Genomic DNA, 57,671 nt, shown 5'->3' with positions numbered 1-57,671 from the left:
TCAATTCAATTTAAAGAGTTAGAAAAAATGATTGAACTTTCAGGTTTGGCTAGTTCAATTGTTTATGATTTTTATATAAAAGTGCTAGGAAAATCTAATATGTATAGCGATACTTTAGGAAATATGCCCTTAGGTATGGAGTATCCTATTTACAAGAAAATAGCACTCAGAACCTTAAGATTAAATTGTTTAAATATTGACTATTCAATATTATGGTCAAATTGTTATTTAGATGAGTTTTCAATGGACCAATGGTCTATAAAGGATGATTTAAAATTGAAAAAATTATCAGTAAATAGTGAATCTTGGAGCTCAGATATACCTTTAAGAAATTCGTTTGAACGCAGACAAGCCTTAATAGAGATAGATGTGTTGAGTGCAATAGGTCTAGGCTTATCACTAACAGATTTAATATCAATTTACAATATTCAATTTCCCGTGGTTCAGAAAGCTGAAGACGATACTTGGTATGATAAGCTTGGAAACATAGTATTTACATCAAGTAATAGTTTAGTGGGTGTCGGTTTAGACAGAGGAGATTGGAATTCTATTGCCGCAATGAAAGCAGGCGAAACCTATGAACATACCATTGAAAAAAGCGAATTGTATCAAGGAAAAAAGGTAACCTACTATGCACCATTTGCTAAATGCGACCGCGTAGAAGATTATAAAACGGCTTGGACTCATTTTGAAAAAGTATTTAACGATAAAAAAGAACAGGAAGTCTAACGATGTTGACCAAAGAACAGACCATATTTGCTGAAGATGTACTCAAATTAATTGAGGAAAATCGTGATACCTATAAACAAGTAAAACGAATTACCGCAGATTATAGATTAGAGAAAGGAACAACAGAATCTTACAATGGTAGGCAGATATTAGAGCTGTTACAAAATGCAGATGATGCAAAGACAGACACTGTATTTATTGAACTAAATAGGGAGAATCACACTTTATCTATCTCAAACAACGGAGATCCGTTTTCTGCCGAAGAAGGAATTGCTTCTTTAATGATTGCAAATACTTCTAGTAAAAAGAGAGAGTTTATTGGTAATAAAGGTTTGGGGTTCCGTTCTATTCTTAATTGGGTTACCGAAGTAAAAATTAAAACTAAAACTGATATTGTTGTTTTCTCTAAAGAGATTGCTAAAAAAGAATTTAATGCGCTTCCAGAAGAGGCTCAAAGTAAATTAATTGCAGACAATGAGGATCATTTAAGCGAAGGAGAAGTGCCTTTCGCTATTCTAGCAATTCCAAGACTAATTGAAAACAAAGAACCTTCGGCTTACCAAACTACCATTGAATTAAAATACATTACTGGTAACGAAGAAGTAATAGATGGAATTGAGAGTCAATTAAGTTTATTAGCACCTGAGATATTACTTTTTTTAAATCATATAAAAACCATTGTGGTAAAAGATAGCAAGGGTGTTTTAGATAAAAGTCTTTCCAAAGTCATAAACGAATCTGAAGCCAAAGTATCCATTAACGATGCTACTTGGAACATTATGGATTCTGGAGATGTTTTGTACAATACAGAAAAAGGAAAAGAACAATACTACAGATATAAAATAGCTTGGAAAGATGATTTAAGTGATGTAAACTCAAAATTTTTCACCTATTTCCCAACCCAAGAACGTACACATTTACCGTTTTTAATACACGGAACATTTAATCTTGACCCTACTCGAAATCATTTAAACGATAAAAAAGATAATATCCATTTACTATCAGAAATTGCTAAAAGTATAGGTGATATTGCAGAGAACCACATTAGAAAAGAAACTAGTGATTGGTCTTCCTATAAATTTCTATCTGTAGAAAGAGAAAATGAAAATGAAATACTTACCGATTTTTATAAAATTATAGCAGGTTTTAAGAACACCTTAGAGATATTTCCTTGTGTTGATGGCAGTTATTGCACTTACGAAGACGCAGTGTTTTACGGTGATGAGTTTTCTGATTGGGTACTACGTAACAAAGTAGAATCGTTATTTACCGACCTCATTATTCCGGAGGACATAGAGGCAGATTTAAAGTATGGTTCTGAATATTCTGAAGAAGGATGGCAGGATATTTTAGCTTCAGTTACTGAACATATAATTAGTATACCAGAGCGCGCACAACTCATAAAGCTCTTGACAAGTTGGGCATTTGGAAAAATTCATTCGTCAAAAAACAAAACACCATTACTTATTGATAATGCTGGTGACCCTATTTCTGAGCATAATCAGGCATTTATGATGAACAGAAAGGATATTGAAAAATATTTTATTCCTAAAGCTGTTGAGATTTCATTTATGTCAGACGGCTTATATACTGAATTGATTAAAGTCTTTGAAGAAGAAATTAAGGAAAAACGGATTGAGAATGAACACCGTTCCCGACCTCTTAAAAGGTTGGTTTCAGATATCGTTAATATCGGTTCTAACGATATAACTGATGTTATTAGGCATATTGTTAGTACTTCAGAAAATAAAATAAAAGCTACCGAAGATAATGATGATGACAAATTAAAGATAGTTACAGAAATGGTAAAGTCTTTATTTTCAATTTATCAAGTAAATCCAGATAGGAGAAACAGTATTAACCTTGATGTGCCTTTATTAAATAAAAACTTGGAAGTAAGTTACGGCAAAGACCTCTTTTTGGGTGAAGGATATGATACTGGTAAAACAACAGCCATCATTTTTAAAGACATTTTTGATGATGCCAACTATGTTTTGGACAATGATTATTGGGAGTTAGAAGATAATGGTGTAAGCTACTTAGACAATTTCTTTTTATGGCTAGGTGTAAATAGAATTACAAAAACCAAACAGATAACAGAACAGCTGCATAGAGATAATGAAAACTCATTTACAAAATTTGTTTTTAATCAAACGGGTTGGCCAGAAAACAACTCTCATAAAGAGTATAAGGTAACAGAGATTACAAACTTTGAATCGATAGTTAATCACCCTAACTTTTCAATAGAAATTTTAGTTGCTTGGATAATTTCAGACGGTTATATATCAAGACAATTAAGTTTTGACAATGAAGATACCTTTAGTTACTCTTTTCATAATAAGGTGACACCAGTAAATGACAATCCCTCTTATATTTATTATCAAATAGCAGAAAAGTACTTAAATGGTTTAAATACCAAATTTATTGCAGACCTAGATTTTGCTAAAGAACTAGGCTATAATTCCATAAACTTTGAACATCAGGTTTTCAAAGCGTTAAGTATTAATGAAAATAAAATAATAGATGTATTGCATCAGCTTAAAGTGAGTCGTTTATTTAACGATTTAGAGGTTGACGAAGTGTATAGCATATTACAAGAATTATCAGAGATAGAGCCCGAAGAAAAGTATGCTCGTAAAATTTACAATCTTGCGTTCAGCTTTTTTAAACTTAAAAAGGATTTTGACTATGCCAACAAGGTTAAAGATTATAAACTATTAGCAAAGAAGAGTAATAAGAAAGAGTACATATCTGTTGACAAAGTATACTACAGTGATAATTCAACTTTGCCTTCAAAAATAGCTGAAGATTTTTGGGTTTTCGATTTTCCGAAAAGGTCTGGAGAAAGTCAAATCTCGAAATATTTTGGGGTAAAAACATTCAAAGATGTTGATTTACAGATTTACCAAGACTCTGTACGTGAAAGTGTTGCCGATGTAGAGTTTCAAAAGTGGTTCGAAAAAATTAAGCCATATATCCTAACATACAGGTTAAGTTCAATTAAGGACTCTATTCAAAAAAATGAAGCAGATGAGTTGAAGAAAGTTGATATAAAACTCGTTTCTTCATTAAGGTATGCTATTGAAAATGGGGAATCTAAGAGCCTTCTTTCAGGTGAATTCTTACCCAACCCAACAAGCCAAGGCTTTTATTTATGTGTAGAACAAAACACCACTTTAGAAATTGTAAAAGACACACCAAAAGTATGTGAAGCTTTTGCTGAAATTTTATGTGTGTTGTTTAAAGTGAATGAGCACAAAGACAATTACAGAACAATCTTTAAAGATAAAAACAGTCTCAAAGACACCATTTTTACTATTGAGGTAAATTCTTTAACTGAGCATTATAATCAGGCTTTAGAATTGTTGGGGATTTCAAGAGATGAAAGTCGTTTTTGGTCTAAAGTTTACGAGCTTGGAAATAAGGATTTCCCTATTACAGTAAAGGATTCAGATGAGTTAGCAGAATTGGTGCTCAACGATTTTGGTTTTAAAATCTCGAAGCAATTTAAGAATATTAATTATGCTGATTTTAATGACCAACAATCAATAGAATTTTTGAAAGCAGTAACGAGTGAATTAGAAATTCCAATTTCTCACTTGTTTGATAAGGATTTTAATGGGATTATAAGTTATCATAAAGCGCAGTTTGAAACTACAATTTTTGATCTTAAGGAGGATTTTAATACGTCTTTATGGAAACACTTAAATCAATATAGAGAACTGCACAAACAACTAATTACGTTCCAAGAAGCGTATGAAAACCTTATTCATACTAAAATGATTGAAAACGTTCTGTTAGATAACAGATTTGAATTAGAGCTAAACTATTTAGATGTGCTAAAAGAGGCAGTAAATAAAGAGTTTGGAATTGAAATAGACAAAGATGTAGAAGTATATACAATCAAGATTCTACCTGAATATAAAGTGCTGCTTAAAGAAAATAAGATAAACGAAGTAGATATTGAAGAAGCAGAAATTAGAAGCTTATTGTATTTTAAAGGGAATGATAATGAAATCCTTGGTTATCTAGCAAATATTAAAGATATCAATGATAATGAAGACGATTTTGAACCCGAAGAAGAAGAGACAGGAGAGATTATATTTAGTTCCTCAATGAAAATAAATCCTACTATTTCCAATGGTAAAAACCGTAAGAAAGGTAGTTGGAATCACAGCGATAAAGATGTGAAACGAAACAAGATATCTGGAAAGAAAGCGGAGCAAATAGTATTTAATTCATTAAAGAAAAGTGAGGAAATAGAAAAGGTAGAATGGGTTTCTAGTTTTTCTAATACATCAGATAAATCAGATAACAAACACTATGATATTCGGTATAAATCAATTGATAATCCAAACTGGAAATATTTAGAAGTTAAGTCATTTAATGGTTCTTATTTTCATTTAAGTAGGGCGGAAAAAAACGAAGCGATCAAGAGAAATAATGATTATGAAATTGCTCTAGTAATTGATGGACAAGTACATATTTTAAAAGATTATTTTAATGAAGATGTTGATTTTGATAACAATGATTTGTTTTTTGCATCGCCATCAGATTATATAATTTCATTACAACTAAAAAAAGAACAGTAAAAGACTATGCTACCATTACTACAAGCAAATGAAATAAAACGTGCGGTAGTAGATTACTTAAGATCTACTTTCAATTTTGAAGATGCAGCATTAGACCAGTCTTTTGAGGCCTTTCTTTTGAATGAAAGGAGAGGTATGTTTAAAGGGCCCTATATGCAACTTAGACTACCGTTTGATAAAATCACATCCGATAGTGATAAAGAAATTTTTGAAAAATCCTTATTTGTAAAACCACCCTTTGACCCCTACCACCACCAATTCGCTTCATTTGCTAAATTGTCTACCAGAAATGGGCATAATCCTGAACCTGTAATTCTAACAACCGGAACAGGGTCTGGTAAAACAGAAAGTTTCTTATTCCCTTTATTGGATTATTGCTATCAGCATAGAGATACGCCAGGGATAAAAGCAATAATTCTATATCCAATGAATGCATTGGCTACGGATCAAGCGAGAAGAATTGCAGAAGAAATCAACAATTTTGAAGATGCCGATGGTAAACACGTTTTACAAGGAAAAATTCGTGCAGGCTTATTTATTGGTGAAGGAAAAGATAAAAATGGTGTGCGTAACACAAGAATGGGTGAAGATCATATCATAGAAGATAGAGATACCCTTGTAAAATCACCACCAGATATTCTATTGACAAACTTTAAGATGCTTGATTTTGCTTTATTGCAATCAAGATTTCACAATTTATGGCATCATAATTTAAAGAATACAAGCTTGCTAAAATTCATAGTTTTAGACGAGCTTCACACTTATGATGGTGCAAAAGGTTCGGATGTAGCAAACTTAATACGTCGCTTAAAACTAAAACTTAAACTTCCAAAAGATCAAATTATCCCTGTTGGAACTTCTGCAACATTAGCAGGAGGAGATGAAGGGAAACAAGAATTAGTTGAGTTCTTTTCTAAAGTTTTTGGTGTTAAAGTAACCATAGACTCAGTAATAGAAGAACAAAGGCAAGAGCCTGATGAGTTTTTTGCAGATACTCTTGAAGTCCCTAATGTAAATCTTAAAAATATAGCACAATGTGCATTTTTAGAGAACGATACTTATGAAACCTATTTAGCTCGACAACTACAATTTTGGAATTACGAGGATTTAAACCCGAGTGAGTTAGGAATAGCTTTAAAGAAAAACGAATGGTTTTTTGAGTTACTTAAAATTTCAAAATCTAAAGTGGTTGAAATTAAACCACTACTAATAAGATGGAAGGACAAAATTGATGTAGACTTAGAACCAGATAATGTAAGATTATTATTTGGCTCGTTATTGTCGCTGATTACCTATGCTAAGGAACAGTCGGGTAAAAAGCAATTTCCGTTTCTTTATTTACAAATAACCTATTGGTTACGCAGTCTTTCCAAAATCGTTCGCAAGCTTCAACCTAGTCCTGTTTTTGAATGGGAAAGTGACAGTAATCCAAATGACAAGGCAAAATCATTGCCACCATACTTTTGTCGTGAATGTGGCGGTAGTGGTTGGATAGGAATTAAAAAAGAACAAAATGTTCATTTTGAAGAAGACTTAAAAAGAACTCGTCAACATTTAATAGCAAATAATCAAAACAAGAACCTTTATTTTATTAGTAGCCTACAAGATAAAGGGTATACAGAAACCTATGCGTCAGATTACAGTCATTCAGGCGATGAAATTGATGGATATTTACATCCGCATTCTCTAAGTATTTACGATAATTATGAAAGTCCGGAGTATTTTAAAATTTTAGGTACTCGCATTGTTGACGGTAATAGAGTAGATAAGATTTGTCCGCATTGTAATTCAAGAAATACCTTAGCTTTAATTGGTACAGGAGTGCCAACATTAGAATCTATTGCTACAGCTCAAGTTTTGGCAACTGCTACAGACCCAACCAACGACCGTCAAAGAAAACTGTTGGCGTTTACTAATGGAGTCCAAGATGCAGCCCATCAAGCGGGATTCATTGAAAATCGAAATTTTCGTTTTGGAATGAGGCACGCCATCCAAACCATACTGAAAGGTTCAAAAGAACCAGTAAAATTATCTGAAGTGTATGAGCGCTTTATTGCGTATTGGAGAACAAACTCAGATGATGAAGGCAAAGGAAATCTTGAAGCGTATTATTACAAATTCTTTCCACCAGATTGCGAAGCAAGATTAGAAATAACAGATTATCAAAATAAAAGCGGAAAATTTAGTGCAGTTTTTGACCAAGAATTCTCGAATAGAATGTCTTGGGAAATATGGGCTGAGTTTTCTTATCGAGCAATCATTGGTCGTACCCTCGAAAAAACAGGAGCTTCAGCGACTCACTTTGATAGTGGATTGATGGGAGAAGTCTATGACCAGATGAAGTATTGGCTAGATGAAAATGAATTAGGTAGTGCTATTGATAAAGAGCCTTTCCTTAAGTTTTTAAATGGCTTTTTACACAGGTTGAGAACAAAAGGAGGTGTAGATCACCGCTACTTGAAAAAGTACAGGACAGAACGTACAAACTCTTATTTAATAGGGCATAGAGGAAATGTAAATCAACAATTCTTTTTAATGAAAAATTTTGGACCTTCATCTAGATTGCCAAAGTTTTTAGCACTCACAAGTGGACCAAATACAAGAGCTTTTGATGTGGTACAAGCAGCATCGAAGGACAATTGGTTTAGTGCCTATTTTAAAAAGTGCTTTCAAACGATTGTATCTGAAGAAAAAGAACTAATTAATGATTTCTATGCACAACTTTTAGCCTATTTAGATTCAAACAGAATCTTAGATACACGAGTGGCAGCTGGTGTTACTAATTATGGTTTAGCAGAAGATAGCATTTATGTAAGTTCTGATGTAACCTTTTTTGGCTGTGTAAAATGTGGTCATAAAGTAAATACGGGTTCTAATGGAGCAGATTTAGTTAACGATATGAAATGCCTTCAATATAGGTGTAATGGCCATTATGAAGTTATTGAAAAATCTCAGCTAGATTACTATAGAATGGTCTATAACAGAGGGCGCTCATTAAGAATTTTTGCAAAAGACCATACAGGGCTTATAGATAGAAACGAAAGAGAAAAATTAGAGTACGATTTTAAAAAACAACCTAAGCAAAATAGCACCAATGTATTAGTGGCAACGTCAACGCTAGAAATGGGTATTGACATTGGAGACTTAAATGTGACATTTAATTCATCACTTCCACCAGAAACTGCAAACTATTTACAGCGTATTGGACGTGCAGGTAGATCTAGTGGAACATCTATGATCTTAAATCTAGCTGGAAGGGATGAACACGATCTCTATTATTTTCAAGACCCTCAAGATATGATGAGTGGTGAAATTAAAACACCAGCTTGCTATTTAGAGGCGAAAGATATTCTGAAAAGACATTTTATGGCCTTTTGCTTTGATAATTGGGCAACCTTAGACCCTGAAGAAAATAAAATCCCACCCTTGGTTAGAATGCTAAGTGTTAAATCACTTAGGCCTGGTGACCCTAATTTTCTATTTCAAAAAATAGCAGCTTATATAGAATCAAATAAAACGGAGTTATATGAAGCATTTGTTGACCAATATAAAGACCAATTAGGAGAAAATTCTAATAGTTTGTCATCAATATTCGAGGACTTAAGTTCAGGGAGATTAGTAAATCGTCTAACTGTAATTCATAAAGATTTACTTGCAGAGCTAGAGTATTACGCAAAGAAAGTGAAGGATGTAAATAAAAGATTGAGAAGCTTGCCTGAAACTGGTAATGAAACTATTATTTTAAAGAATGAAAAGCGAGCTTTATCAAGCGCTATTTATAATATTCATAGGCGAAATGTCATAGAATATCTAACAAATATAGGCTTACTTCCAAATTATGCTTTTCCAGAGACAGGTGTAACCCTCAATGCTCAAATAAAAAGGAAAAAGCAAGTTGATGGTAAGACAGAATATAAATACGAAGATTTTAGTGAGATAGTAAGACCTAGCTCTTCCGCGCTAACCGAGCTTGCACCTGCAAATACTTTTTACTCACAAGGCTATAAATTAAAGTCGGAAGGCTTAGAAATAAAATCTCAAGAAGATTATGAAGAACACCGTTTTTGTAGTAATTGCGACCACGTAAAGAAAGAGATTGATGTTGAAGAAGAACATCAAACTCAATGTCCTGTTTGTGGTCACGGCTCTTGGTCTAGTTTGAATAATCGTAAAGTACTAGTTAAACTTCAAGGGGTTTTGTCTGTTAATGACAAGGAGGATTCTAAAATAACAGATTCTTCAGATGACAGAGAACGAAAATTTTATCAAAAATCAGTTCATATAAAAATTAACCAATCTTCTTCTCAGGGAGCTCACGTACTAAAGAGAGTTCCTTTTGGAATAGAATTTTTTCAAGATGTTGAGTATTTAGAAATTAATACAGGAATTAGAGAAGAAGGTTTCTTTGGCACAAGAGAAATTGAAATAAACGGTGAAAAACACCCTCAAGTAGGTTTTGTGGTTTGTAAAACCTGCGGCAAGTCGACGGAAAGACCTTTATCAGCTAGGGAGTTAAGCGATAGGCGAAGAGCATATCACTTTCCATATTGTTCGAATAGAGAAGCTATTTATGACGATACCATCGATGACGTATTTAATGAAATCTATTTGTATAGAAAGTTTAATACAGAAGCATTATCTATTTTGTTGCCTATTCAAGAATTTAGGTCTGAGGAAAGAATCGCTTTATTTAAAGCGGGTTTACAACTAGGGCTTAAAGAATATTTTAAAGGCAGACCAGACCATATTTTGATTAGAGAAAATGAGATCTTTAACAAAGCTTCAAATAGAAAAGACAAGTATTTGGTTTTCTATGAAACAATACCAGGAGGTACAGGTTATTTATCCAAGTTATTTGATACCGAGGTGTTTACAGAAATTCTTAAAAAAGCATATGAAAGAATTGCTTTTTGTCCTTGTAAACAAGAGGGTAAAGATGGTTGCTATAGGTGTATTTATACTTATGGAAACCAATATGAAAGAACAATTTTAAGTAGGTCTGAAGCTCAAGAATTATTTTCAGATATTATTGAAAAAGCAGACGAATGGAATAGCATTGAGAGCCTACAAAACGTAAGCACATTTGCTAACAACGAAGAATCTGATTTAGAACTGAAGTTCGTAACATTATTAGAAACATTATCAGACCGATACAAAGGATCTTCCTTTAAGCCAGATAATGAAAAAGGGCTTAAGATTTATAGACTGAAACTGGTCTATGGAAATAACGAAATTGTTTACAAAATATATCCTCAAAATTTAGGAAGAGTCCTTCAAGGGGTAACGTTAAAGACGCGCCCGGATTTTGTAATGTCTTGTGTTCGTATCTCAATTAATGACAAAGAAAGGTCTTTAGATGATATAGAAAAATTAAAATCTATTGCTATTTACCTAGATGGATATGAATTCCACGCAAGTGAAAATCACCCGAGATTTCCTTCTGACTTGGCAATAAGGAATAACATTATAGATTCTGGAAGGTATAATCAATGGACATTTACTTGGGGAGATTTTTCTGAAAATATGTTTAACGAAAAAGATATTCTTGGATTAAAGCAAGATGAGAAAGTCATTAAAGATAAGTTTTTCCTAAAGCATCCTTCATTTAAAGGCTATGACGTTTCTGACATATTTCTCAATAATAATATAACTAGATTCTTCCATCTAATTATTAATCCAATAACCAATATTGATTTAAAAATGTGGTCAAGTTTGGCACTCTTTAATTCACAGTCTAAAATGATGGGAATGTTTTATAGTCCCGATAATACTGAAGCTATATTAACTCATAGAAGTGTTTCTAAAATTGAAAAAGCACCTCAAGGACTTACTAATTATGTTTATGCTGATGGCATAAAGTTTAAGGATGAAGCCACATTTGGAGTATTTATTCGCCCTCAAGATTTTCTGTTAAAAGCTTTTGGTGGATTCAAGATTGTTCCGTTTTGGGAAAAAGAAAATTGGATTAAATTTTGGAAAATTTATAATCTAACACAATTTCACAATATAACTGTTGAGTCATTAGATGCTGAAATTAAACCACAAGTGGTCGTGCCTAAAAATGAGGTAAGCAATGAAGTTCTCTCGAATTTTGATGAATCTCTGCACGATATTGTTAGGGTATTATTTAAAAATAATATTGAGTTTAATACTGAGTATGACTTTGATCTTATTGAAAGCGATATAATTATTGCCTCGGCAGAATTAGGTACACATACCAAGAAAATTGTTATCAATCCATTTGATGAAGAATCAAAACAAACATTTATTAAGAACGGATACAAAGTATATAGTCCGGATAATTTTAAATTAGAAGATTAATATGAATCACGCAATAAAACTATTTATACACGATTCTTTTTTCGATGCTTTTTCAGCACTTCCTAGAAAAATTCAAAAGAAGACAAGGGAGTTTATGAAAAAGTTTAAGGAAGACCCTAAGTCTAGTGCAATCAATTACGAAAAGATAAGTACGTTTAGAGACCAGTCTTTGAGAACTGTAAGAATTGACCAAAAATATCGTGCTATCATTCAAGCGCCAGAAGAAGGAAACGGTTATCACTTGCTTTGGGTGGATAATCACGACGAGGCGATGGACTGGGCTCAAAACAAAGTCTTTGAATGGAATTCAAGTACACAGTCCTTTCAAATGTATGATAAGCCAGCTACGGAAGATCGTAAAGTAGTTGCAAATGATAAGGTTCAAAGTTCACCAGTTCTATTTAAAACCTACACAGATTCTGAACTTACTCAAATTGGAGTACCTAGCGACTTATTAGAGCTTGTAAGGAGTATTGAATGCGTAGAACATTTAGAAAGCTATGCTTCAAATATCCCAACAGATGTATATGAATACCTCTATTATTTATCTGAAGGCATTTCAATTGAAGATATATTAGAAGAGATAGAAGCTGGTAAAGTTCAAGATTCAGAAGAGCTAAGTCCTAATGCTCAGAAGAGTGTTTATGTGCTTACTGAAGATAGTGATTTAGAAAATATACTTTCAGGAGATTTTGAAAAATGGAAACTTTTTCTTCATCCATCTCAACGATCAATAGCCTATGGAGAATTCAAAGGGCCATTAAAAGTAACTGGAAGTGCTGGAACAGGTAAAACAGTATGCGCATTACATAGAGCAAAACATTTAAGTCAAAAATTAGAAACTTTTGATAAGCCAATATTGTTTACAACCTATACAAAAAGTTTGACCCAGTATTTAAGCTCTGTAACAGAAAAGTTTAATATTCCAGAAAGTGAAATTGAAATAAGCAATATTGACAAATTGATATTTGATATTTCTAAAAATTCAAAGGTGATTGAATCATCATCTGGAATGATAAATAGTTCTCAAGAACTAGAAATATGGAAAGAGATTATTGAATATAATCCATCAACCTTTGATGAAAGGTTTCTACAAGAAGAATATAATGATGTTATTTTATCCAATTCGGTTGATACATTAAGTGAATATTATAAGACATCAAGAATAGGTCGTTCGGTTAGAATAGGTCGTCAAGATAAAACTCAAATATGGGAATTATGTGAGGAGTTTAAAAAAGCTAAAGAAGCCAATTTCACAAAGTTTGAACTTTGTAATTTACTTATAGCTCATTATAGAGATAAAGAAGACAAACCATTTTCTTATATTATCTGTGACGAAATTCAAGATTTTTCCAATCTAGAATTGACCTTGTTAAGATTATTAGTGACAGAAAAAGCAAACGATTTATTTTTAGTTGGCGATCCATTTCAAAATATTTATGGTAGGAGAATTAACTTTTCTAAATCGGGAATACACATAAGAGGAAGACGGTCTAGGAAATTAAAAGTCAATTATCGTACGACAGAAGAAATCAAAAAGAAAGCTGTAAGTGTTCTCTTTGATGAAGTCTATGATGATTTTGATGGAGAAGCTGAGACAAATGCAGGCTACGTAAGTTTAATGCACGGTGCAGACCCTTTATATCAAACATTTTCTAATCCAGAGGAAGAAGATTCCTATATCATTGGAGAAATTCAAAAGCTTTTAATTAACGACAATGTAAGTCCTAGTGATATTTGCATTGCCGGTAGAACCAATAAACTTGTTGATGACACCAAAACTCTTCTAAACGAATTTCAACAGAAGTATACAGATATTAAAGCAAGTAAAAGACCGAGCGAAGCTGTGGTTGTATCAACGTTTCATAATTTGAAAGGACACGAGTTTAAGCATTTATTGGTAAGAGGCTTTAGTAAAGACCTTGTGCCGTTTAAGCATCCAGATTTTGACACTTATTCGGATATTCAAAAAAGAGCATATCTAAAACAAGAAAAATCACTTTACTATGTAGTGTTTTCAAGAGCAATTCAAACACTAATCATTACGGGCATTGGTGAAAAATCGGATTGGATAAAATAATAATTTGTTATGTTGGAAATGATACACACTTATAGTAATCGAAAGGTTGGTTTTTAGGTTATAAATTCAACAAACATTTTCCTGCATTGGGTATAGCTGTAATCTTATTGCAACAGCTTATATCAATTCTCACAATTTAATATCATTATCTTTACTGTCCGATTTCAATAAAACAATGACCGAAACAAACCGCATAGAATATAAACGAGAATTGTCCGATGGACTCGAAAAAGAGGTCATTGCTTTCTTGAACTACCGTGAAGGTGGCATTATTCATATCGGCATCGATAAGGATGGAAATACTTACGGATTGGCAGATGCTGATGGCGACCAGTTAAAGATTAAGGATAGGTTAAAAAACAACATCCGCCCTTCCGCCCTTGGTCTGTTTGATATTGTGAGTGAGGAAAGGGACGGCAAGAACATTCTGAAAATCATAGTGGCCAGCGGTCCAGAAAAACCATATCATCTTAAAAAATACGGGATGAGCGAAAAGGGTTGTTTTATTCGCTTGGGTTCAGCGGCTGAACCGATGCCCCAAAAAATGATAGATGAGCTGTTTGCTAAACGTACCCGAAATTCCATCAGCAAGATTAAAGCAGGACGGCAGGATTTAGGCTTCGGACAGCTAAAAATTTACTACGAAGAATCTGGGTACACCCTTGGTAAAGCTTTTGCAAAGAACTTGGAACTACTTACGGAAGATGGTACTTTTAATTATGCCGGCTATCTTTTGGCAGACAAAAATAACACTTCAATTAAAGTCGCCAAATATTCAGGCATAACCAGAACAGACTTAATAGAAAGCAACGAATATGGTCACGAATGTTTAGTTAAGGCTACTAAACAAGTGATAGATAAAATTGCGGTCGAGAACAGAACAACCACAAAAATCACATCAAAAGAAAGACAACAAGCCAACCTTTGGCATCCCATCGCCTTGCGAGAAGCCATCATTAATGCGTTTGTGCATAATGACTATACCAATGAGATTACCCCAAAGTTTGAGATTTTTACCGATAGAATCGAAATCACATCAGCTGGTGGTCTTCCGGAAGGATTGAGCAAGCAAGAATTTTTTGAAGGCTTTTCAGTTCCACGAAATAAGGAACTGATGCGAATTTTTAAAGATTTAGAACTGGTTGAACAATTAGGTTCTGGCATCCCTCGTATTTTAGAACACTATGGAAAAGAGAGTTTTAGTTTTTCCGATAACTTTCTTAGAATGACTTTTATTGCTAAAGAAGTTGCTGATGAATCTACTATTAGAGAAGATCGTCAAAAAGGTGGTGTAACAGGTGGTGCAATGGGTGGTGTAACAGGTGGTGCAATAGATGCTATAGATATACTTACTAAAAGACAAAAAGAAGTACTTAAACTAATTGCAACCAATACTACTATTACTTATACTGAAATAGCTGAAGCTTTAGGCATCAATGAATCCCCTGTGGGCAAACATATTAATGCGCTCAAAACCAAAGGGTTTATAAAACGCCACGGTGGCACACAAGGTTATTGGGAAATTAATCTCGAAAAAAATCAGTAAGTATCCTTTTAAAAAGGCGATTTATCCTTTGAGCCTCTCGTATCCGCCAACCATTTGCCATTTTGCTTAACCAGTTTAAAAAGACCCGGTGTCTTATCATAGGCTGTAGTATATTTTACCCAAGCCACGTCACCCATTATCGTATCCTGCAAAACTGTAAAGTTTGAATCATCCTTTACCGTCGCATTGAACATATTTATAGTATTCATATAATTAGAATATGCCTGTGGTGTTGAGTTGGCTTTTAAAGCTTCCTCATCTTTTTCATAAAAGCTTTCGATGACGATTTGGGCTGTGGCACTTGGTCCCGAAATTTTAGTATCAGAATCGGCACAAGAAAGGAACAGCAGTACGAGCGAGAAAACGACAATTTTTTTCATAATATTCTTAATTTGGGTTATTGATATATCTATGTGATATTTTCAGTTCAATGTTTCGTTCGCCATCCTTTTCATTCAATTCTAAAATCGCCCTACGGTCATTAGATAATGAAAATTTGGGCAATACATAAACGAAGCGCACAGTTTCACTTTCTGCAATTTTTGAAGGCAGATTGTGTTTGTACGTTGGTTCTTGATACAGGCGTTGCAACGATTTTCTTTTCCCTTTTTGTCTTGTTTCAATCGAAAGGTTTAAGAAATTCAAATCGTAATCCAAAGTAGAATTATTCTCAATCTGGATAACGAAGTAGAGTTCTTCCTTATCAAAAACAACATTTTCAACAGTCAAGACAATGCCTTGCGTTCGCTTCTTAATCCGACCGATACGCTGGTTTCTGTTAAGAAGATACGAGCAGAATTTTTGATAGTAATACGTTCTATTATCTACACGTTCTTCAGAAGATTCAGCAAGAATCGAATCGACCTTAATTGGTTTCTCATTTCCGATACTACTTGATAGCGGAATGAAATAATTGAGCTTAGATAGCTGTTTTTTATATCTTACAATATACGAAAAAATTGAACCATTTCTATTGACTACCAACAGATTACTTTCCTTCCCAGGCTTTGCCTGAAGAAGTCCAAAATACTGTTCTTTTTCACGATTGTAGGTAAATACAAAATTATCTGAACCGGTTATTCCTTGCCGAATAGGTTCAGGGAAGAATAATGCAACGTTTTTGGTGTCGTTGGCATATATGGTATCGAGAACTGTAGTTGTTTGCGCTTTCGCGAAAGCGGAAATCAGTATCGCAAATATTAAAATTGTTGCTCTCATAATTTAGGTTTTAGAATTAATTTATAATTATTCAATACCGTAACTTTTACGTTTCGGTTGTTACGTCTGAGTACTTTGGATATACCACCAACTTGTGGTACGGTAGGAATGTTGATATCGCCAATAATATCGTCCAAGACTTCGGTGGTGGCTTCTGCCCGAAAATTGTTCTGTACGTAAATACCTTCACTACCATCAGATAAATCAAAAGCTTTGAGTTTTGTAGGATGGTGCTTTATGTTTTCAATTTCAATGAGCGCACGATTAGGTTGAAAGCTTATAAAACCGAAAATAGGTGTGTTCTTTGGCATCAGCTTACCATTAATGGTAGCTGTTTTGGTAAGGCGCATTCGTAATCTGGTATTCGCTTTGACTATTTGGTCGCCATCTACTACTACGTAAATTGTTTCATCAGTATTACCGATGATTGAAAACTCGTTGGGTTTTGGCGATGCGGCAAAGAACAATTGATGTTCTAAGCCTAATTCTTTGGCTTCAATTTTTTGTTCTCTTTTTACTTCAGTAGAATCAATTTTTGATACCGCTTTGCGAACAGTTCTTTTCTGTCCTAAGTTTTGGTATCGTTTCGATGTATATTGAATTTTGCCAGCTTCATAGATGCTATCTACAATACGCTCTTTTTCGCGTTCTGGTAAATCTGGGTCGTAGAATCCCAAGGAATCAATGAGCTTTTCATCATAGATGCTGGGCGCGTTATTTTCACGAACTTTCTTTAAGTCATTTATAGCATCCAGTTTAGAGTCGTATTCTTTTTGGTTTTCCTCTAAATCAGGCACTAAGGTCTGTTTTAGGTTTTCAGTTTCAGTATCATCATCGCCTAATACCATTACAGAATAGGAAATCAGGAATATGAAAATCACAGCCAATACGGCAGCGAATACTATTTTATTCTTTTCAACTTTCATCGTTTAGTTTTTTTAAAGTGTTCTCGAAGTAATTTGTAATTAGAAGTCCGTGCGGATTGTTGGGAAAGTTTCGGTCAACCATAATCAGGTTTCCTGTTGAAACCAATTCGTAGGTGTCAATTATTGAACCTCTGTTAATTTCAAAAATGGTGGTGGTTGTAAAACTATATGAGCCATTATTTTCGTTTATCCTTGAGTCAATACTCAATACTTTTTGAACCAATGAATACTGAAGCAATCGGTTATAAACGCCATCAGCTTTCTTCTGACGGTAAAGATTGTCCACAGAACTATTTCCTAACCAAAGTGCTTTTTCCAAATTCCTTTCATAGTTACTGGCATCGATGTTATAGAAGTAGTTGTGGAACAGTTCTAAATGTGCCAGAGCTTCGACTCTAAAATTCTCTTTTTGAGTTACGAGCTTCAGCGGAATAATGCTACCATCTGTATTTATTGCAAATGCACTATTGAGCGCATTTTTATTAGTTGTAAATGCCATCCAAAGTGAAAAAGTGCTGGAAAGCATTGCAAAAATGACAACTGCCAGTACGATAAATCGATTCATTTTCAGGACGTTGTATATGTTTTTGTAAGGTGTTTTCATTTTCATTTGAATTAGCTGGTAAATAATCTAAGAGTAAAGGATGTAGCTCGTTTGTACAATTTGAATTTCAGGAAAACAATAAATGCAACAGAACCCAATTGAACAACAGGCGCAAAAAAACCTTGACCTGTATCGGTACCAAATAAGTTGACCCAAAAATTGGTGTTGATTTCCGTATAAATAGCGTTAACAAATACATTGACTAAAAAGAATGCCGGCACTAACATATATACAGCAGCATACAACTTGAAGAATGTATAAGCAAGTGAACGGAATTTTTCAAATACTGCAAGGCTAATGACCAAAGGGAAGAACGCTTGCATTATCCCCAAAAGGAAAAAACGCTCTGCCAAAAACAACGGATAAATGAATAGGTCAAGAATCCAAAGTATAGTGCTTAGAATAAATGCCAATATCTTAAACCCATACAATGGTGTTACTAAAGCTTCGTATAAAAGGGTCATTGCTGAGCTTGCAGCATCAAAAAGACTTACGTCTTCCTCTAAAGGAATGTCCTGCATTTGTAATGGTAATAACGCAGGTGCTGTGCCCCTATACTGCCCCTCGATGGCCACCAATATCCCATCAAAGAACCCTAACACCTGCGTTGAGAAAATTACTAATATGACAATGGCAAAATTCTTCATCAAGTCCCCTGGGCTCAATCCCCAAGTATAACCATCTTTATCCGCAACACCTTCGTTGTACTTTTTCAGGATGTTAACCAGAAAAAATAGGACAGCGAGCGTTTTCATTCCGGCAATAGTGTATTGCGAGAAGTTGCTGCTCTGTATGGTCTGGAACACCGCATCGATGTATTCCAACCCAATCCCTAAAAGTATAGTTGCGGTCATTTTTAGTAATCTGTTTCTCGGTTATTTACTTTATCCTGCATTTTTCTGAAAGAAATAATATCTCGATACCGTTTTGTTTTAGTGGTAATGGTAGAAACCATTTGTTTCGATTCTTGCTCTTTAACTTTGAGTATTTCGGCGCGTTCGGCATCGCTCATTTTTAGGTAATCGCTGGATAAAACTTCATCAATAAAATCTACCGTTTCTAATGAGTTTTGGACTATTGCATCGAATGATTCCATAACTCTTGAAACTTCATCGGGTTTGATGTAGGGCGAGTTTAAAATATCCTGTAAATCATTTTGCATTACATTGATAAGGCGCTGATTATTGTCTGCAATTTCTTGGACAGCGTTGAGTTGTTGAACTACGCTTGATACTTGCTCGATGGCTTCTTTAGCATCCTTTAGGAATTTTACAGACTTAATCATTTGAGCGGTCTGTTTACCTGATTCCAACAGTTGTTTTACCAAACTGATAAAATTGGTATTGTCATAAGTGGGCATTCCTTGGGCGGTAGCATTACCTGACATAAACAAGGTCAGAGCTACGGTCATTACTAAAATTTTGATTTTTGTCTTCATAATATTATGTTTTAGATGTGAATTGAATTATTGCTTTTTGCATATCGTTATACTCGTTGTAGAGCTTCATTATTTCTTCATTTTCCTGTCCATCGGTCAAGTAAGCTGCATATACTTCCTTCGGAACTTCGAGGCGGAAAATGTTACTTTCCCTACCAATTTTGATGAACATTTCGGTGTATTTGCGTGGACCAGAAAGATTGTTTTTGATGGATTTTAATTGATTTAGGTCGTGGCTGGAAAGGTTGAGTCTTTTGACCAATTCGTCATAGCCTTTTTCGTTGTTTAAGCTATAAATGACCTGCGTGTTTTCAAGAATACTTGCTGAAGTTGAATTGTTAGGAAGTTGATTTATCGACTGAAGAATTATCCCTATCGCACCGTTCTGTTTACGGATGGCTTGGTAGTAGAACTCGACGCTTTCCAATACGTTTTCAAACTTCAGTTGTTTGGCAAACTCATCGAAAAGGATAATGCCTTTTTCTGCCCTGTTTTTCCAAATCGTTCTTTGGATGGCTGACTTGATGAGCTTGAGCATCACAGACAGGATTTCCTTATTGTCCTTGACTTCATCCAGTTCAAAAACTATCAAACGTTTGTCTTCAATCTTATAGGTCTGGTCTTCGCTTACTTCAAATAGGAAACTATATAGACCATCGCCGACATATTCTGACATTACGTGCAAGAAGCTCGTAACATTGAAGTAGTCGGGATGGATTTTAAGAGTGTCAAGTAGATTTTCTTGGCTCTTTTCTATAAAACTGTAAAAACCATCCAGCGAGTGATTTTCTAAAATGCTATCATAATAATGCCGAAGTATCTTTTTAACCGATACAGATTGAGCTTTCGTAACTTTTAAATCTGAGGCAAAAAGTTCAAATAAGAAAACCGACAAGTCTTCCAATCGTTCGGGTGTAAGGTCATTTGTATCACTTATGTAAAATGGATTGATACCAAGGTTCTTTCCACTTTCATAGCGAAGCACCGTATATTTCTCAGGATAGAGTTTGGCGAATTTGGTGTATGAACCACCCAAGTCAATAATGACCAAACGAACGCCACTTTCAAAATATTGGCGTAGAATGTTATTGGCCAAAAAAGATTTTCCTTCGCCTGTTGGTGCAAAAATGGCGAAGTTTCGTGCCTTTATTCGTTTCTTATTTTCATCCCAAACATCTTTTAGAACAGGAATGTTATGCTCACGGTCATTAAATATGATTCCGGTGTTATCACTTTTGTAATTGGTGTTATTTATAAAGAGACAAAGCGCGTGTTTTAAATCGGTTACATATAAATCGTTGTTTGAGAAATTGGAAGAGAAACAGCAGTAACTATTAAGGATGTAATTCTTGCGTTCTTCGCCTCTTGGATAGTATGGTATGATATCCAATTCCTTAAATTCGGTCTTTATTTTTGAAGTTATTTTGTCGAGCTCTTTAGCTTCCTTTGCCCAATAGACAATATTCAAATGCCCACGGATGATTCGTGCATTATCATCGGCATTGATTTGGTCAAGAATGTGCTGGATTTTCCCTAAAACCACTTTATTCTGTGAACCGAAATTTGAACTTTTATTGAGTTCTTCAATCTTTTTATCCAGTAGCTTTCGCCACTTCTGTTTGTTATCCAAATACAAAATCTGGTTGACAATGTGGTTCTCATTAAGCGTAAGCCCTAAGCCATCAATAAACCCTTGATGAAACACAAAATCGTCAGAAGTGAATTTCTCATTGGTTTTGCTACTCTGTACACTTTCGCCAAAGCACAGTTCGCTATTGATGGCAAGGGCATCAAAATGGTTTTCGCCAATATTGACGCTTTTTTTGTCCAGTAAAATATCGGTATCATAGCCTTCATTAAAACCGTTGAAGTAACTGTTTGTCAGTTGCTGTATTTCTTCGGCTTTAAGCGAAACAAAATCCATCTTTCGGCTATTGTTGATGAAGGAAACCGAATCGCTTACCGAGTTGGCGAAACTCTTAATATTGTCATCCAGTTCCTGTACGATTCCCTTTGAAACTTTTCTGAAGGGATTGACATATTTAGGATTGTTTAGAGCCTTATTCTTGGTCAGGATGATGAACAAATAACAGCTGTGCTCGATATGCCCACGACCTTTAAAATGCTTGTGTGTAGCCTTTTCAAGAAAGGTTGTATTCGGAAGTTGTTCTGAAGTATATGATTTTTTGAGGTAGATATCCTGTTTATGAACCACAGTACCAACAGGCAAAGACTTTAATGCCTGAAACCAAGCACCGTGCATATCTTCAAAATCCTTTTCTGAAAGCGAATAGATTTCCGGTAAATTCCCTTTATAGCACAAGACTACGTTGCCATTATTGGCAAATACGATATTGTCCTGAATATCTACAATGGGTTGATATGCCGAAAGGTTAATCTTGTTCATAATCGAAGCCAGAGTTTCTTTTGTTACTAATGATTTGCGGAAATGCTTTTGCCATTTGGAATAGTTGCGGATTGTGGGCTATTCTTGTCAGCGCCACATATAGGGAAGCATTAAAGACCAGCACACCAATTATCATCACAAAGCTGAATGAGAAGATGATGATGAGCAACGAAGCCAAAATAGAAACCATCATCAAGGCAAACAGGGAAATGGGCAACCCAAAAATGACTGCCCTTTTCCTGATGTTTTTATAGACCTCGAACCGTTTCATTTATACTACGATTCCTATTAGGTAAGTAAAGATTCCTACTACTGCACCTGCAATCAATACAAATACTAAAACTCGGGTAATCCCCTTTTTTAAATCTGCATTTTCCCCAAAAAAATGTCCTGCGTTGAACAGGAAACCTACAAGGAAGATTACACCGAGTAGTATTGGAAAAATAGTTCGGATAGTGTCGCCAACATCATTAACTGAATCTTCAATGCCACCAATTTGAGCAAAAAGCGAAGTGGATAAGAGCGAAAGAATGGATGCTAAATAGTGTGATTTTTTCATAACGGAAAAGTTTAAATTTTTAGTTCATTTTCGTTATTGGAAATTTACATATATTTGAATATAAATAACTGAAAATCAAATATTTGTGAATAAAATATTATTTGAAATCAATTGAATTTGTTTGCTATTAATTAGCATCAAATTCTATGGAATTTTGAATGGAAATTGTTGATAACCCGAAAATTGAAAATGAAAAAAGTGCTTAAAAACGTCAGTTTTGTGATTTTGCTTCTAAAAATGTGCATCATTTTTGGACAGGAAATGACTGCTCAAAAACGAATTGTAATTGACGTTGGACACGGTGGAAAAGATGCTGGCGCAATTGGCATAAACGGCATCCAAGAAAAGGATGTGGTTTTGTCCATTGCAAATGAAATTTTGAGGTTAAATAACAACTTGGAAAAACCACTCGATATTTATTTGACCAGGTATAGTGATACGCTCATTTCTTTATCTGACAGAACCAAGCTGTCCAAAGTTCTAAAAGCTAATTTATTTGTGTCCTTGCATTGCAATCATTCGGATAATCCAAATGCGAAAGGAATAGAGGTTTATGCTTTGAGAAAACAAGAAAGGTTCTCGAAGGAATCGGTATTTGCAGGCTATAAAATTGAAAGAGCCCTTTGTAAAACAATAGGCTATGAAAGTAGAGGTGTGAAGTTTGCAAACTTTCAGGTGCTGAGGGAAACGACAGAGTATTGTCCTGCGATACTAATGGAATTGGGTTTTTTAAGTAATGTAGATGAAGCTCAGTATTTAATGAGAAAAGAAAATGTGCTCGCCATTGCGCTATCAATTTTAAAGAAATTATAAAAAATGAGATTATGAAAGAAATGTTTACGGAAGTGATAAAGAGTATAAAGAATATACTCTTAAAAACTTTATTAGAGATTAAAATATTAGTTACTGGGCTTTGGAAACACTAAAAGCTCGTTGGATTATGAAAAAGGCTTTTCATTTTTAAGAAATCTCAAAAAAAATGATACATTAGGAAAATGCAAACCGAAGAAGAAATCCTAAAAATAAAAAAGGTAAAAAATACCGCAGTTAGAACTGTGGTTTTACGTCACCTTTTGAACCAAGAAAAAGCCCAATCTTTAAAAGATATTGAAAACGCATTAGCCTACACAGACAGAAGTTCTATTTTTCGGACACTAAAGACATTTGAGGAAAACAAGATTATTCACAGCATCGAAGATGGTTCAGGAATGACAAAATACGCAGTTTGTGCAGAAGGTTGTAACTGCGACCCAAAAGATTTGCATTATCACTTTTACTGTTCCAACTGCAACAAAACATTTTGCCTTTTTGACCTTCCAGTTCCAAAATTAGAACTGCCCAAAAACTTCAAACTGCAACAGGCAAATATGGTCGTAAAAGGGTTATGCGACAATTGCAACAAATAATCTTTGCAATCGAGTTGCACTAAAAGGAATTTACATTTGCACTATTCTCAAAAACAGAATACGCAGATGACAAAAACATTTTTAACTTTACTTTTTTTCGCATTATCATTTATTTCTTTCGCACAGAACAGCGATATTTCTATTTTGATTACTGATTCAGAAACCAACGAGCCACTACTTGGAGCAACCATTTATTTTGAGGAACTTGAAAAAGGAGCAGTTACCAATTTTGACGGAATCGCAAACTTTACAGAAATTCCAGACGGAAACCATATTATCAAAATTTCATACGTAGGTTTCAAAACCATAGAAACAACTATTGAAATTGGTACAAAAAAAATCTTTTCTTTCAAACTTGAATCGGGAGGAAATGAATTGGATGAAGTCGTTATTCAATCTTCAAGAAGTACGCGAACTGTTAGAAAAATACCTACGAGAATTGAATTTATTGGAGCGGAAGAATTAAGCGAAAAAGCAGTAATGAATCCGACCAATATTTCAATGGTGCTTCGAGAAAGTACAGGAATACAAATGCAACAAACCTCGTTAAGTAGTGGTAACACCAACATTAGAATTCAAGGACTCGATGGACGATACACACAACTTTTGAGAGATGGATTTCCTTTGTATGGTGGATTTTCCAGCGGTTTGAGTATTTTACAAATTCCACCTTTAGACTTGCAACAATTTGAAATAATTAAAGGAAGTTCATCAACACTATATGGTGGTGGAGCTATTGCAGGTTTGATAAATATGGTTTCAAAAACACCTGACGAAGAACCTGCATTGGATATTATGTTAACCCAAACACAAGCTTTGGGAAGTACAGCGAATGTATTTTACAGTAAACGGAACGAAAAAGTTGGGATTTCTCTATACGGTTCTGGTCATTACCAAAAAGTGTACGACCCAGAAGATGATGGTTTTAGTAATTTGCCACAAACTACTTCTATATCATTCAACCCCAAGTTTTTTTATTATCCATCCGAGAAAACAACATTTTGGATTGGACTAAATGGAACGTATGACGACAGAATTGGTGGCGACATAACAAAAATTGAAAGTGGCGAAAATGGAATTCATCAATATACAGAAGAAAATATTTCTAAAAGGTTGAGCAGTCAAGCGGTTTATGAAACAAAGATAGATTCCGTGAGTTCATTAAACATCAAAAATAGCATCTCATTTTTCGATAGAAAATTGTCTATTCCCGATTTCAGTTTTGACGGTAAACAAACCAATACATTTACGGAAATTAACTATCAAAAGGCATCTAAAAAAACCGATTGGATTTTGGGTGCAAATTTGTACACATCAAATTTCGATGAAAATGATAATTCACAATTACAACGTGACCAAACAGATGTTACGTATGGAACATTTGTAAACAACATTTACGATATTTCAGATAATTGGATTTTAGAAACTGGATTGCGAGCCGATTACAATACTGATTTTGGCTTTTTTCCACTTCCAAAAGTTTCATTACTTTATAAAAACGACAGCGGATTTTCAAGCAGAATTGGTGGCGGATTAGGTTACAAAATACCAGATATTTTTACCGAAGAGGCTGAATTTATAAACTTTGAAAATGTTCTCGCCATAGATAAATCAGCACTTAAGGCAGAACGGTCTTATGGTGTTAATTTTGATGTCAACTACCAAACGAGGTTATTTGAAACTGTAGGTTTTTCTATTAATCAGCTTTTTTATGTAACAGCAATTAACAACGGTTTACTATTGAATAGTACGAATAACGGTTTGTTTGCATTTGAAAATGCAACCGATGAAATTTTGAGTAAAGGATTAGAGACCAACATAAAGTTTACTTATAAAGATTTTAGATGGTTTTTAAATTACGCTCTTATAGACACTAAATTGAACTATTTGGCTGGAAATCCTCAAAAGCCTTTAACCGCAAAACACAATGCAGGAAGTGTGTTGATGTACGAATCTGAAAAATGGCGAATAGGTTACGAAACTTTTTACACAGGAAAACAATTTTTGTCTAATGGCACAGAAACCACAGATTTTGTTACGATGGGTTTTGTGGCGATGCGTAATTTTAAATGGGGAACAATTTTCACGAATTTTGAAAACTTTACGGACAGAAGACAAAGCAGGTTTTCACCTTTGGTTTTGCCACCACACGACAATCCAGTATTTCCCGAAATTTATGCACCAACAGACGGATTTATTTTTAGCGTAGGAGTAATTATTAAACCTTTTGGAAACGAAGATGACGACTAAAATCAACAAAACGGTATTTCAAATCAGTAAGATGGACTGTCCTTCCGAGGAAAATCTAATCCGAATGAAATTGGACGAAATTCAAAGTATTGCGAATTTGGACTTTGATATTCCGAACCGAAAATTGACCGTTTTTCACAGCGGAGAAATTGACCAAATCGAAAAGTCAGTTATCGATTTGAATTTAGGCGGAAAGAAAATCTCAACGGAACAAACCGACCAAACAGAATTTAAAGAAAATGCAAACCAGAAAAAGCTACTTTGGTCTGTACTTGTCATAAATTTTGTCTTTTTCATTATCGAAATGACAACAGGAATTATCTCAAAATCAATGGGACTTGTTGCCGATAGTTTGGATATGCTTGCCGACAGTTTCGTTTACGGAATTAGCTTGTTTGCGGTTGGCGGAACGTTGATTAAGAAAAAGCGGATTGCAAAACTTGCTGGATATTTTCAAATAACACTTGCTATTATCGGATTTGTGGAAGTTATAAGGCGATTTTTTGGAGACGAGAAACTTCCCGATTTTTCGACAATGATTATCGTTTCGATTTTTGCACTTATTGCAAATGGAATTTGTCTTTACATTTTGCAAAAGTCAAAGAGCAAAGAAGAGGCACATATGAAAGCAAGTATGATTTTCACCTCAAATGATGTGATTATCAATTTAGGAGTAATAATCGCTGGACTTTTGGTAAATTGGTTGAGTTCGAGTAAACCTGATTTGATTATCGGAACAATCGTTTTTGTATTGGTAATTCAAGGTGCATTTCGCATTTTAAAATTGAGCAAGTAATTTATCTTACTTCCGCTTATCGCCAGCCTTTGTGTCAAAAGCAATCAAATTAAAAAGTTCACGCATTCGGCTACGAACGCGATTACCGTAACGCTCTTCTAGTTCTTCAGCGTTTAGATTTGTGGTGGCGTGGGTCTTGATTTTATGTTTGGTTTGTAGGTAGAGCTCGTATCGAGATAAAAGCACTTCGCCCATCACATTCAAATCCTTTCCATAGAATCTGCCAGATGGTTCCACGCCCAAATCATCAAAACAATAGAATTTTGTGTTACCGTATTCCTCAACTGTTTTAAAACCCAAGTGATTAAAACTGAAAGTTACATTCCGGCAAGGAATCATTTCATAAGGACGTTGCAAAGGAACCAAATGACGCAGTAATTTCATTAAGCTGGTCTTTCCGCATCCAACAGGTCCAGAAAGCAAAATTCCTTTGTCAATATCAATTCCATAGGTTTTACAGTTGTCTTTATCCTTGATGAAGTAGGAACAGAGCTTCAGCAAAATATCCTTATCCTCATCATAAATCCTGAACTTTTCGCCAAATGAAAGTTTTCCCTTGGCATTCAGGTATATCAATATTTTGGGAAAGTCGTAGAGGACGCTTTTACCGTCAAATTTTCCCAGCGAATATTCCACGCCACCTTCGGTAATTTTAGAGGGGTTGTCCATAATCTTTGTTTTTAGTGGTTCGCAAGTTGTCCTTGATTTGGGACGGTTGTTTTTTGTTTGGTTTGTTTTCCTCGTCGAATATTTCAGTTCTGTCCATCCAGTTGATGGCTACGGCGCGCCAATCTCGAATATCTTTTCCATCGCTTGTTTGCCAATTTCGGGTTTGGTAATGCTCATAGAATTTTTTTGCTTCATCAGCATCAAAACCTTTTTCTTCAAAAAAAATAAAAACGGCCTGCCAGCCCTTTGGCTGTTTTATATAGTTTTCTTGTTTGTTATTGTTTGTTTCAGATACCAATGCTTGTCCACCTATGGGACGGTGCAAGTCCACAGCTTGTCCATTTGTGGGATGGTGGTGTCCCTCAAGCGGTACACCTCTGGGATGGTACTGTTCCGCAAGCTGTTCTAATTCGGGATGGTACTGTCCCACAACCGGTTCATCACTTGTCCCAATAATGGCCATCTTAATTTTGCTGCCTTTGTAGGGATTGTTGGAAGGGAAATAAGAGAGGTATTGCCAAGAATCTAACTCGACTATACATCTATGATATGTGGACTTAGAGCCTATTTTGGCACAACGCATCAAATCCCTGCGATTAACGTAGAATTCATCCATAAAGCGGCAACTGTTCCATTCTTGGAACAGCGCCATATACAGGCTGATATGCGTTGGATTAAGGCGGTCATCAAAATAGAACTTCTCAAAAGCCGCATTAAGTAGCTTTATATAGTTCATCGCTTAAGAGTTTAGACCGTGGTGCACACGGTTGGCATCCATAACTTTTTGAATTTCCTCGGTATCGTAATAAATGATACCACCAACTTTAGTGTATGGCAAGGTGCCATTGATGCGAAGATTTTGAAGTGTTCCAGGACTTACTTGAAGTAATTCCATAACCTCAGAAGATTTGAGATATTTTTTAAGTTTTCCATTTCCCTGTTTGGATAAGAGATTTTTGATATCATCGAGTAATTCCATTTTGAATTCTCGAAGGTCGTCTGAAGTAATAATAGTTGCTGGCATAATAAAACGGTTTTAAAGAAAGGGACTATTGATTTACAATTAATTTGATAGCCCCTGACTTGATTTGACTTTCGTTCTACAAATTTGAATAGGTTTATTGGATTTTATTCCCCAGTTCGACCGTAGTACGGTCAAAATTTAACATCTTGAGATTTGCTTTGTTTTGATAGATTTTGAGGGTGTTTTTGCAAACCTACACCTTCAAATCACATTAGATTTTATAAAAAACTGATGCAAAAATTAATTACCGTAGGTCAACCGTAGTACGGTCTTTTTTAAAAAGCTTGAGAATTAGGAATCGAATAGATAAATAATGGTTTTATTCTTCACTTTTATCCATTTCTATGAGTAGAGATGTAGAGAGTTCGTCAAGAAAAAGCGTTCGGCTATTCTTCCTGTTTTTGATGTCGTGATAGGTTTTGTAGATATCTTTTGGTTCAAGATCAAATAGCTGTTGCAATTTTCTGGAAACTTGCATTATGCTTTGGTTATCTTGTTTTCCCAATCCTTTTGCACAGAGCGCATACAAAAGTTCAACGTATTCTGTATTTGAAAATGGCCAATGTATTTTTTCAATCGGTTTAATGGATTTAAATTTACCATTTAAACCGTTGCGAATTTTAAATTTTTTCTCATCTAAATAAGTTGCGAGCAAATCATAGGCTCTGTATTTACCAAGAAGCATATCTCTTGGTGTACAAAATTCAGGGTCTTGGAAATAGAATTTAGATGTAGCTATAATGTAAGAACCCAAATATTCTCGTGTATAATATTCTTTATCAAAATGAGTATGGTTTGAATCAGCATATTGCGTGAAGTCCAAATTGTAGCTAAAGAAACGATTGACTTTCTGCATCTTTCTTCTAATGAATTTGCGTTGTGATTCCTTGTCTGTTTTTGGGAATTGAATTTCAAAGGAACGAATTTCAGAAAAATAGATAAGATGCCTTAATGGGATTTGTTTTGTGTGCTTAAAAAAATAAATCTCATCCGAGATAGAGGCGAAACCTTTGTTAATAATTTCCTTTTTAAATTGACCTAAAAGTTTCGTGCAGACTATTATAGAATGCTTTGAGCGTTGCATAATTGTCTCTGAATTTTCTTCAATTTCTAATAATTGTTTTTCTAGGTTTTGTGCGAGTAAATGTAATTTCATACCATACCTAATTACAGAGTTAGTAACTGTTAATAGTAGGGTCGATATTAGATAAGGTAATTACAAAGAATTATGTAGTTGACGTTCTATAGACAGTTTTTTTACTGGAAAGCTGCAAAAATTATGCCTTTCTTAAAATTTCTTAAAAGTTGGTACTTGCGAAGTGTTTTGTAAATGGTAAAACTCAGATTAAAAACTAATTACACTATCCAAAGCATCATCAGCATCTCTATGAATAAAGTTTGCTTGATAGTTTAAAGTAGTTTTTAAGTCGCTATGTCTGTAAAGCTTCTGTAACATTAATGGGTGGATTTTATCCCCTGCAATATTTCCGAAAGTGTGACGCGCAATATGATTAGATAAGCTTTTGTCAATATCACATTGGGCAGCGATTCTAATTAAATATTTATTGAAGAGTTTAGTAGCATTTCTAGTCTTAGTAAAAAAATCTTCATCATCATTTGGCCGGACTTCATTTAAAAAAGGAAAGATATATCCACCATTATTTTTTCTGTTCATTTTGTAAAAATCTAGAATAGCTTTCGCTTTTTCGGGAACTTTAAGGCTTAAAGGCTTCTCGTTCTTATTCATAACGTAATACAGCCTATCATCCTTAAAATCAGACCATTTTAATTTTACAACATCTGAAATACGAATACCAGCAAAATAAAAGGAAATCAACCATACATTATGCGTATGCCAAATCGAAGAATAAGGTTCTAATTTCAATAATTCAATTTTTTCGACCTCTTCGATAGTTAGACCTATCTTATTACTAGTTCCTAATCTAATTTTTTCTTTGTCACCAGCAAAAGGGTAATACTTTGCAGAAACCACACCATCTTTAATGGCAACATTGAATAGTGTTCTGATAAAAATTAATTGATTTGAAATTGTTCTAGTTTTCTGATTTAGATAAGCGGAACAAAAGGTTTTATAGCGTTCTAGAAAAGCCTGATTAATATCTTGAAACTTCAAATCTTTTTTCTTTTGGAAATGTTCAATTCCATCAATAAAGGAATATTCCGACTTTCTAGCCTTACCAACTCTATCTCTTCTTCGTTTTCCAATACCTTCGATAACATCTTTTTTAGTTAAGGAAGTTTTGAGATTTAAAAACTCTTCAATGTTGTATAAAATAGAAAGCTCTGATTTGGCTACTGAAAAAACTTTACGGTCATATTTTGTTTTTATCCGTTGAGCCGCAACTGCAAAAAACGATTTAGAGCCGCCTGGACCTTTCAGTTTTTGTTTGACCTGTTTTGGAGTAATATTTTCATCTTGGTTATTTAAATAAACATCGTTGGCTTCTGTTAATTTTTTAAGTAAAAAATTATTTAGCATTTTATAATTTGGATGACTTCTTTTTGCTTGTCCAGCAACTTTATCCCAATCCTTTGCAAGAACGTATTGACCAAGCCACTTATAATTAGTCTTATAATTTGCACTTATTCTTATGGCCAATGGAATTGTACCATCCTTTTTAATCATATTTTTACGAAGAACAATTTTTATATTAGCCATAACTTACTTTTTGCAATGATAAAGATACAAAAACTAGTACAGAATAAGTACAGAATAATTTGGTATCGGATGCCTATAATTGATGATAAATTTTATTAAAATTATGTAAATCATTGATTTTAAGTAGTTTTAAGTTTTGTTAGTTGTTGTACGGACTAAGCTCATAACCCGAAGGTCACTGGTTCGAGTCCAGTTCCCGCTACTAAGGTGAAAAGCCATAATCTTTAGATTATGGCTTTTTTTATGGAGCATTGAAATGTTGCTTGAACATTTATTGAATAGTCAAATAGAAACAGGTGCGCTTTCAATTGAGTATTATATTTGTCCCACTACCCATAAGACTGACTGTAATCTCTCTATTTTGTAAGCCTAGTTGGTGCTAATTATGGCAGAAAATTATATGAGCTTTGACGGATGTGCTATTTGTGATCTTTTGCATCTGGCGGAAGCATGAAATCATCTTTGACATTACTTTCCGGAATAGCGTTCATGAATTCATGAATGGAATTGTTGCCATCTGAGCCATAACTAGCTAACATTGTTCCCTTGCTGCCATCATTAGTTTGTATAACGTATAAAAGTGACATATCTGAAGGATTACTGATACCCTCATAGCGATGTTCCTTCAAAATTGTGACATCTTGGGGTGCATATCGTTTTTTTGAATCTACATTCTCTAATTCATCTTCAATAATGCGATATTGGTCTGTAAATCCTGCAGCTTCATAGCGGCGTATGTAATCAATTTCGTTTTTGGAATAATCATCATGCATAATTAATATATTTTAAGTAAAAATGATATAATTTCTATATGGTTAAAGATCAGATATAATGTAAGAAAAAATTATCACAATTGCACGAATTGTTAGTGCAATAAAAGTTTTGATTGTTTATTAATTTTAATACTAGTCTAGCACTAAAAATGTATTCTCAAATATATATAGGAAATTACGCCATATTTATAATTGAAAAAATCTTTTTGAATTCCGTGGTGATAAAGGTTTTTTTAAGCCAAACTATACCTTGCAGTAGGTTAAAGTTTAGCTACAAATGCTTATTATTCTATAACTAAACGTCGATGTTTTGGATATTTCACAGCATAATTTAATTCAAATACTTTGGTTTGGTTGGAGTCTATTGAAAAATCCCATTTAATTTCCCCCGTCTCAAGATTGTATTTGGCACCGGATAGATTTGAAATCTCAACCTTAATTTCTTCAAGTGTGGACACTGGAACTTGATCGTATAGCAGCATGTTGATTGGTTGAGGTTTGTTATTTTTTACGGTTATGGTCCACCCTCTAGTTTCTTCTTTTTTACTGCCAATAAATTGTTTGGTTGTAAAATCTTTTGACTTTTCTCGTTTTACACTAACATTTTTATCCTTGCCAAGTGATATTTGCAGGGTGTCTGTAGCGTATCTCATATCTAACAATGATTTTCCTACATAAGTACCTTCAAAAAAGATATTAGCTTCCCCTTCAAGTAAACTGTATTTCTCCCAGTCGGAGATGTTTGCAATTAGAAAAGCATCTTTACTGATTTTAGGTACGGCTAAGTATTTAAATTCAGCTGGTAACTCATAATTGGCCATGTCTACCGTATAACTTTTATTGTCAGATTTGATGGTGAAAGGAATGTTGATCTCAAAATCGACGGACGTTTGTTTTGCTACGTGTTGGGCCGGTATTGGCAAACTGTTTGAGTTCTTTTGTACCCCCGAAACCTTTCCTTCGAGTGCCTTAGAAATGGAATTTCGAGTGTTTCTGCCATAACCTACAACAACAACTTCATCCAGTGAGTTAGAATCTTCTATAAGGATAACGTTTAAGGTTGAACCTGTAACTGGTAATGTTTGTGATTTATATCCTATATAAGAAAACTGTAACTCGCTAGAGGTATTGGGTATGGTAACAGAGTAGTTTCCATCAAAATCGGTTACAGCACCTATAGTTGTGCCTTTTACAATAACATTGGCACCAGGGAGAGGTTGCCTGTTTTCATCCATTACTATACCTCTAATCTCATTTGAAGAAAGGGTATAGGTAGGAGGTAAAGTGTTGTAGTTTAAATAGTAGGTCTTCAATTCTGGTGCAACACCTGAGATGTCAGGATTGGCTGATGATAAATTTAATTTCACATTTGTCCAGTCAACTTTTGTGTCCTGTTTAACATTGGCTTTATAAATAATTTCGATAGGTTCGGATACATTTTTAGCTCTGATATCATAAGATGGAAACCATCCTGAATTGCCCACTACATAGGTCAGCTCAAAATCTATCTTGTTGGTTGTTTTCGACGATACTTTAACCAATATTTCGCCGTTAGGAAAATTCTTTTGACTGGTTATAGTTTTAATCTGAAGTTGGAGTTCGTTTTTTAAGATCATTAAAGCCTCCAATTTCTTGTCCAGTTCAATTTCTTTTAGTTTTAAGGCGGTTAACCTAGTGCTGTAAAAATTTGCAGCGTCTTTTAGATTGGTAACGTTCAACTCTTGATTTCTTCCGCCAATGGCTCTATTCTCATGTAAAAATGCGAGCTCCTCCTTTAAGATTGCCGCATGGGTTTGTTCTAATTTTATTTGATCTTCTGCCTCTTCCAGTTTAGATTCTAGATCTAATAATTCTTTAGGTTTCTCAAGTTTCTCAAGATAGTTTTGTTGATGGTTGACGGACAAGACCGTGATATTGCCATTTGCTTTAACTTGAATACTTTTTGCCTCTATAAAGGGCGATAGGTTGATGAATTTTAAAACGGTCTCCCCTGACTTTAAGTCAATAGATTTTTTCCGTGTTATTTGGGCGTCTTTAATAAATACGGTGACTTCACTGACCTCAGTGGTCACATCTTTTTCAGTAGATTCTTGAGCGTAGGTATAGGACAGCATCAAGCAAAACATAAATAGTAGGAGGTGTTTCATAGTCATATTGTGTTTTCAGGTGGCTTAAATCTAAAATAAGTTGTTAGGTGTATTTGTTCTATTATTAAAAACTTTGAGACGTCATTATATGATTTTGAAAAATACTTAAATTATTTAACAATCACACCGTATTTTGTTCTAGCAGCAAACTTTGTAAGTTGCTGTTGTTTGAAAGCTACAGTAATATTAGTAATATGGTTATCATTGTTGTGTGAAATTACTTCGAAGGATTAGGAGCTGGCAAATTTGAAATTAATGAAATAACGGAATTGGTATGTTCCGAAATAAAGTCTGCTGGATTAAAATTACCTAGTCACCATCTTTATAGGTGGGGTGCCTTCAACTTTTCTATGTTTATGATTACTTTTGATTTCAGTCTTCATCGTAAAAATTGAAGTTACAGCAATCATGAAAAATAAGCAATCAGAGTCTAAAAGCACTAAAACACCCTGGCCCACAAAAGCCGTCATGGATCAAGTGTATGAAATGAGGCTGTGGGGAACAGACGGTACAGCATTTTATTCAGGTGAGGGGTCACATCATCCTAATTTCGTTATGCCTTATCTAAAGGAATTAATCTCTTTTTTAACTTCTTTCGATAATCCATTGGTGGTGTGCGATTTGGGCTGTGGCGATTTTAATGTTGGCAAATATTTGGTTGACTATGCACAGGCTTATATTGCCGTGGACATTGTAGAAGAATTAATTAGACATAATAAGAAGACATACAGTGCAGAAAATTTAGAGTTCCACTGTTTAGACATTGCCGAAGATGATTTGCCTGTTGGCGATTGTGTCATTATAAGACAAGTACTTCAGCATTTATCCAATTCAGAAATTCATAAAATATTAAATAAACTAGCGCATTTTAAATACGTTATATTAACTGAACATTTGCCTAAAGAACCCTTTACACCCAATTTAGACATCATATCTGGGCAAGGCATTAGATTAAAAAAAGGGAGTGGAGTAGATGTGTTGGCACCGCCATTTAATTTTAAAATAAAATCACAGCAGCAATTAGTGTCCGTCCCATTGAATGATGGACAAGGGGTACTCGTTACCACGTGTTATACCGTTTTTTAAATTGAGATGCCTACCCGGAGGAATTAAGGGTACCTAAAGGTGGTGCAAGACTCAAATCAAATTATTAATAGTACTTTTGATGCAACAAACAATCTATCAACAATCCTTGTTTTATGCCATATCAAACTGTTTTTGACCTTTTTTGGGACCAGGTAAAAGAGAGTGTCCAAGAGAAACGCTTTGCCAAATTAACCATGGCAAAAACCATAGGGAAACAAAATTTAAAAAATGTATTTGTCAGACCGCTTGATGTTGATGGAGATGCTAGGGTATTGGTCAAAACACACTACAGGTCTAATGAAACAGAGGATGACGAGCAGGAACTCAGCTTAGAGGAAGCTTATGAGTTGGTAAAATCGCATCTTAGAACTACGTTTTTATCCGTCCTTTTATTCACCACCACAATAGACGTCACATTTAAAATAAACAAAAAAGGAGCTGGACGAATTACCGAAAACCTCCCTACATTTCGTGATGTTAGGTATGGTAAATCTGATACGGATTAGTATTTTCATCGGCCAATAATGCAACTTCACTATAATGTAGCCTGGAGGAAAGTTCAATATTGACAGGGTGTTATTTATATCTATTCTAAATTGTTATATTTGCAATTCGAAACAGATATCATGAAAAAAATACTATTTGCAGTAGCAACCTTATCATTATTGGTTGCTTGCGGAAACGAGAGCAAAAAGAAAGACACTTCTTCTGAACAAAAGGCAGCCAAAGAACAGGTTGTTAATGTCTACACGCATCGCCATTACGAGCCAGACCAAAATATCTTCAAAATGTTCGAAGAGAAAACTGGCATCAGAGTCAAGGTTATGAATGCAAGTGCCGATGAGTTGATTCAGAAAATGAAAATGGAAGGGAAGCAATCGCCTGCTGATGTATTAATTACCGTAGATGCTGGACGCTTAAGTCGAGCTAAAGATGAAGGTTTATTACAGTCCATCCAATCTGATATCTTAGAAAACGCCATCCCGTCATATTTACAAGATGTGGATAATCAATGGTTCGGATTGACAAAAAGAGCGCGCATTATTGCTTACGCAAAAGACCGTGTAAAACCTGAAGATTTATCAACTTATGAAGATTTGGTAAATAATAAATGGAAAGGTAAAATTTTGGTGCGTTCATCATCAAATATTTACAACCAATCTTTAATGGCATCAATTATTGCCAATAATGGCCAAGCGGCTGCTAAGGAATGGGCTGAAGGAATCGTTGCGAATTTGGCACGTTCTCCGAAAGGTTCAGATAGAGATCAGGTAAAAGCAGTTGTTGCTGGAGAAGGGGATATAGCAATTGTCAATTCTTATTACATCGGAAAAATGTTGAACTCACCAGATGCTGAAGAAGTAAATACAGCCAAAAAAATAGGCTTGTTTTTCCCTAACCAAAAGGATAGAGGAACGCACATTAACGTAAGCGGTGCTGGTGTTGCTAAATACGCACCTAATAAGGAAAATGCGATTTTATTTATAGAGTATTTAATTAGCGAAGAAGCGCAGCAAGTGTTTACCGATGCTAATTACGAGTATCCAGTTTTGGAAAGTGTTGCCCCTGTTACCGATATTAAAGCTTGGGGAGACTTTAAGGAAGACACCTTAGGATTGAACAAATTAGGTGAATTTAACAAGAAAGCAGTTTTGATTTTTGATGCAGCAGGGTGGAAATAAAAATGAAGCGTTCTCCTTAAAAACGAGGGTAAAAAGGCTTAAAAGAGATAGTAACAGGTGGTCAGTTTTTACACTGGCCATTGTTTTTTTCTTGGCCTTGCCTATCCTATTTATTGGTGTAGAGCTGATTTCTGGACCAGGTGAAACTTGGGGCCACATTGTGGAGTACTTATTGCCAGAATATATATGGAACTCCTTATACCTTGTATTTTTTTGCAGTATTCTTGTTTTAATCTTTGGTGTCTCTTCGGCGTGGTTTGTATCGCGATTCGATTTTATGTTCCGGAAACAAATGGAATGGCTATTAATTCTACCCTTGGCCATCCCTTCCTATATTGTTGGCTATGCCTATGCCGGAATTTTCGATTACGGCGGTAGTATGGATCTCTTGTTTCGACAACTCGGATTGGAGTTTATCCGCATTGATATTATGAATAAGGCCGGACTTGCCTTCGTCTTAAGTATTTCTCTATTTCCTTACGTCTATGTAAGTGCTCGCGCCTTTTTTCTCAATCAAGCGAATAATTTATTGGAAGCTTCAAAAATGTTAGGCGTCAGTGAACTCAAAACATTTTTTAAATTGATGCTGCCTTTGGCGCGTCCTGCTATTGTTGCCGGTTTGGTGTTGGTGTTGATGGAAGTTCTTAATGATTATGGTGCCGCTAAATATTATGGCGTCAATACGTTTACTACAGGAATTTTCAGATCGTGGTTTTCACTCGAAGAACCACAAACAGCAGTGTATTTATCGGCCTTATTGATCATTTTTATTTTTGCTTTAATCTTGTTTGAAAAATGGCAGGTCAGGAAGGTTAAATTCACCTCTTCAAAAGCCAATAGCACGCAAATTCAGAGAAAGCAACCCAAAGGAGGCTTACAATGGCTGATTTTTTCTGTGGTATTGTTGCCAATAGTTTTAGGTTTTATTCTGCCGGTAGCACAGTTGGTGTATTGGGCAGTCATCACAGCATCAACTGTATTTGATATGGAATTTATTATGATTTCACTTCAGAGTTTTGCCATAGCCATTTCATCAGCACTCATCACTGTATTTTTCGCTCTTTTGCTCATCTATTTTTCAAAATGGAGCACCTTGAGTTCTATTAAAAATATTTCTAGAATTGGGGTTTTAGGATATGCCATTCCAGGTGCTGTGATTGCCATTGGCATCATGATTCCGACCTTGGCATTAGACAAATGGCTGATTCATATGTTGGCTAAAGTTGGAATCGATTCCGGTTTAATCATCAATGGCACCTTAATTGCGCTATTGTATGCCTATGCCGTCAGATTCTTGGCTGTGGCTTATAATCCGATAGATTCTACAGCTTTGAAAGTTGATAATTCCATCCCAGATTCCTCCAAGGTTTTGGGCGTTGGAAACTTAAAAACATTTTTTAAAATTGAATTTCCCCTCATAAAGACAGGCGTTTTTAGTGCCGTAATTTTGGTGTTTATTGATGTGATGAAAGAATTACCATTAACGCTCATCTTAAAACCGTATCATATTGACACATTAGCAGTAAAGGCGTTTGAATATGCGAGTGATGAGATGGTCATGGAGGCGTCTATCCCTTCGCTTTTTATTATCTTTACAGCAATGATACCCGTGATATTTTTAAATAAATTATTGATCAAGAAATAACCATGTTAACTATAAACGCGCTTTCTAAAAGTTTTGACAAAGGCAGAAACTACGCCATAGAGAATGTGACTTTCAATTTGAAGGCAGGCCAAGTGTGTGCCATTGTTGGAGAGAGTGGGAGTGGGAAAACCACATTGGTGCGCTTAATTGCAGGGCTTGAACGGCCTGATCATGGAAGTATCGTCATGGGGGATAAGGTAATCGCTTCGTTGGATAAGTTTGTACAACCAGAGAAGCGAAAAATTGGATTGGTTTTTCAGGAATATGCTTTATTTCCGCACTTAACAATATTGGACAACGTGCTGTATGGCATTTCAAAAATGAAGCATAAGAAAGAAAGAGCACAAGAGATGCTAGACTTGGTTGGATTAAGTGAGTTGGGAAAACGTTACCCACATCAACTATCTGGCGGACAACAACAGCGAGTTGCCTTGGCACGTGCTTTGGCGCCAGAGCCATCCTTATTAATTTTGGATGAACCTTTCAGTAATCTTGATGCCATGTTGCGTACGCAATTGCGCAATGAAGTTTTTGATATCATTAAAAAAACGGGGGTTACTGTGTTATTTGTTACTCACGATACCCAAGACGCACTTTCTGTAGCTGATGAAATTCTGATTTTACAGAATGGGAAAGTCATTCAAAAAGATGTGGCAACAAATCTTTATGTGAAGCCAAATACCTTATATGTGGCGTCATTATTCGGAAGTACTGTTCATATCAATAAAAACCTACAGAATGCATTTAGGTGTCCATTAAAGGAAACCTGTTGCCATGCGATTAGGAATGAGAAGATTATTGTGAGTCCGTCGTCTGCTGAAGCGGATTGTGAATATCTCACTACGGCCCAAGTCATTAAAAAAATTCAACTTGGAGATTCGGTTCAATTGGTCCTAAAATTAGAGTCAGGAGAACAATTAACGGTGTTGACTCAAGATAAACATATTGCAGACACCATTTATATTGGTTTCAATTCTAAAGATATCTTGGAATTTGAACAGGAGTAAAGTACGTGTTTTCTGAAACCAAATAGGACTCGTGTTTCGGATATATTTCTTTCAATTTTACTTTAACTTCCTGAAAACCCAGAAATGTTGAAAATTCCAACGGCAAGGTCTATCCAGATTAATAAGAGCAGCAAAAAAATTACGGCTATAAGAACAATTCTTTTTTTAAAGGACTTTATATAACGTATAACCAACTCCACTACTAGTCCCGTACCAAATAGTAATACGCCCATCATTATAAAATCGTTCAGCTTCCAATTGAAGCCATCACCATCAATACCTGTTCCTATGGTTGCTTGTAACAACAAGGGAATCAACAAGAGTAGTGCTGCGCCAATTAAAATATTGAAGAGACGTTTGTTTGATTTATAAAACATAAATAGTCCTGATGTAAGTTATAAAGTTAATGAAAATTGGAGGACATAAGTACATTTCTACTAATCGCTTTCTAAAATTATAGTATAATCTTTAAGCATCTCTGTTAGTTTTTCAGGGTGTTCCACAGCTAAAATGTAGTGTTTCGCGCTGTCATTTTCCAAGTTATAAAACTGATAAACACTATTGTTATCCCATTTAGTGTGCTTGTTCGTCCTTTAAAATTTTTTGAACACTACTCCAAAAACTTACCAAGGAACCTGAAGAACGATCTGATATTTCTGAAAGTAAAATAAGATTGTCAATATATTGTCTTAAATTTTTCTCTTTGGGACGAAAATAAGCCATGTTCCATTCTGGAAAAAATCGATCATCCACCTCATTTTCCCATAGCAAAGTGACGTCATTATGGCGATCATCGGCTTTAATATTTTCATAGATGTCTAAAACGTCCTTTTTTTGGCCTTCCAGCACTTGTACAAAGCTTCCTTTATGATAAATCAGGCAACCTGTGATGTTTCTTGCTGAATTAACCGCAACTGCTGTTTCTAGTATTTGATCTAAATCTTTAAGTTGGAGTCCTAGTTTTGCATTTGAACGGTAATTTAATTGGTACATATAATCGTTTTTTTTATAGAGTGCTAACGCATATATATACGATAATCACCTTTTTTGTGGGTCTAAAGTAAGAAAAACATACGAAAACCAATTGTCGAGCGCTTTAACTATGGTGGCATAAGGCAAATTATAGTTGTTAAGTTGATGTCATCAAGTGTTTTTAGTTTATGGCCCTCGTGAATGATACTTGATTTATTCTATTTTTACGGCAATTGTGAATTCAATGTCCTTATCCACCATAGTTTTATCCATCACACTTCCTTCATAAGCCACGTTCCATTGAAACCGATCTAATGTAAATTTTGCGCTTAAGAAATTCTCTGGATATTTGGCAGCAAAACCAATGTTTTTAGTGATAGCCTTTAAGGTCAGGTTTCCTGAAATTTTTAAACTATCATTAGATAACTTCATTACGTTTGTAATTTGAAATGTAGACGTTGGGTGATTATCAACATTAAAAAAAATCTGGACTTTTGAGATAGGAATTCAACTTATTTCTAGGCACATGTTCATGTTCAGGGATATCAGTAACTTCAATACTCGACATATTGGCCACATAAGTTCCATTTACTAACTCGTTGTCCCTAAGAATCACATAACCATATTTTAATTTGACCTTCATGCTTTCCGGTGCCACGCATTTTAGTGCCTTTCCAATGTATGCTGGATTTTGGAGGTCGAAATAAAGAGTGTCTCCTTTTACAGGTGCTGTAGGCTGGGGATTGGCAGGTGTAATGTTTGCTTTTTGGGCATTGGAATTGTGTTTTTCTATGCAGGAGGATGTTATGATAAAGCAGGTAAGACTAATTAGAACCTTATTCATAGTCTGGAATGTTTAGTCCTAAAACAATATCCCGTTTTACGGTCAGGAGATCATTTTTAAGTATTGGTTTTACAATGCCTGAACCGCCACGATACTCTAGTCTATTTCTTTGATCTTTAGTTAATAAGGAGTCATCGTCAAAAACTATACTATCAATATAATAAGCATTTGTATTGGGTTCTTTTACAGTAATGTGGATGTGTTCCGGGTCCAATCTATTTGGATACGCCGCCGGTCTGAACGTATAAAACGTATATGTTCCCGTAGCATCGGTTTGGATCCATCCACGATTGTAACCATGTCTTTTAGCCCAACCCTTTTCATTGCCTTTGGTACTATAAATCCCATTCCGATCAGTTTGGTAAATGTATAAAATAACATCTTTGGCCGGTGTTTTTCCATCCTTTTCAAACACAGTCCCGGTCAACTTTAATTTAGGTTTGGTGGACGCATAATCTGGAAGTGTGTCAATGGGTGACAGCTTTTTATCACCATATTCCAAAAGCGCTTCACAACCCTGACAAGGGCCACCCACAATCTGAGGAGCGGGCGCTTGCTTGGTTTGAGATTGGCAAGAGTTCAGGCTTGTCAGAACTATGAAAATATAAAGTGTTAATTTCATGGTGTTTGGATTGTGGTTCACTGTCCTACTTTAGTGCCGCGATACTACTCAGGTTTTAACTCCGTATTCCGTAAAGGAATCTGTCACTAAATAAAACAGAAAATTTTTCGATAAGTATCCATACTTTGCAATTGCTGTAAAAATGATGGCCCCCTTAATTTCTTTTTTAAGAGGCCATGCCATTAGCGATGAAATACTTATAGTTTTAAACAAGTTACAATTTTTATAGCAAATGACTGATGTGATATTTTAATAATGGTAGAGATTTTAGTGCGAATTGCTATCCACTCCTGGACTAATCAGAAGCTTTTTAAGGAGTGATCAGTCGCTACTAATTCAAAAAAATCTCTTTTGCCTATTTTGATTTTTGTCTCACTTTTTAGCTTGATGGTATTTAAGGGTTGGGTCTCTTTCTGATCATTGATCTGTACGGCGCCATTCTCAATTAGTCTTCTGATGTCTGATTTGCTTGAGTCTGCTTTTAATTGGGAACATAGATCCACAATTTTTATCTCTCCATCTTCAGTCTTAATAGTGTTCAAATTTACGGGCTCAAATACCTTTTTTTCAAAACGTTTGTTCTGGAATTGGGCGCTAAAAAAAGCTTCAGCAGCTATAGCAGCGCTCTCATTATGATATTGCTTAATGATGTTTTTGGCAATGGTTTTTTTAATGTTCATAGGATTTTCACCTTCGGTCAATCGTGACTTAAGGGCCGCTTTTTCGGCAATCGAAAAATCAGTGGTTAACTGCAAAAATTCTTCAATTAAGCTATCCGGAATAGACATGGTCTTTCCAAACATGTCATTGGGCGCATCTGTTAACCCTATAGTATTGTGAAGCGACTTACTCATTTTTTCTTTGCCGTCCAATCCTTTTAATAAAGGCATGCACATCACCGTTTGGGGCTGCATCTTGAAAGACTCTTGTAATTGTCTGCCCATTGTACAGTTGAAAAGTTGGTCTGTACCACCCATTTCAATATCGGCCTCAATTTTTACAGAATCGTAGCCTTGCAAAATGGGGTACACCAGTTCGTGCATCGCAATGGGTAGGTTTTCTGTAAATCGTTTATTGAAATCATTTCTGTGCATCAATTGGGCAACGGTTACTTTTGATAACATTTGAATGGCCTCAGAGAAATAAAGTCGATCTAGCCATTCAGAATTGAACACAATTTCAGCCTGATCAACATTTATTATTTTTGATAGTTGGTTAAGGTAAGTTTCTGCATTGTGCTGTACGTCTTTGGCCGATAACGGTTTTCTACTTTGGTTTTTACCTGTTGGATCACCAATTTGCGCTGTAAAACTTCCAACCAAAATGACAATGTGGTGACCTAAGTCTTGAAATTGTTTGAGTTTTTTCAATACTACAGCATGTCCCAAATGCAGGTCTGGTGCTGTAGGATCAAAACCTAGTTTGATAATGAGTTTTCGTTTCTCCTTTTTTGCTTGGTTTATCTTTGTTTCCAACCCGTTTTCAGGTAGAATGATCTCTACATTTTGTTTTAATTTCTTAAGTGTTACCATTTTTTTTAAATAAAAAAAGCCAGAGCATAGGCTCGGGCTTTTTGGTTATGATATCATATTTTATAGTTGTCAGGTATTTACTGAGGTCCATACATAGCCATTCCGAGCAATTATTATGAGCTCATAATAAGTGCTGAAAAAAGGAAGGCGTAATATGTTATTTAATCTTTTCATTGCAGATGCAAAATTAATGCTTAATGTCTTGTTATGCAAATTGATTTTCAGCATTGTCTGGAATTGCTCGATGTCGTAAATTTTAAAGTCGGGCCTAGTTACTAAACCGTCAAAATATTAGCCCATCTTAATAAATAAAGTAAAGCTACTGTAATAGCACCACTAATTAAAAGTGCGCCATGCCAATAATAAGTTCGAGTACCCCATTGTTTCCACATTCTTTTACCATACTCTTTCTCGCCATAATTATAGGTGAGCTTCCAATATATAAATGTGATGACAACAAAAAGAGAAAGTGCTATGATCCAAAGTTTTACCATGTGATATCCTTTAAATTATGATGCTTACCAGCAAAATAGAGGTTAAAATTGCAGTCGAAATCAGGTGTTAGACTTCTAATATAGGTAATGATTTTTTACTGAGTAGTCAATATCTAAAAGTTTTTGTTTTTTAAGACTTTAATATTATAGTATGGACTATTATCTCCGCTAACAAATGGGTTGAATCTCAATTAAGCTTCTTAATTAACTTGATACTAAAAAAAAAACCTCGGCTTTATTTGTCAGGAGAGATTATTAATTATTCAATGGTATTTGTAACCACATTAACCCTGAATATTTTTTCGAGCTTCTCACCGTTTTCCGGTTTATCGACTTCAAAACTGTATAATTTAAACTGGTAGGTATGCACATTAATCTTAGTCAATTCAGTGTGGTTTTGACGCTTGTTATTTTTAAGTGTTATTAACAAATCAGCTATTTCGGGGTTAGAATTTGAGATTTCTACGGCGTTCTTAATTCGTTTAATCTCTGAAAGTAAATCCGTTTCAAATGTTTTCTTGGAATCCGAATAGCCATTAGAATCCAAGTAGTTCCAAACCTTTTCGTTATGCATCTGAATATCATCAATAAGTTCTTCTGAAAATGCATCACCAGCGATACCTTTTATTTTAAACGGCCAATTTTTTTCAATGATTTTCTCTGCATTTTGGTTGATGAAATTACCAATACTGAAAACAGTCCAGATTTCTAAAGTATCTGATGTTTTTTCTACTTGACCAAGAGACAAATTGGAAATTAGAATAACTACTATAGTAAAGAGATATTTCATGAAGTTTAATTCTGGTTTTTAGTTGACCGTTCAAATTTTATTTTTCTAATACCTTGTTCCGTGTTCCATTGAGAGACTTCTTTAAAGCCGAAGCTCTGGTACAAAATGGTGGCAGGAATGTTTTTTAATCCAGTTTCGACCACAAAACAATTAGCATCAAATGTGTTGCATATAAATTTTAGTAAGTTTTTCGCGATTCCTAAATAATATATTGATGGTGGGGTTATATCTTATATGAATTAATAAGACAATACTCAAATAGCAACAAGCGCTTTAAAGGAAAAATCTTAATGAAGCTTTAGCCCATAAATAGCTGTAGTCTCTATTGTTTATTAATTATTTCATTTTTTGAAAATTAGTAGTACTTAATTGTAGGTTTTTCATGGCTCCTTTAAACCCATTTTCACGATCGCCAACCTTCTCTAATGGGAAGGTTAATGTTTGTTGAAAGTTGAAGCCGTTAGGTAGTCCCTCTGTTTTTTTGTAGGCCGTTAATTGCTCTTTTTCACTGCCATCTACATAGAGTGTCACACTTTTATAATCGCCTACAATACGAACGTTTTGCCAGCTTTTTTCCTGTGGAATAAAATTAAATGTATAGGTGTAGCCATCGCGTGAAAATCCTAATTTACCGGTACCATCTGTGTTTAAAGTAATAATTCCGTAGTTACTTTGGAAAAGGAGAGCATTTTGTTTATTTCCTTTTTTCGGATTAACATCAAAAGAGACATCATAAGTGTATCCTAAATTGGTACCACCTAGATTAACTTCTTTCTTACCATCAAATCGGACCGGTTTTTGACCAATTTTTGAAGCAATGTCATCCAATTCTTGGTTAGTGAAATTACCAGTTAAATTTGTTTTAGGGCCGTCAGAATCAGCGTTGGCCAATTGTTTGTACGCCTCATAACTTTTGCTAGGTGCTCCTTTCCAGTTTTTTGTGCCCAATACTTTTAAAGCAGGCATGGTACGGTAATGCACATCCAATTGAGAAATTCCATTGCCAGAAACATCATTCCACACCGCAAAAGTTGACCCTAAAAGCCCTGGTTGGAAGTCTGGTAATGTTAAAGAGGTGTTTACTTTTTCTGGTCTGTAATTGGTGTAAAGCCATTCAATATCTAAGAAATCTCTGTAGTATCCTGCGGCAGGTACAATGTACAACCAACTGTCTGGAGTAGAAATGATTTTAAAATCATCGTCAAGCATTTTTTCCGCATTCACCCAATCTTTACTCCAAGCGTTCATGATGGCATTGCCAACAGGTTTAACATGTGTTAATGGCGTATCCTTTAACCATTCCAATCCACCCCAAAGACGTGGCGTTTTACCTGAATTGGCGATGTATTTTAAATAGTGATTGGTAAATTCACGAAAGCGCTTTGCTTGGGCGTTATCCACATCTCGCCCTTTCCCTTCTTTGATATACTCATCGGTACCAATATGAACGTCAGGACCGATAAAAACAGGGTTGTCACCCTTAATATATTCATCAAAAAGCTTGTCGAAGAAATTGTAGATCATAGGCAACTTTTCATCATTTAGGATGTCTAAATGATCATCAGCATAAGGCGCTGAAGCTTTCAATTCAGGATTATAGCGAGTAAATGCCAAAGAGTGCGCAGGAATGTCTATTTCAGGAATGACATTTACGCCATATTGCATTCCTAAGCATTGTAAATCGCGGAATTCCTCTTTTGTATAATGACCGTCTTCAGCCGCTAAGCCAGGGTAGGTGTCGCTCTCTAATCTAAATGCAGCATAGGTTTTTGACCAATCATTATCATAGTAGGTTTTAAAAGCATTATCATTTAAATGGACGTGAAATTCGTTCAATTTATAATAGGACAGTATTTTTACATAATTTCTTAAATAATCTATGGAGAAAAACTTTCTACCCACATCCAACATAAAGCCACGATTGGGATAATCAGGATAGTCTGTGATGAATCCGGAGGGGATTTCGTTTTTATGGTTTTTTCTAAGCTGCAAAAGCGTCCGTGTGGCCCAAAGGACCCCAATTTTGGATGCGCCTTCAATAGTTATTCCATTGTTGGTATCAATGTCGAGTGTATAAGCTTCCTTATTTTTTGAGACCCCGTTATTATAGGATAACAAAATTTCGTTTGATGCTGTTGCGTGGCGTGCTGAGGTGGTTGAAATATGAGCTTCAATTTGAAACATGTTAAACATCTCCTCCTTTAATTGGGTAGCAATGTTTACTAGGCTATCATTCGTTTCAGTATTGATTTTTATTTTAACGATTTTAGGGAGTTTATAGTTTTTATTTTTAAATTCAAATTGTTGTACTTCAGGAATCACTTGTAACAACGTTGCTTGTGAAAACAGTTGAGGTGTGATTGAAAGAATGACTATCCAAAAACAATTGGCTTTTAAAATGGTAATAAGTCTTTTCATAGTTGAGGGGAGGTGGTTGGAATTGAAATAAGAGATATTTCATTTGTTTAACTAAATACGTACTTCTATTAATAGCCCGATCAAGGGCATTCATTTATTAAGCTCTTTTATAATATAAATAGGGGGCTATTAGGAATTTTTAGAATTGGTTAAGTTTAGATACAGATAAATATGGGGTTTATATGATATCGAGTGTAAAATTGCATATACAAATTAACTATTTTTTATTATATTTTTTATGCTCTATGTTTTTCTTTTGCAAAATTGCGTAAAATTTTCTGGGAGAGATTTTTAGGTCTTTGGTAATGTCGCTCACTTTCTTAGTTCCTTTTTTATAAAGTTTTAAATTCGCACGAACTTTTTTATCAAAGAAGTGTTTTTCCAGTTTTTCAACGATTTGCAATTCTGTCAAATTTGAATTGCTCGCGTATTTTTCAATTTCGGTTTTGATGTTTTTTAGATTACTCATAAATGCCATTCTTAAGTTCTATAATCATAATTGCAGATATTTATTAAAGCGATATGTCGTATGTCTGCTCATCCCTTAATATCAAGTCTCATATATCGAAGATAATAAAAAAGGAACAAATTCCATAAGGAATTTTAATGCTGGGAATTTCAATCTCAGACTCAATTAGCATTTATTAAATAGAATGCATGCTTAAAAATTAAAAAGAGCCTTTGCATTTTTAAAACAAAGACTCTTTTTCTTATTGATGACAATTAAATATTTTCGACCCTTAAAATTTCTAGTTTTCTTTCTCCATCCCTAAAAGGCCAATGAATAATATCACCTACTTGTCTTCCTATTGTGGCAACGGCTACATCGCATAAAATTGATAATTTACCTTTTTTATTGTTCACCTTAGTAGTTGAGACAAACATGTATTCTTTTTCTTTGTTCTCAGTGTGATCTTTAATTTTTACACGGCGGTTTACAGTTACCACATCATCGGGTAAGTCTCGCCTAAGTACTTGGTTGGCGGTTTTTAACTCTTGAAGTAATAGTTCTTCTTCCTGTTTGGTTACTTTGTTTCTTCGTACATGATCCTTAATCATATCGTATATTCCAGTTGTTAAAATTACATTTTTTGACATAATATCTTTTGTTTGTTTTTCTTTCTTTATACTATGTAGTACTGACTCAACATTCATAATAGTGCACGAAATATTGAGCTCCAGATTTTGAATGCGAATAATAGTGATAAAAAAATAGATTAAATTTTAAGAATAATAAAGAATGGCCCTGTTTTGAGTCGAAACAGGGGTTAATCAATAAACTCTTTCGAATTTTTCAAAAAAATATCGTCATGTAAGTATAATAAAGACAGCGCAAATCCTAATGGATTTTTTATGGTGTTTGGAAAGTAAGTTGCTGTCATATGTGTTAAAAATTAACGAGTTACAAAGTTAACCATTATATTTCATATTAACAATGGTAAAAGCATTAAGGTGCCTTAAAAACGAGTGTTGTATGAATTATTCCAAACGGTCATGTTTTTATATTTACAACATATTATTAATTACTAGAAACATGTACATAGACGCCTGCCCATCAGGATACTAATATGTGCACGAATTTCTAAAAAAATATGGGTATAGAATCCTGATAGGTACTGATAGTAGGGTTTTTAAGCCCTAATTTACGACTTGATTTGACTCATTGAAACTCCCGCAGTTCATTTTTTCAAAAAATTAAATTCAAGAACATTACATAATGTGCTCATTCGGAAAACCGGACATGCCAAAAAATCGGTCGTTAAGGTGTAAAACAATAGGTGGTTAACGCAACGTAAAATTTTGAAGCGTGTGGTATGGTCATCATAAATACGATTGCTTATTTGCTGATGGGGTGTGGATGGCTCAATCTTTATTACTATAGATATTGAATGCATAGAAACGTCGCAATCACTTTGTCGTGCCTTGTCCCAGCGTTCTAGTATCTATATCTTGCCCTTTAAATTTCGAAAACAGTGCGTAAGGCGAGTCAATTAATTTTTAAAATTCTCATCCTTGATGACAATTTGATAAATGACATAAAATCCTATTACAGCTGCAATGACAAAGAGAATGATGGCCAGTGCAGGATAACCAGCGATGGTGAACGATGTTTTTATCCGTATCAACATTGCTGCTCCTATAATCATGGCGGCAATGATGATACCAAGCGTAATACGGTTGGCTACCTTTTGAAAGGCATCCGTAAAGCGGGTCTCATCTATGGTCTTTACCTTAAATTCCATCTGATTGTTTGCCAAATTTTCCATAATGGTATTGAGGCGTTCGGGCATTTTTTCTGCCAGTTTTTTGGTTTCTAGGGCGAGGTTCAACAGACTGGCGGGTTTCAGTTCATCTAGCATTTTTGCCTGCATGATTTCCTGCATATAATCCCTGATGGTATCATTAATTTTATAATTTGGTGATAGTACCGCAACAATTTGATCAAGATTGAGCAAAATTTTGGCCAACATGTTGAGCGTTACAGGTAGGGTTATATCATTTTGCGCTGCCGTTCGGTTCATTTGAATGATGAGTCGCCCGGTACGCATGGAGCCAGCGCTATGGTTCTGATTTTCTAGGATCATGCGGCTGATTTCTTTTTTAAATTGTTCAATATCGGCCTTTTCAGGGTCAAAAGTGCTGATTGCCATCAAAACCGAGATGACTTGTTCGCTATCATATTCGCTCAATGCTAGCATGAGTTGCATGATACGTTCTTGCATCTGTTCCGGAAATTGGGCCACCATGCCCAAATCCATTAGTGCCAATTTGTTTTGCGGTGTAATGTGCACATTGCCCGGATGTGGATCGGCATGAGCAGTGCCATCTACAATGACCTGTTTTAGATACCCCCGAACCAAATCATCAACCAACGGATCCAAATTTTCCTCTATACGCCGAAGCGGATTGATTGCGGTCACTTTTTTGCCTTCAACATATTCCATAGTGAGCACTTTGGAGGTGCTATAATCTAAAATGGGACTGGGAACAAACAGGTTTTTATACTGTTTAAGATTTCGTTTTATGAGCAAAAGATTTTGTGCTTCTGCTTGGTAATCCAATTCTTTTAAGAGTGTAAAACGGAGCTCTTCCACCAATGCTGACACATTATATTTTCTGGCATCTTCGGAATGTTTTACGGCCCATTCCGCCATTTCTGAAAGTGTATTTAGATCTGATAGAAATTTTTCGCGAATCTGTGGCCGTTGGATTTTTATGGCCACTTTTTGACCAGAATGTAACATCCCAACATGCACTTGGCCAATGGATGCACTTGCCAAAGGTATAGGGTCAAACTCCTTAAAGGCTTTTGAAATACGTGTGCCCACTTCCTTTTCGAAGATACCTTGTACGGTTTCAAAGTCGATTGGGTCTACATCATCCTGCAATTCTTGTAGGGCCTTTAGGTGCGGCTCTGGCAATAAGTCTGGACGTGTAGAAAGCAATTGGCCAAGTTTAATATAGGCAGGCCCCATTTTCTTAAGGTCTTCTGTAAGTTCCTCTGGAGAATTCTCGAAAATGCCGGACTCATCCACATCTGCATCGCCCATAGCCATTTTGGTGGAATAATCTAAGATATCACTGTTCCAGTATTTAATAAGTAATGTAAAAAATTTGCGGTAACGATCTATGTTTTCAGGTAGTAGAGTCATTGTATGTGCGCTTTGGTGATTAAGGTTTCAAAGTAGTATTAATTGGACAGGGTTATTGCTCCTAATCGGTAATTTGTTAGCACAGATGATAGGTTTTTTGATTGCCCTGTAAGTTGCCAATGTGATCATCTGACATTATGTTTTTAAGGCATTAGGGGTTGAATTTCGATGTGGAATTATCGGCTGGATTTTTCCGCGCAAGAAATTAGTGATTTTCGTCATATTTTAAATTGCTGCTAACGGAAAAAGTAATTGCGAAGGGCGGGAATGGATTGGACAAAAAGTTCAATTTCAATCAACCGAAGCGGATGCTTTTTTCGTATTCCTAAAACACTTAAAACTGTTATATGGAAAAGCAGAAGTAACTAAATATAACTAAATTCTAAATTATCTCATAACCCCTATTTTTACATGTACGATGTTAGACGATGCTATTTTTGTAATCTGCCAAAACACTTAATTGCTCCGTATTCCCTATTTTAATTTGATGATCTCTGTCATATTGAATTTCATTTTTTAATTGAATTGTTTTAGGGATTATATTTTTAAATCTAACCGGTGGTATATTCAAGCTATTACGAGTCTCTTCATCAATAAGATAATTGGCAATGCTTCGGTGGATATAGCCCATATTCCTCTTAACAATGTCCAGTTTTAATAAACTGATGGGCCTATTCTCATTTAAAAGTGAATTGGTAAGTGTCATAGAATCTTCGTCGGGAGCGTTCTGGTACTGTGTCCAAAATTTAAAGAATCCCAAAGCCTCCTCCTTATTGTTCGGGATAATGTCCAAAGGTACGCCCAAGAGATAGGTTACATATTTCCACAAGTGGAAAATTCCTTTTTCTTCCTCTTGGGAATATTTAAAATTGAGCTTTTTTAGACCAAAAAGATAGTAAACAGTAAAGGCAATATTAGTGGCTACCATATCAGCATAATTGATGGCAATGCCATACTTCTCCCGATCCCAGTACGGCATTTTTTCCTGAATCATTAATCGGGAAGCACTATGCACCAACCTTGTGCTCAAACACGCATTGATGCGCCTATTTTGGGAGTCTGCTGCCGTTCTCGAGATATTCACCCAAAAGTTCAGAGTATTATGGAGTCGGGTAACTGCACCTTTATCCAAAGAGCCTGTTGCAACAAGAGGTTTTGTAAGGTTTGCAAAATTATATCCGCCTAACAGAGCAAAATTTCTTAAAACCAAAAGTCCTATTAAACCACTTCGTTCAGATAATTCTGAACCTACTTTTATTAGCTGTTCATCTAACCAATCTGGTTTTGTTTCTAAGTTTTTCTTAAAATCGAGATAATCTTGTGGTAGATTTTCGTCTGTGCCACTGTGTAAGGATTTCATAATGGTTTTAAAATCGTCATTTTTCATCCACTTTTTAACCAAAACATCTACTTCTTCATCATATTGATAGAAAAGATTTGAGTTATTTTGACTTGTAGGCACATCTTTTCCCGCCCATTCTATGAAATTTCTCCCATTGCCATCTTTCCAAAAATTTACATATGTATTATTTAACTTCATTGTCATACGGTTTTTCTATACTATCGTTTAACGTTTATACACGGCTTAAATTTGATTTTTAAAATTACTTAAATAAAGTATAATAGCTAACACTGCCATTGAACCAAAAGCGATATAAAATGCGTAAGTCAAATCAAATTGACTAATTATCAATGCAATAATCAATGGGGAAACAAACTGACCGAAAAACATCATAGATTACATGGTGCCTACTATTTTTCCTCTATTTGAAACAGGAATAAGTTCCATGAGCCATACATTGCCGTTTGGAGGCAATAGTCCAATTCCAAGACCCGAAATGGCTAATCCGAAGATTATGCCTAAATAACTTTCATTAAATGCTATTATAAAATAACCAATGGCCATTATCAAGAAGGCAAGACTAAAAAGTGATTTGAATGGAATTCGCTTTTTTATTCGGCCATAATTTAATGATGCCACGGTAGCCGTCATTGTGGAAATGGCAATTGCGAAACCAACAAGCGTGTTGCTCACATTCGTTTTTTGTTGCAATAAAAATGGTATTTGGGTTGGAAGCATATAAAAAAATACCATTTTGATAAACCCAAGCATATAGATTAAAGCGATTAAGCGGTTATGACCAGGAACATCTTTATTGGACTTTTCTTTGACGTTTGCCTTGCCAGGCTCGTATAAAATGGCAATGGCAAGAGGAAGTATTAGAAATGCCACCAAGTAGAGTCCAAACGGAAATCTCCAATTCATATCGACCAATAGACCGCCGCCAATTAAAAATATTACCTCACCTATGGACATAAAAGCAGATTGAGTCCCCACAAATGAACTGCGTTCTGAGCCATCAAAAAAATCTCCTATCAGCGTGGTGGCACTACTGATTATTGCGGCGACACCAATTTCTAAAATCGGACAACTAATTAATAATGTAGCGATATCGTTTATGAAATAACCACAAAACCCTCCAATTCCATATATAATTAAAAGAAATTATAAATATTTTTTTCCTACCTATTTTATCAAGCCATAGCTTATGTACGCTGTCACTAGCAGTGCTTTTTCCAGTTTTCATAAGTCATTTCAAATTTTATTTCGCCTTTTCCGTGAGTGCAGATTTTTGTCCATCCAGCTTTTTGGTAAAACTTTTCAGCCCTTGTTTTGGGTGAGGTTCCTAACCAAATATTTGTTTGTCTTTGTTCAAAATACCAGTCAAGCATTATATCGTGAAGTTTTCTTCCAATACCTTGCTTTTCAAATTCAGGTCTTAAAAATAGTGCCCAAAAGTTTTTATCCGTTAAATCTACAATTGAAAATCCAATGATTTCGTTATCGATTTCGCAAATCCATCCTTTTCCGCGTTTGGTGATAAATTCCACACAATCCTCATCTGTTACTAAATTCGGGTTTGACAATGTATTTTCCGTTACCGAATTTCTTACCAACTGTATTTGTTTTATATCATCTAATTCCGCTGGTCTAATTGTCATTTTTCCTGAATTTCAATTGAAATGTTAGCTTTTACTGTATTGCTGCCAAAGCTGTTGTACAAAATTAGTTGCAAACACAGAACGACCTTTGATTAAAGACTAAATCGCAATTATTTATTATACGGTGTTAGCGGTTCGTTGTGTTTTGTTTGATGTCTTTTAACGTAATTTGACATTAAAATTATCTTATTTTTTTACTCAATTTTTCCATTTTTTTAGATAATTCAAGCAAATCTGTGAGCAACATATGTACAGCATCCTCACTCAAAACGCCTCGTTTAAGGTCTTGTGGGACTTCTTGCCTTTTGTCTGCCATTACATCTATCATATATTGAGATTCATAATATGCTTTTAATATGTTTAAATTTTTCAAAGAATCTTCAAGTTCATTCATTACATTATCAGATTTTTCAACTACTATAGTGAGTTCGTCTAATATGTTTTCCATTTTAGTAATACGGTCTATTATATTATTCATAGGTAGATGTTTTTTTATTTTTATTTCACAAATCTGTAATTTTAGATTTGTTAAGTTATAGAATGCGCAAGTTTTATTGGTAATGACCGCTAACGGTTTCGTGTATGAGCAGTGGCGTGGTTCGTCACGGACAATTGCAAACAGGTACTCACCATTGGAAAATCCGCAGGATTCTCTAAGTGAGCAAGGACAAGCCATTGCTTGTACAAATTGTTATATAGCGTTTTTTTATTTCAAAAATGGAATTGCAGGCAAATATATGTTTTTCAGTCCTTTTTGACTTTTTTTAATGTTCAAAATAATAGAAATTATATTATATAAGTACATAAATAATATCACCAATCCGATTGTCGAGATATCAGTAATAAATAAAGGAAATGAATTTAATAAATTAAAATTAATTGGTATAATTGACCCTTTAGATGCTATAATTAAAACAACAAATAGAATTAAAGTCCAAGTAATTTGAAAGCTGATTAATTTTCTACCAGTGTCATCAACAAGTTTTATCCTTTCCCTTTTTAAAATCCACATTACAAGAGGAATTATTATTCCTAATAGAGGCTGAATTAGAATGCTGATAGCGCTTAGGTTTAACAGAGTTAAATATCCGTAGTCTTCAATATCTGTCCATTCCAAAAGGTCATCTGGTGTTACCCCAAGAGCTTGAGTTAATTTTATCAGTGTATCTCCTCGAGGAATTGACTCTCCTTTTTCAATTCGTTGAATTGTTCTGAGACTTAATTTTGATTCTTCCGCCAGTTGTTCTTGAGAAAAGCCTTTTCGGTTTCGTAAAATCTTTAATTTTGATTGCTAAGTTTTGATTTTTCATTTTGTTATGTTTTAATGATTACTCAGCAAAGATATTTTCAACTTGTTCTATTGATTGCGTGATTTCTATGTCAATCTTATGACATATTCGCCAACGTTCGGCTAAAATGACATATAACGTGTTTGTTTATGAGCAGTGGCGTGGTTCGTCACGGACAATTGCAAACACTCACGGAACATTGGAAAATCCGCAGGATTTTCCAAGTAGGCGAGGACAAGCCACTGCTTATACATATTGTTGTACACCGTTTTTTATATCATTATAATTTTTTTTATTTCGTCGATTGAATTTGTATAATCCGATCGCTTCATTCCTTGTCCTATGTGAATGGGACTTGTGTTCAATCGGTTTGTCAAATCTTTTATTGGCATATTTTCTAAATTCCCAAATTCGTATTTCCACCAATCGAGAGATTCCAAATTATGATTTTGAAACGCCGTTGTACTTCTGTCATTATTAGTAGGTAGAAAATCCAATCCGCCAATAATTGAGTTGAGACTCTCAAAATCCGTTACAACCCCGTCATAAATAAGTTGTCCAAAAAGTGCATCTTTAAAAATTTGTTCAATATTGTTCAAGTTAGAAGATTTTATATCAGTTAGAACTATGTTGTATTTGGTAAGTGCGTTAGTAATTAGCCAACATTTTTTTCTGTCAACATAAAATACGGTTGCGTTCCAGTTTCCAAGAATACCACATTCGGTATTTTGGTCAGTCGAGATAAGTTTCTTGATTAACTTTTCTAATTTTTTGGTAGTATGTACTTTAGTTCTTGTCAAATTCGGACTAACATAAATTTAATTTTTCTAAAAATAAATGTTTTTCGTTGAGATAGCAATTAACGAAATTTTCCTGTGTGGGCAATGTCTTGTCCTGAAATATGGCTACAGGTTAAAATTGATTTACGCTGATAATTTATATACCATATTTGGTGTTTTATAATCTAAAGATAAATGTAATCTTATTTCGTTGTATAAATTAATTGCATTTTTTGCAGCTCTTTTTGCGTGTGCCACGTTATCAAAGGTCTGGTCGAGATAAAATTCATCTTTTAAGATGCCGTTTACACGTTCAGCCATCGCGTTTTCGTAACAATGATTTTCTTCTGTCATGCTAATATCGATGTTATTTCTCTTTAAAATTTGAGTGTAGACGTTACTGCAATACTGTATACCTCTGTCGGAATGATGAATAAGTCCAGTAGTATCTTTAGCTTGATACAGCGCCTTGTTTAAAGCTCTTTCACAACCTTTTAGTTCCAGGCTATCACTCAGGTCGTAACCGATAATCTTCCGGGAATGCATGTCAGTAATAAGCGCCAGATAGCAAAAACCTTTCACGGTTCTGATGTAGGTGATGTCAGACACCCAAACTTGATTAGGTCTTGTTACTTCTACATCTTTAATGATGTTTTTGTACTTGTAGAACCTGTGCAACGAATTGGTTGTTCTAGAACTATATTTCTTTCTAAGAGTAAGCATATTGTGCTTTCTAAGGATATTAAATAAAGTATCTCTACCCACTTTAAGGTTTGCCTTAATAAACTCGTCATCTAATGATTTTATAAGTTTACGCACGCCTTCTCTGGGAAGGGACCTGCGTCTTTTCTGTACTATTTCAATAATCTGTTGTTCTAGCTTTAAACGCTTATCAGCTCTATTTTTATATTTATAATAGGCATCACGTTTTAGTCCAAAACAATGAGTAATAGTCGTTAAAGAAGCAAATCCCTTAGATTTTTCTTTAGCTTTAATTAAGGCTAGATATTTAGCTTTTTTTTTAGTTCGGTTACAGATTTATAACCTAACTGTTCAGCTGCTACTTCTAGATAAGAATCTAACACTAAAGCATCTAAATCCTTTTTAAGCAAGAGTTGTTTTAGCTGCTTGATTTCCTTTTGAAGCGCTTTAATACGTGTTATTTCGTCTTTAGTTTCCACTTTAATTCTAGTGTTCATAAGGTCTTTACGGTTGTACTTCCTAATCCATTCATTAATGGTGGTAGGAGCAATACCATAGAGTTTACCGAGTTGATACTTGTTTAACTTTCCGGTGGTAAGTTCGTCTAAAATTTTTAATTTAAAGGGTTCTGAATACCGTCTGATCACTTTGTCATTTTTGTACATAATGTTTAAAATTATGTAGCCTTTATTCAGGACGGGTCAAACTGTTGCACAACGTTACGTGTATGGAACGTAGCGTTTAAAAATACAATTATTTTCGGATTGGCACTTAGCCAAATCTCTGATTTGGAACCACATTATCTATATTACAGCCAAATCAAAGATTTGGCGGTCTTCGCAAACACGAACAGACCTTTCGGAAAGAACTGATTAGCTATGTTTTATACACATCTTAAGTTTGATTTTTAATAAATCAGTTAACTTTAAGTATTAATCAGAAAGAACAAAAGAGCGGAGTAAGGTTACTATACACGGTGAAGCTTTGG

Annotated in this window: 50 protein-coding genes (1 of these 50 running past the window's edge); 14 read left to right on the top strand and 36 right to left on the bottom strand. The window is 34.8% G+C overall.

Annotated features, from left to right (window positions below; translation table 11 throughout):
- The 5 genes from BXY82_RS14955 to BXY82_RS14935 all read left to right on the top strand — a co-directional run.
- Positions 1-729, top strand: partial view of an Eco57I restriction-modification methylase domain-containing protein gene (locus tag BXY82_RS14955; protein WP_133759035.1) — the 3' portion only. 4,029 nt of this gene lie to the left of the window's left edge; only the last 729 of its 4,758 coding nucleotides appear in the window; the start codon falls outside the window, past its left edge; the stop codon is at positions 727-729.
- Between the two features lie 2 nt (positions 730-731).
- On the top strand, positions 732-5,321 hold the full coding sequence (locus BXY82_RS14950) for a sacsin N-terminal ATP-binding-like domain-containing protein (protein WP_133759034.1): 4,590 nt from the start codon (positions 732-734) through the stop codon (positions 5,319-5,321).
- Positions 5,322-5,327: 6 nt separating this feature from the next.
- Positions 5,328-11,642 carry a DEAD/DEAH box helicase gene (locus tag BXY82_RS14945; protein ID WP_133759033.1) on the top strand — a complete coding sequence of 2,105 codons (6,315 nt, stop codon included), beginning with the start codon at positions 5,328-5,330 and terminating at the stop codon, positions 11,640-11,642.
- Between the two features lies 1 nt (position 11,643).
- On the top strand, positions 11,644-13,722 hold the full coding sequence (locus BXY82_RS14940; RefSeq protein WP_133759032.1) for a UvrD-helicase domain-containing protein: 2,079 nt from the start codon (positions 11,644-11,646) through the stop codon (positions 13,720-13,722).
- Between the two features lie 175 nt (positions 13,723-13,897).
- On the top strand, positions 13,898-15,268 hold the full coding sequence (locus tag BXY82_RS14935) for an RNA-binding domain-containing protein (protein ID WP_092132122.1): 1,371 nt from the start codon (positions 13,898-13,900) through the stop codon (positions 15,266-15,268).
- A gap of 8 nt (positions 15,269-15,276) precedes the next feature.
- On the opposite strand, the gene BXY82_RS14930 is transcribed toward BXY82_RS14935, so the two are convergent.
- Genes BXY82_RS14930 through BXY82_RS14890 form a run of 9 tightly spaced genes read right to left on the bottom strand, consistent with a single transcriptional unit; the run spans position 15,277 to position 22,420 of the window.
- A complete protein-coding gene (locus BXY82_RS14930; RefSeq protein ID WP_133759031.1) occupies positions 15,277-15,648 on the bottom strand; it encodes a hypothetical protein in 372 nt (123 codons plus the stop codon).
- A gap of 7 nt (positions 15,649-15,655) precedes the next feature.
- Complete coding sequence (locus BXY82_RS14925) at positions 15,656-16,486, bottom strand: DUF4138 domain-containing protein (RefSeq protein ID WP_133759030.1); 831 nt, start codon at positions 16,484-16,486, stop codon at positions 15,656-15,658.
- Complete coding sequence (gene traM / locus BXY82_RS14920; protein ID WP_092132128.1) at positions 16,483-17,412, bottom strand: conjugative transposon protein TraM; 930 nt, start codon at positions 17,410-17,412, stop codon at positions 16,483-16,485. The genes BXY82_RS14925 and traM overlap by 4 nt, the downstream gene beginning before the upstream one ends.
- Positions 17,402-18,016: a conjugal transfer protein TraK gene (locus BXY82_RS14915; RefSeq protein WP_092132436.1), complete on the bottom strand. Its 615-nt coding sequence runs from the start codon at positions 18,014-18,016 to the stop codon at positions 17,402-17,404. The genes traM and BXY82_RS14915 overlap by 11 nt, the downstream gene beginning before the upstream one ends.
- An 11-nt stretch (positions 18,017-18,027) precedes the next feature.
- Positions 18,028-18,870 carry a hypothetical protein gene (locus BXY82_RS14910; protein ID WP_092132131.1) on the bottom strand — a complete coding sequence of 281 codons (843 nt, stop codon included), beginning with the start codon at positions 18,868-18,870 and terminating at the stop codon, positions 18,028-18,030.
- 2 nt (positions 18,871-18,872) lie between these two features.
- The gene (locus BXY82_RS14905; RefSeq protein ID WP_116769712.1) at positions 18,873-19,454 is read right to left on the bottom strand and encodes a conjugal transfer protein; all 582 of its coding nucleotides are present in this window, start codon (positions 19,452-19,454) and stop codon (positions 18,873-18,875) included.
- A gap of 4 nt (positions 19,455-19,458) precedes the next feature.
- Positions 19,459-21,861, bottom strand: a complete 2,403-nt coding sequence (locus BXY82_RS14900; protein ID WP_133759029.1) for a TraG family conjugative transposon ATPase — start codon at positions 21,859-21,861, stop codon at positions 19,459-19,461.
- The gene (locus BXY82_RS14895) at positions 21,848-22,132 is read right to left on the bottom strand and encodes a hypothetical protein (RefSeq protein WP_092132140.1); all 285 of its coding nucleotides are present in this window, start codon (positions 22,130-22,132) and stop codon (positions 21,848-21,850) included. The genes BXY82_RS14900 and BXY82_RS14895 overlap by 14 nt, the downstream gene beginning before the upstream one ends.
- On the bottom strand, positions 22,133-22,420 hold the full coding sequence (locus BXY82_RS14890) for a hypothetical protein (RefSeq protein ID WP_008610937.1): 288 nt from the start codon (positions 22,418-22,420) through the stop codon (positions 22,133-22,135).
- Positions 22,421-22,609: 189 nt separating this feature from the next.
- On the opposite strand from BXY82_RS14890, the gene BXY82_RS14885 reads away from it, so the two are divergent.
- The 4 genes from BXY82_RS14885 to BXY82_RS14870 all read left to right on the top strand — a co-directional run bounded on the left by BXY82_RS14885 (position 22,610) and on the right by BXY82_RS14870 (position 26,872).
- Positions 22,610-23,233, top strand: a complete 624-nt coding sequence (locus BXY82_RS14885) for an N-acetylmuramoyl-L-alanine amidase family protein (RefSeq protein ID WP_092132143.1) — start codon at positions 22,610-22,612, stop codon at positions 23,231-23,233.
- A gap of 182 nt (positions 23,234-23,415) precedes the next feature.
- A complete protein-coding gene (locus BXY82_RS14880) occupies positions 23,416-23,826 on the top strand; it encodes a Fur family transcriptional regulator (RefSeq protein WP_133759028.1) in 411 nt (136 codons plus the stop codon).
- 66 nt (positions 23,827-23,892) lie between these two features.
- Entirely contained in the window at positions 23,893-26,076 is a 2,184-nt protein-coding gene (locus BXY82_RS14875; RefSeq protein ID WP_133759027.1) for a TonB-dependent receptor, read from the top strand.
- A gap of 1 nt (position 26,077) precedes the next feature.
- A complete protein-coding gene (locus BXY82_RS14870) occupies positions 26,078-26,872 on the top strand; it encodes a cation transporter (protein WP_166643317.1) in 795 nt (264 codons plus the stop codon).
- A gap of 6 nt (positions 26,873-26,878) precedes the next feature.
- Here the strand turns inward: BXY82_RS14870 and BXY82_RS14865 are convergent, their stop codons facing one another.
- From BXY82_RS14865 to BXY82_RS14835, 7 genes are all read right to left on the bottom strand, one after another.
- The gene (locus tag BXY82_RS14865) at positions 26,879-27,541 is read right to left on the bottom strand and encodes a P-loop NTPase family protein (RefSeq protein ID WP_133759026.1); all 663 of its coding nucleotides are present in this window, start codon (positions 27,539-27,541) and stop codon (positions 26,879-26,881) included.
- Positions 27,525-28,277 carry a hypothetical protein gene (locus tag BXY82_RS14860; RefSeq protein WP_092132155.1) on the bottom strand — a complete coding sequence of 251 codons (753 nt, stop codon included), beginning with the start codon at positions 28,275-28,277 and terminating at the stop codon, positions 27,525-27,527. The genes BXY82_RS14865 and BXY82_RS14860 overlap by 17 nt, the downstream gene beginning before the upstream one ends.
- Before the next feature lie 3 nt (positions 28,278-28,280).
- The gene (locus BXY82_RS14855; protein WP_133759025.1) at positions 28,281-28,565 is read right to left on the bottom strand and encodes a helix-turn-helix domain-containing protein; all 285 of its coding nucleotides are present in this window, start codon (positions 28,563-28,565) and stop codon (positions 28,281-28,283) included.
- A 319-nt stretch (positions 28,566-28,884) separates the two neighbouring features.
- Positions 28,885-29,721, bottom strand: coding sequence for an RteC domain-containing protein (locus BXY82_RS14850; protein ID WP_133759024.1), 837 nt, complete (start codon positions 29,719-29,721; stop codon positions 28,885-28,887).
- Positions 29,722-29,910: 189 nt separating this feature from the next.
- Positions 29,911-31,245, bottom strand: a complete 1,335-nt coding sequence (locus tag BXY82_RS14845; RefSeq protein WP_133759023.1) for a phage integrase SAM-like domain-containing protein — start codon at positions 31,243-31,245, stop codon at positions 29,911-29,913.
- A 419-nt stretch (positions 31,246-31,664) separates the two neighbouring features.
- Positions 31,665-32,018 carry a hypothetical protein gene (locus BXY82_RS14840; RefSeq protein WP_133759022.1) on the bottom strand — a complete coding sequence of 118 codons (354 nt, stop codon included), beginning with the start codon at positions 32,016-32,018 and terminating at the stop codon, positions 31,665-31,667.
- A 284-nt stretch (positions 32,019-32,302) separates the two neighbouring features.
- Positions 32,303-34,165, bottom strand: coding sequence for a DUF4139 domain-containing protein (locus BXY82_RS14835; protein ID WP_243835863.1), 1,863 nt, complete (start codon positions 34,163-34,165; stop codon positions 32,303-32,305).
- A gap of 408 nt (positions 34,166-34,573) precedes the next feature.
- Here BXY82_RS14835 and BXY82_RS14830 point away from each other — a divergent pair, with 408 nt between their 5' ends.
- From BXY82_RS14830 to BXY82_RS14810, 5 genes are all read left to right on the top strand, one after another.
- Entirely contained in the window at positions 34,574-35,251 is a 678-nt protein-coding gene (locus tag BXY82_RS14830) for a class I SAM-dependent methyltransferase (protein WP_133759020.1), read from the top strand.
- A 113-nt stretch (positions 35,252-35,364) separates the two neighbouring features.
- The gene (locus BXY82_RS14825) at positions 35,365-35,757 is read left to right on the top strand and encodes a hypothetical protein (protein ID WP_133759019.1); all 393 of its coding nucleotides are present in this window, start codon (positions 35,365-35,367) and stop codon (positions 35,755-35,757) included.
- 120 nt (positions 35,758-35,877) lie between these two features.
- Entirely contained in the window at positions 35,878-36,933 is a 1,056-nt protein-coding gene (locus BXY82_RS14820) for a Fe(3+) ABC transporter substrate-binding protein (RefSeq protein ID WP_133759018.1), read from the top strand.
- Positions 36,914-38,578 (top strand): ABC transporter permease, encoded by a 1,665-nt coding sequence (locus tag BXY82_RS14815; protein ID WP_133759017.1) that lies wholly within the window; start codon positions 36,914-36,916, stop codon positions 38,576-38,578. Before BXY82_RS14820 ends, BXY82_RS14815 begins: the two co-directional genes overlap by 20 nt.
- A gap of 2 nt (positions 38,579-38,580) precedes the next feature.
- Positions 38,581-39,585, top strand: a complete 1,005-nt coding sequence (locus BXY82_RS14810) for an ABC transporter ATP-binding protein (RefSeq protein WP_133759016.1) — start codon at positions 38,581-38,583, stop codon at positions 39,583-39,585.
- A 62-nt stretch (positions 39,586-39,647) separates the two neighbouring features.
- Here the strand turns inward: BXY82_RS14810 and BXY82_RS14805 are convergent, their stop codons facing one another.
- From BXY82_RS14805 to BXY82_RS14705, 20 genes are all read right to left on the bottom strand, one after another.
- A complete protein-coding gene (locus BXY82_RS14805) occupies positions 39,648-39,962 on the bottom strand; it encodes a hypothetical protein (RefSeq protein WP_133759015.1) in 315 nt (104 codons plus the stop codon).
- A 196-nt stretch (positions 39,963-40,158) separates the two neighbouring features.
- Positions 40,159-40,578, bottom strand: a complete 420-nt coding sequence (locus tag BXY82_RS14800; protein ID WP_133759014.1) for a BLUF domain-containing protein — start codon at positions 40,576-40,578, stop codon at positions 40,159-40,161.
- Between the two features lie 192 nt (positions 40,579-40,770).
- On the bottom strand, positions 40,771-40,989 hold the full coding sequence (locus tag BXY82_RS14795) for a YceI family protein (RefSeq protein ID WP_243835862.1): 219 nt from the start codon (positions 40,987-40,989) through the stop codon (positions 40,771-40,773).
- Between the two features lie 43 nt (positions 40,990-41,032).
- The gene (locus tag BXY82_RS14790) at positions 41,033-41,401 is read right to left on the bottom strand and encodes a hypothetical protein (RefSeq protein WP_133759012.1); all 369 of its coding nucleotides are present in this window, start codon (positions 41,399-41,401) and stop codon (positions 41,033-41,035) included.
- On the bottom strand, positions 41,394-42,023 hold the full coding sequence (locus BXY82_RS14785; RefSeq protein ID WP_133759011.1) for a dioxygenase family protein: 630 nt from the start codon (positions 42,021-42,023) through the stop codon (positions 41,394-41,396). Before BXY82_RS14785 ends, BXY82_RS14790 begins: the two co-directional genes overlap by 8 nt.
- Before the next feature lie 299 nt (positions 42,024-42,322).
- Entirely contained in the window at positions 42,323-43,555 is a 1,233-nt protein-coding gene (gene tyrS / locus BXY82_RS14780) for a tyrosine--tRNA ligase (RefSeq protein WP_133759010.1), read from the bottom strand.
- A gap of 275 nt (positions 43,556-43,830) precedes the next feature.
- Positions 43,831-44,049 (bottom strand): hypothetical protein, encoded by a 219-nt coding sequence (locus BXY82_RS14775; protein ID WP_133759009.1) that lies wholly within the window; start codon positions 44,047-44,049, stop codon positions 43,831-43,833.
- 259 nt (positions 44,050-44,308) lie between these two features.
- Positions 44,309-44,839 (bottom strand): hypothetical protein, encoded by a 531-nt coding sequence (locus BXY82_RS14770; RefSeq protein ID WP_133759008.1) that lies wholly within the window; start codon positions 44,837-44,839, stop codon positions 44,309-44,311.
- 336 nt (positions 44,840-45,175) lie between these two features.
- Positions 45,176-47,257 carry a beta-N-acetylhexosaminidase gene (locus tag BXY82_RS14760; RefSeq protein WP_133759007.1) on the bottom strand — a complete coding sequence of 694 codons (2,082 nt, stop codon included), beginning with the start codon at positions 47,255-47,257 and terminating at the stop codon, positions 45,176-45,178.
- A gap of 217 nt (positions 47,258-47,474) precedes the next feature.
- Positions 47,475-47,726: a hypothetical protein gene (locus tag BXY82_RS14755; protein WP_133759006.1), complete on the bottom strand. Its 252-nt coding sequence runs from the start codon at positions 47,724-47,726 to the stop codon at positions 47,475-47,477.
- 254 nt (positions 47,727-47,980) lie between these two features.
- Positions 47,981-48,355, bottom strand: coding sequence for a GreA/GreB family elongation factor (locus BXY82_RS14750; protein ID WP_133759092.1), 375 nt, complete (start codon positions 48,353-48,355; stop codon positions 47,981-47,983).
- An 893-nt stretch (positions 48,356-49,248) separates the two neighbouring features.
- On the bottom strand, positions 49,249-50,910 hold the full coding sequence (locus tag BXY82_RS14745; RefSeq protein ID WP_133759005.1) for an ABC1 kinase family protein: 1,662 nt from the start codon (positions 50,908-50,910) through the stop codon (positions 49,249-49,251).
- A 421-nt stretch (positions 50,911-51,331) separates the two neighbouring features.
- Positions 51,332-52,450, bottom strand: a complete 1,119-nt coding sequence (locus BXY82_RS14740) for an oxygenase MpaB family protein (protein WP_166643314.1) — start codon at positions 52,448-52,450, stop codon at positions 51,332-51,334.
- A gap of 198 nt (positions 52,451-52,648) precedes the next feature.
- Positions 52,649-53,404 carry an MFS transporter gene (locus tag BXY82_RS14735; protein ID WP_262711378.1) on the bottom strand — a complete coding sequence of 252 codons (756 nt, stop codon included), beginning with the start codon at positions 53,402-53,404 and terminating at the stop codon, positions 52,649-52,651.
- Positions 53,405-53,472: 68 nt separating this feature from the next.
- Positions 53,473-53,913: a GNAT family N-acetyltransferase gene (locus BXY82_RS14730; protein ID WP_133759002.1), complete on the bottom strand. Its 441-nt coding sequence runs from the start codon at positions 53,911-53,913 to the stop codon at positions 53,473-53,475.
- 181 nt (positions 53,914-54,094) lie between these two features.
- Positions 54,095-54,391, bottom strand: coding sequence for a DUF4298 domain-containing protein (locus BXY82_RS15500; protein WP_166643313.1), 297 nt, complete (start codon positions 54,389-54,391; stop codon positions 54,095-54,097).
- 228 nt (positions 54,392-54,619) lie between these two features.
- Positions 54,620-55,189, bottom strand: a complete 570-nt coding sequence (locus BXY82_RS15725; RefSeq protein WP_394345935.1) for a helix-turn-helix domain-containing protein — start codon at positions 55,187-55,189, stop codon at positions 54,620-54,622.
- 285 nt (positions 55,190-55,474) lie between these two features.
- The gene (locus tag BXY82_RS15720) at positions 55,475-56,002 is read right to left on the bottom strand and encodes a DUF6933 domain-containing protein (RefSeq protein WP_394345934.1); all 528 of its coding nucleotides are present in this window, start codon (positions 56,000-56,002) and stop codon (positions 55,475-55,477) included.
- A gap of 123 nt (positions 56,003-56,125) precedes the next feature.
- Complete coding sequence (locus BXY82_RS14710) at positions 56,126-56,977, bottom strand: IS3 family transposase (RefSeq protein WP_243835867.1); 852 nt, start codon at positions 56,975-56,977, stop codon at positions 56,126-56,128.
- A 5-nt stretch (positions 56,978-56,982) separates the two neighbouring features.
- Positions 56,983-57,348, bottom strand: a complete 366-nt coding sequence (locus tag BXY82_RS14705) for a transposase (RefSeq protein WP_133758998.1) — start codon at positions 57,346-57,348, stop codon at positions 56,983-56,985.
- Between the last annotated feature and the right edge of the window lie 323 nt (positions 57,349-57,671).

It is taken from the genome of Gelidibacter sediminis (genome assembly GCF_004364975.1).
Lineage (GTDB): Bacteria > Bacteroidota > Bacteroidia > Flavobacteriales > Flavobacteriaceae > Gelidibacter > Gelidibacter sediminis.
Note: the sequence above shows the minus strand (reverse complement) of the source record. Positions and strands in the feature narration are given on the sequence as shown.

Coding starts and splice junctions, on each gene's coding strand:
- BXY82_RS14840 (WP_133759022.1), bottom strand. CDS start 32,018: ATGCATGATGATTATTCCAAAAACGAAATTGATTACATACGCCGCTAT.
- BXY82_RS15500 (WP_166643313.1), bottom strand. CDS start 54,391: ATGAATAATATAATAGACCGTATTACTAAAATGGAAAACATATTAGAC.
- BXY82_RS14800 (WP_133759014.1), bottom strand. CDS start 40,578: ATGTACCAATTAAATTACCGTTCAAATGCAAAACTAGGACTCCAACTT.
- BXY82_RS14770 (WP_133759008.1), bottom strand. CDS start 44,839: ATGAAATATCTCTTTACTATAGTAGTTATTCTAATTTCCAATTTGTCT.
- BXY82_RS14775 (WP_133759009.1), bottom strand. CDS start 44,049: ATGGTAAAACTTTGGATCATAGCACTTTCTCTTTTTGTTGTCATCACA.
- BXY82_RS14885 (WP_092132143.1), top strand. CDS start 22,610: ATGAAAAAAGTGCTTAAAAACGTCAGTTTTGTGATTTTGCTTCTAAAA.
- BXY82_RS14790 (WP_133759012.1), bottom strand. CDS start 41,401: ATGAATAAGGTTCTAATTAGTCTTACCTGCTTTATCATAACATCCTCC.
- BXY82_RS14705 (WP_133758998.1), bottom strand. CDS start 57,348: ATGTACAAAAATGACAAAGTGATCAGACGGTATTCAGAACCCTTTAAA.
- BXY82_RS14750 (WP_133759092.1), bottom strand. CDS start 48,355: ATGTCAAAAAATGTAATTTTAACAACTGGAATATACGATATGATTAAG.
- tyrS (WP_133759010.1), bottom strand. CDS start 43,555: ATGGTAACACTTAAGAAATTAAAACAAAATGTAGAGATCATTCTACCT.
- BXY82_RS14785 (WP_133759011.1), bottom strand. CDS start 42,023: ATGAAATTAACACTTTATATTTTCATAGTTCTGACAAGCCTGAACTCT.
- BXY82_RS14930 (WP_133759031.1), bottom strand. CDS start 15,648: ATGAAAAAAATTGTCGTTTTCTCGCTCGTACTGCTGTTCCTTTCTTGT.
- BXY82_RS14740 (WP_166643314.1), bottom strand. CDS start 52,450: ATGAAGTTAAATAATACATATGTAAATTTTTGGAAAGATGGCAATGGG.
- BXY82_RS14830 (WP_133759020.1), top strand. CDS start 34,574: ATGAAAAATAAGCAATCAGAGTCTAAAAGCACTAAAACACCCTGGCCC.
- BXY82_RS14910 (WP_092132131.1), bottom strand. CDS start 18,870: ATGACCGCAACTATACTTTTAGGGATTGGGTTGGAATACATCGATGCG.
- BXY82_RS14850 (WP_133759024.1), bottom strand. CDS start 29,721: ATGAAATTACATTTACTCGCACAAAACCTAGAAAAACAATTATTAGAA.
- BXY82_RS14835 (WP_243835863.1), bottom strand. CDS start 34,165: ATGAAACACCTCCTACTATTTATGTTTTGCTTGATGCTGTCCTATACC.
- BXY82_RS14880 (WP_133759028.1), top strand. CDS start 23,416: ATGCAAACCGAAGAAGAAATCCTAAAAATAAAAAAGGTAAAAAATACC.
- BXY82_RS14825 (WP_133759019.1), top strand. CDS start 35,365: ATGCCATATCAAACTGTTTTTGACCTTTTTTGGGACCAGGTAAAAGAG.
- BXY82_RS14875 (WP_133759027.1), top strand. CDS start 23,893: ATGACAAAAACATTTTTAACTTTACTTTTTTTCGCATTATCATTTATT.
- BXY82_RS14865 (WP_133759026.1), bottom strand. CDS start 27,541: ATGGACAACCCCTCTAAAATTACCGAAGGTGGCGTGGAATATTCGCTG.
- BXY82_RS14905 (WP_116769712.1), bottom strand. CDS start 19,454: ATGAAGACAAAAATCAAAATTTTAGTAATGACCGTAGCTCTGACCTTG.
- BXY82_RS14820 (WP_133759018.1), top strand. CDS start 35,878: ATGAAAAAAATACTATTTGCAGTAGCAACCTTATCATTATTGGTTGCT.
- BXY82_RS14810 (WP_133759016.1), top strand. CDS start 38,581: ATGTTAACTATAAACGCGCTTTCTAAAAGTTTTGACAAAGGCAGAAAC.
- BXY82_RS14760 (WP_133759007.1), bottom strand. CDS start 47,257: ATGAAAAGACTTATTACCATTTTAAAAGCCAATTGTTTTTGGATAGTC.
- BXY82_RS14915 (WP_092132436.1), bottom strand. CDS start 18,016: ATGAAAACACCTTACAAAAACATATACAACGTCCTGAAAATGAATCGA.
- BXY82_RS14935 (WP_092132122.1), top strand. CDS start 13,898: ATGACCGAAACAAACCGCATAGAATATAAACGAGAATTGTCCGATGGA.
- BXY82_RS14805 (WP_133759015.1), bottom strand. CDS start 39,962: ATGTTTTATAAATCAAACAAACGTCTCTTCAATATTTTAATTGGCGCA.
- BXY82_RS14755 (WP_133759006.1), bottom strand. CDS start 47,726: ATGAGTAATCTAAAAAACATCAAAACCGAAATTGAAAAATACGCGAGC.
- BXY82_RS14900 (WP_133759029.1), bottom strand. CDS start 21,861: ATGAACAAGATTAACCTTTCGGCATATCAACCCATTGTAGATATTCAG.
- BXY82_RS14815 (WP_133759017.1), top strand. CDS start 36,914: ATGCAGCAGGGTGGAAATAAAAATGAAGCGTTCTCCTTAAAAACGAGG.
- BXY82_RS14860 (WP_092132155.1), bottom strand. CDS start 28,277: ATGAACTATATAAAGCTACTTAATGCGGCTTTTGAGAAGTTCTATTTT.
- BXY82_RS14795 (WP_243835862.1), bottom strand. CDS start 40,989: ATGAAGTTATCTAATGATAGTTTAAAAATTTCAGGAAACCTGACCTTA.
- BXY82_RS14855 (WP_133759025.1), bottom strand. CDS start 28,565: ATGCCAGCAACTATTATTACTTCAGACGACCTTCGAGAATTCAAAATG.
- BXY82_RS14890 (WP_008610937.1), bottom strand. CDS start 22,420: ATGAAAAAATCACACTATTTAGCATCCATTCTTTCGCTCTTATCCACT.
- traM (WP_092132128.1), bottom strand. CDS start 17,412: ATGAAAGTTGAAAAGAATAAAATAGTATTCGCTGCCGTATTGGCTGTG.
- BXY82_RS14745 (WP_133759005.1), bottom strand. CDS start 50,910: ATGACTCTACTACCTGAAAACATAGATCGTTACCGCAAATTTTTTACA.
- BXY82_RS14895 (WP_092132140.1), bottom strand. CDS start 22,132: ATGAAACGGTTCGAGGTCTATAAAAACATCAGGAAAAGGGCAGTCATT.
- BXY82_RS14940 (WP_133759032.1), top strand. CDS start 11,644: ATGAATCACGCAATAAAACTATTTATACACGATTCTTTTTTCGATGCT.
- BXY82_RS14845 (WP_133759023.1), bottom strand. CDS start 31,245: ATGGCTAATATAAAAATTGTTCTTCGTAAAAATATGATTAAAAAGGAT.
- BXY82_RS14925 (WP_133759030.1), bottom strand. CDS start 16,486: ATGAGAGCAACAATTTTAATATTTGCGATACTGATTTCCGCTTTCGCG.
- BXY82_RS14945 (WP_133759033.1), top strand. CDS start 5,328: ATGCTACCATTACTACAAGCAAATGAAATAAAACGTGCGGTAGTAGAT.
- BXY82_RS14950 (WP_133759034.1), top strand. CDS start 732: ATGTTGACCAAAGAACAGACCATATTTGCTGAAGATGTACTCAAATTA.
- BXY82_RS14730 (WP_133759002.1), bottom strand. CDS start 53,913: ATGACAATTAGACCAGCGGAATTAGATGATATAAAACAAATACAGTTG.